The organism is Xylocopilactobacillus apis, from assembly GCF_033095965.1.
Lineage (GTDB): Bacteria > Bacillota > Bacilli > Lactobacillales > Lactobacillaceae > Xylocopilactobacillus > Xylocopilactobacillus apis.
The window spans coordinates 1,960,001-2,017,671 of sequence record NZ_AP026801.1 but is presented as its reverse complement, the minus strand read 5'-3'; the positions used below and the strand labels follow the sequence as shown (position 1 = coordinate 2,017,671).

Here is a 57,671-nt window from a genome sequence, read left to right as displayed (position 1 = left end):
AGGGAAAATGAAAAAGCCAGTAATTATCGCACTAGATTTTGTTAGTGCAGAGAAGGTTTATGAATTTTTAGAGCCTTTTTCTAAAGAGAGAGATTTGTGGGTCAAAGTTGGGATGGAGTTATTTTATGGCGAAGGTCCAGCGCTTATAACTAATTTAAGAAAACGGGGGCTGCATGTTTTTCTTGATTTAAAACTTTATGATATTCCGCACACGGTAAATCAAGCGATGAAACAGATTGGCCGCTTAGGAGTTGAAATGACAACAGTTACGGGTCTTGGTGGAGCTCAGATGATTCAAGCTGCTAAAGATGGCTTATTATCAGGAGCTAGTGAAGCAGGCATTGTAACTCCTAAACTTCTGGCAATTACTCAGCTGACCTCGATGACTGAAGTTGCGATGCATGAAACATTACAAAATGATCAGTACACGATGGTTCAGTCGGTGGACCACTTAGCCCAGTTAGCAGCTAACAATGGGGCAGATGGGGTCATTAGTTCTGCGCTGGAAGCAAAATCGATCCACGAGCGCACTTCAAGAGAATTTTTAACGATTAATCCGGGGATTCGACTCGAAAGTGATGCTAAAGATGATCAGGCACGAGTGGTAACTCCTGCAAAAGCTGCAGAATTAGGAAGTAATGGGATTGTAGTTGGGCGTTCGATTACTCAAGCTAGTGATCCGCTTAGAGCGTACAAACAAGTAAAATTAGAATTTAAAGGAGACTCAGACAATAATGGAAATTGAACAACAAATTGCAAAAGATCTTTTGGACATTAAAGCCGTAACCCTATCGCCTGATGAACCATTTCAGTGGGTGAGCGGGATTAAAGCACCAATTTATACAGATAATCGCCTGACCATTGGCTATCCTGAAATTCGTCTCCACATTACAAGCGGCCTTGCACGTTTAATTATGCAAAAGTATCCAACAGTCAGTGCAATTGGCGGCGTTGTAACAGCCGGGATTCCCCATGCTGCTAGTGTGGCCGATCGATTAGGGCTGCCGCTTTGTTACGTTAGATCACAGCCTAAAGATCATGGTAAAGGAAAACAAGTAGAAGGTTACCTCGATAAAAATGCAAAAGTTGTTCTAATCGATGATTTGATTTCTACCGGCGGCAGCGTTTTAAAAGCGGCAGAGGCATTACAAAAAGAAGGATTTGAAGTATTAGGCGTTGCAGCCATTTTTACTTATGAGCTGCCAGCTGGCAGTGACAATTTTAAAAAGGCTGGTTTACCGCTAGTAACTTTAACTAATTATTCAGCTTTAATTGAACAGGCTGAGAGGTCAAATATTTTGACATCAGATGAAAAAGAAGATCTCCTTACTTGGCGCAAAGATCCATGGGGCTGGCGTTAATAAAATGAAAAATATTTAATCTGTTTGAAATTTCAGACAGATTTTTTCATATTTATAACATATATCCTTAACCAAAAGTAGTGTATGATATCACTACGATGGAGGAAAGATATTGTTGAAGCAATTTAATAAAATTTCAGACTGGACAATTCAATTAAATCATAAAATTTGTACATTTAGGCCGTATCAGGCGATCATTCAGACTTTTTCAACACTTTTTCCTTTCATTTTATTAGGTGCGTTTATGAAATATATCCATCAAGCAGTTTTCACTCATGATGGATTCTTTTCTAATATTTATCACATTGATCAGTGGTTTCCGATGTATCGGCAAGTAGGCATAATTCTTAATGGGCTTGAACTGATAACCGTCAGTATGACAGCATTGGTTGCTAGTCTATTCGCCGCTAAATATTTAGCCAAACGCTTTAAGGATGACGAGGATGTAGTTGGCATCTGCGGCCTTTTGGTAACTTTTCTGCTTAATTTTAATTACGGGATGTTAGAAAATCCAATGGGAGATAATCGAAGTCTTTTGTATTTTAATAACTTTGATTTTAGATATGTTTTTATCGGGATTTTAACTGGAATTATTGTAGCTTATTGGTATCACGGATTAGTTTGGGTTAGAAAGCATATTTGGAAAAATTATCAGCACGAGAATGGTTTTGTTGAACGGGGAGTAAAAGCTATTTTGCCCGTGACAATTATTTTAATTGTGATGGCATTAGTAAGTTTTGCTTTAAATATTTCACCCCAAAAGAACTTGACTAATTTCCTTAGTAACTTGCTTGGCATTCCAGTATCCAAATTCAAGCATACGATGATATTTATTTATTTTATTTCCCTCGTTAATGGAATATTCTCATTTATTGGTTTATCTGGATCTTTAAGCTCAATTACGATGGGAATAAATAGTCAGGCAAGTACTGCCAATTTAGATTACGCGCTAGCCCATAAAGATTTATTTAAAGTTCCGAACCCGGTTACGATGCATACGATGTATGAAACTTATGGTAATTTTGGAGGGACAGGTTTAACTTTAGGGTTAATTGTGGCAATTTTATTTTTCTCGAAACGGCGTAATTTGCGCCAAGTTGCATTAGGCAGTCTAATTCCCAGCAGTCTCGGTTCGATCAGTTCTCCGATGATGGTAGGAGTTCCAATTTTTTTCAATCCAATTCTTTTTATTCCATATATAATCTCGCCTTTAATTAGTATGGCAATTGCGTGGATTTTTATTAATTTTAAATGGATGCCGCCAGCGGTATACGGAACACCCGCAACGACTCCGAGTTTTCTTTTAGGATTTTTAGGAACCAACGGCAATTGGGTTGCACTTTTTGTTAGTATTTTGTGTATCGCAGCTTCTGTTGCAATTTATTATCCATTTTTAAAAATATTAGATCGTTACTATTTATCATACAGTGAAGAAGAGGAATTAGGTCTAGAATGCAAATAAAACGTTTATTAAAATATGCGGGCATTTTTTTAACTGTCTTGATCGTCTTTCTTGGCCTTACAATTCCAAGCTATAACTGGATGCGCGATAACGTTAAATCGGCACGAGATGTCCATAATTCTCGGCTTTCACCAGTAATTTTTATTCCGGGAAGTGATGCAACAGTCGACCGTTTTGATAATCTTTTTAGTGAACTTAACAGCAGTACAACAAAACATAGCGTTATTAAAATCACAGTTCAAAAAAATAATACTTTGACGGTCACGGGGAAACTGATGCCTAGAGATCTTCAGCCTTTCTTTGTTGTTGGATTTAAAAATAACTCTGACGGTTATGACAACATTAAAAAGCAGGCCAAGTGGTTCGATGTTGCAATGAAGTATTTGCGAAAACACTATTATTTCAATAACTTTTCGGGGGTCGGGCATTCTAATGGAGGTCTGATTTACACTCTCTATTTAGAGAAATATTTTAGTAGCGATGATCTGGGAATCAATACGTTAATCACTATTGCAACACCTTTTAACTTTAATGAAGCCGATAGCGAAAAAAAGACCCAGATGTTAGCCAATATGGTCGATGATCGTAAATCCATTCCGAAAAATTTAGTGATGTATTCAATTGCCGGAAGCACTAATTTTACTGATGATGGAATCGTTCCTTGGCAGAGTGTCGAAGCAGGAAAGTATATTTATCAAGATCAAGTCAAGAATTATACTCAAATCACTGTTACGGGCAGCAAGTCAGATCACTCAGATTTGGTTCAAAATCCGCAAGTTGTACAGATTATCCGCAGCAATGCGCTTTTGAATAATTTAAGAATTCAAAATCAAACCGATATACCGCCAAAACATCATCCCCAGAAAAAAGAAGGCTCAAGTAAGACCGAGAGCAGTTCAAAATCTAAAAGTTCAAGCAGCAGCAAGAAATAAAATAAGATGATCTTAATTTTTAATAAAAGGTAAAGAAATTTGGCGTTTCCATAAAACAATGGAAACGTTTTATTTATTATGAGATGATAAATAAACTAATGGAGGAAAGCCAATGAACAATAAGACCAAAAATCCCAATTTTATTACACTCTTAATTCGTAGTTTTATTTTGACCCCTTTAATTGTTGGTTCGCTTGGAGTTGTAGGTTTTATCTGGTGGTGGGCTATGATTCCAGCAATTCTTGTAAACATTTACTACTGGTATCGTTACAATAGAAGATATGATTCTGTCGATTGGAAAGCTCAAATTATAGCACAATTTCTAGCAGTAATTTATTATCTAGGAGTATTTGCGGTTGTTCTTTTGATCAAGAAATATAATTATTTGGCAATCCCAGGTAATTACTTTGCTAGTATTTTTCCTTATAATTTATCTGCATTTTTGGTTTGGGGTTTTAAATTGTTAGATACCCTTCCGTGGATGTTTCTAGCGAGCTTCTTGTCAAGTTTGGCTGGGTTACTTGTGTATCGAATTAAAGCACGTAAGTTTTTTAAATTCACCTTACAAAACGCTGCCGTCTTGGTAGGGATCGTCTTAGTTATTTTAGTTCCAAGCTTTCTTCAATTTGAACGGGGCGCCCGATACCTTGGCTTCTCGCCTGATTCAGCTGATAACCTAACTGATTTAAATATTAAGCAGTACCAACCGTTCACAAGAAGTGACAAGTTGGTTTCTTTAGATCGACCGTCAAAAGTAAAAATAAGCAGCAATTATCCCAAAATTAACGGAGCTACTGCCCTCTATCCAACGTATGCGGCAATGGTACAGGAGCTGTACTCAGGAGTAACGGAAAAACAAGCTGAACAGCTAGTAAGAGTAGATTCAACGCCAGTTGCTTTTGACCGCTTAATTCACAAAAAGGCCGATTTAATCTTTATGGCTCAGCCTTCTAAGTCGCAAGAGCAAGAAGCTAAAAAGGCGGGAGTGAAACTAAAAAAAGTCAAGATCTGCAGTGATGCTTTTATCTTTTTTGTCAATCACAAAAATCCAGTTAATAATCTAACTGTTAAACAAATTCAAAATATTTATCAAAGAAAAACGACTAATTGGGCTAGTTTGGGTGGAAGTTTTATTCCAATTCAAGCTTATCAGCGTTCAGAAGGATCTGGGAGCCAAACTACAATGAAATCTTTAGTGATGAAGGGTCAGCCATTAGCAACACCAATGAGATTTCAAGCGCCGGGAACAATGGGAGAAATTATTGATGATGTGGCAGGATATGACAATAGTAATAACGCCATTGGTTATTCGTTTAGATTTTATGCCACTCAGATGAAATTACAACATGATGTTAAACTTCTAAAAGTTAATGGAGCAGCACCGACTATCAATAATATTAAAGATGGGAAGTATCCTTTTGTCGCTGATTTTTATGTCATTACCCGCAGTGATCAAACCCCAAATACGAAAAAAATTGTATCTTGGCTTACAAGTGACGAGGGTCAAATTTTAATTAACCGCAGTGGATATGTTGGAAATAAATAGAATTTTTAGTTATGAATACGTATAAATCATAAGTATTGGATATATAAATAGGGAAGCTATAAGCTAGTAGTAAAAAACGTGGAGGTTCAAATGAAAAAGAAGATTGTTACTATTTTTACGGCACTCCTATTACTATTAGCTTTAGTTCCAGAATCACAAAGTGTTAACGCTGCAAGTAAGAAAAAGTGTACCCCGATTGTGGTTATAATTAAAAGACATCGTTACCATGCTTGTCTGAATAATAGTGTTCCAGCCAAGCAGTTAGCCAAAAGATTACCTTTAACTTTAAAATTTTCAGCAATGTCACAAGGAATTGACGAAAAAATCAGTGATCTAGCCAAACCACTGAGTACAAAAGGGACTCCTGAAGGTGCTGATCCAAATCCGGGAGATATTGCTTATTGGTCTCCTCAGCCACGGTTAGTTCTCTATTGGGGCGATGTAGATTATTATCCTGGAATTCATCTGCTTGGTAAATTTAGTAAAGCTGATCGAGTAAAAGCAATTAAGGCCTTAAAACAGCAAAAACATGATTTTAAGGTTCGAATCATTAAAAGATAGCATCAAAAAAGGTCACCTTTTGGGGGTGGCCTTTTAAAATAATTTTCATTGACGGGAGAAATTATCGATGATGTGGCTGGGAATGTTCTAATTAAATAGAATTTTTAGTTATGAATACGTATAAATCATAAGTATTGGATATATAAATAGGGTAGCTATAAGCTAATAGTAAAAAATGTGGAGGTTAAAATGAAAAAGACAATTATTACCTTTTTCACAACAATCTTAGTACTATTAGCTTCAGTTCCAGTATCGCAAAGTGTTAATGCGGCAGCTGAAAGCAAAGAACAAAGCACCCCGATTGTGGTTATAATTGAAGGACACCATTATCATGCCGTTCTAAATGATAGTGTTCCAGCGAAGCAGTTAGCTAAAAGATTACCTTTAACTTTAAAATTTTCAGCAATGGCACAAGGAATTGATGAAAAAATTAGTGATTTAGAAAAACCACTGAGTACAAATGGGACTCCTGTGGGGGCTGATCCAAATCCGGGAGATATTGCTTATTGGTCTCCTCAGCCGCGATTAGTTCTCTATTGGGGTGATGTAGGTTATTATCCTGGAATTCATCTACTTGGTAAATTTACCGAAACCGATCGGGCAGAGGCAATTAAAGCTTTAAGGGATCAAAATACTGATTTTAATGTTCAAATCTTAAAGGATAATCCTTCCAGTCCAGTTAACACGGTAACTCCTCTTCGAGGCGAAGCAAAAATCGTCTACAAAAAGGGATATGGCGTTAATCTTTGGAAGAGTGCAAGTACAACTGGCGGATTTTACCCTGGACGTAAATTGAAGCACGGAACTAGGTGGAAGGTATCTGGCAAACAGAATGGCTTCTACCGAGTAGGTAAGAACCAATGGATCCAAGGCGCCTACGCTAGTTACAAATCTTATTAATCAAAAAAGTAGAACTCAAGAAATCGGGTTCTACTTTTTTGGTGCAGTAATTTTAACAAATCAAAAACTGGAGCATCTCGGACTGATAAATCTCAGTCGAGAGCCCCAGTTAATATAAATACTAACTTCTTTAAAATAATTTAGCACTGTTGCTGTCGTAAGGACCGGATCCTTGATAGGCTGCACGAATCATAATCCGATCAACTTCGCCCTCAGTTGGAGAGGCGCAAGTGATCAAGGTGAGGGTAGTTTCACCCTTGCTGTCATAAACCCAATTAACATCGGTTTTGTTAATAATTTTCTTATAGTAAGCTTTGTATTTGTATACCCGTTTTAAATCAGTGATATAAATATAGTCGCCATTGCCAACATTCTTTAAAGGGGAAAATAACACCCCTTGATTAGTCATATAATGTCCTGCTAAAGCAAAGTTTCCTTTGCCCATGGTCTGATCAGGTTTCATGGTTCCGGCACCAAGCGAAAGGTTGTTATTATCTAGTCCTTTTAAAATTGGTAACTTCATGTGCACTGAAGGGATAGACATTTTCCCAATCGTTGGGACTTTATAGCCGCTAATCATGCTCATGGTTACAGTTCCAGTACTTAAAGCTTTGACTTTGTCAAATTCGTAGGTAGCTTTAGCGGACTCAGCTTTTTTGATTTGTTCCCGATTCATTTCTTTCATTGTGTGGGAGGTCATCTGTTCAATTGAATAGACCTTAAGCTGTTCATTAAAGACTAAGAGCAGTCCCAAGATAAGCATAATGAAAATTAAAATATTAATAAGCCAATTTAAACGGCGTCGTTTCTTTATCAATTTTTGACCCTCTGAGCATATTTTACCATGGAGGAAAAGTTTCACTATGCAGGAATTTTAAAAAAGAATCCGGGTTTTGTCAAAATAGTTAAAAATTAACGCTGTTTACTAGATTCATCTTCTTTTGTGAAATTGCTCAGAGGAGGAAGTTTAACTTTCTGAGCTTTTACTTTTTGAGAATCACTGTTAATTTTAATTTGATAAACTTGTGATTCGTGGAATTTAGGGGAGACGACAAAAATGTGCTCACGAGCTGGATTATTAAGCTTGAATACAGCAATTTCCACATTATGATTATCATGAATATTAATTGTATCCCCTGGTTTGGCATGTTGCGGAATCAATACGCCCATTGCGGGTTTATCTTTGGAAAGTTTTTCTGAGCGTTCAATAATAAAAGTTTTATCTCGTTCATGGAGAATTAAGGGGTGATGACTTTCTACAGCAGCAGCTTGAACTTTGTTAGGATTGATTGCCGCTTCAATTGAAGTAGCACCTGTAATTGTGATCATGGCTCCGGTGATAGTTAATAATCTTTTGATTGAATTCATAATTGGCCTCTTAATTTTTAAAGTTTATAATTCGTTAAGTTTTTTACTTAACAAGTTAAGAATAAATAATATTTTTAACAGAAAAGTGAATCATTTTTTAAAAATATTAGAAAAAAGTTAGGTGTAAAAAATCTGAATCATTTAAAAATTGCGCTAAATGGTAAAATGTTGAAAGAAAGACGGCTAAATTGTGGCGAAAGAGAGAATTTAAAATGAGTAACTTATTTGAAACAGATCCTTGGCATTTAATTACCGGTAAGTGGGATTCAGAAAAAATTAAGGATTACGAGCAGGCGTTAACAGTAAGTAATTCAGTAATGGAAATAAGCGGGGCGTTTGAAGAAAACAACAATAAGGTTAAACTGCAAAATATCTGGCTTTCTAAACCAGCACCAACGGCGAAAGGGTATACCGGTTATCAAGCTGAATTTATTGATCTTAATAAGATTGAAATTTTAATCAATGATCAAAAAATTGACTTTGCAGCTGATCAAATTGAAGATTTTGTTCTTGATCTTGATTTACATAATGGCTTGTTAACTAGAAGCTTCGTGGTTATTCGAGACAACATAAAATGTCACATTTGTTTTAAAAGATTTCTTAGTGCAGCAAGACCCGATCTATTTGTCAACCAGTTAGAAATTCATAACCTTGGTACTCGCCCGCTTGAAATTGAAATTCATTCAAGTTTGGATACTTACTATAATGAAGAAAGTAAAGAAAATGATTGGGAAATTTTAAGCAATAATTCACAAGGAAATGCTGGATCATTAGTTTTAATTACCCGTTCAAATGATTTTGGCCTGCCACGATTTATGGCTGGTGCGATGGCACATTACATGACTGATCTGCGCTCAGCAGCAAGTACGGAGTTCTCTAATTATAAAGCAGAGAATTGGTTTCGCGGAACAATTCTGCCTGATCAGAAAACTTATTTCGAGAAAAGGGTCGTTGTTGTAACTTCACTTGATCATGCATCTGATCAAGAAATTTCAAATAATTTGATGACTGAAAGCGATGAAGCTGATAACTTAACCTTCGATGAATTGTTAGCACAGAATACTGAAATTTGGGAACAAAGATATAATCAAGCAGATATTATAATTGAAGGAGATAATGCGCTGCAGCAGTCAGTGCGGGTTGATACATTTCACTTGTTATCTGCACTTGGAGTCTTAAAACCTTTGAGTTGGCTCGATGAAGCTTTTTATTTACCAGCTATTATAGAAACCGGTCATTTTAAAGAGGCGCAAGATCTGCTTAATGAAAGGGCTCGTGAGCTCTCTGCACTTATAGAAAATGCAAAAGTTACTGGAGTTAACGGCATACTTTTACCAGAACTGACTTTTGATGGCTTTGAAAGTGAACCTAATCCTGATATTGCCTTATTTGGGGTTCATCGAACCGCTGCCTTGGTTTTTGCAATTGCGCAGTATTTAGAATTTACCGATGATGAAGAATGGCTTCAAAGTACGGGTAAAGAGCTCTTGATAAATTGTGCAAGGTATTGGCAGATGAGAGTCCAATATTCGGAATACCGGGAGCAATACGTAGTTTTAGGAGTAAGCGGTCCAGATCAATATGAAATGAATGTCAATAATAATTGGCTGACCAATTATTCAATCAAGTGGGGATTACAATACATTCTTCAAACAATTCCAGCAGAATTTGATGAGGGATCGACCAAAGAGTTAACAAATATCGCTGAGAAAATGTATCTGCCTGAATTTGAAGTGAGTGGTTCTTCTATTAAATTAGAAGACGATGAATTCTTACAGAAAGATCTTTCGAAAATTGCTGAGAAGCTGACAATTTTTGATCAGCCGATCGCTAAGAAGTGGTCTAAAGACCAAATTGCCCGTTCGCCGATCATTGAAAAGCCGGATGTTTTTATGGCGTTCTATTATGATTCATTGAACTTCAATCAAGCAGACGTTAAGGCAAATTTTGATTTCTACCAGAAATATTTAGTCCATGATACTGATATTTCTAAAGGATTAACTGCGTTGACTGCGGGATTAGCAGGTGAAATAGATCAGGCACTTGAATTATTAGAATCAGGCAGCTCTCAGTTTACTTCATTTAATAGATATAAAGCAGCGGTGACACGTTTAGCAGTGAGTCGAGGATTTTTAGGCTTACAAGTCCAAAATGAAGGATTGGTTTTAAATCCGCAGCTGCCAGAGAAATTATTATCCTACGAAATTCCATTGATCTATCAGGATCGATTTCTGAGAATTAAGGTGGAATCTAGTAATTGTCAGATTTTAATGAAAAATGGTTCTGATTTGACACTAAAAGTTAATAATAATCAAAAGGTCTTGTCAGATGGGGCTTCAGTTGACTTTCCTTTGTGATAGTGCCAGAAAAAGAAAATAGTTTATCAAATTTTGGTTTGTAAAATGTCAACTCGTTGTTATAATTTACTTGTGACAATAAATCAATGAGGGGAGGCACTCGATGATTTTTACTAAGAAAGCATCCATTAGAATGCGGAAGATCATTGTTGCTGGTACCCTGGTTTTTGGTTTAACTGTCTTCACCGTTTCAAAGAGTAGTTTTGCAAAATCACTTTTAGACGGTGATCAGGCGACAACATCTGACACGAGCAGCTATAAAGTTACGAATAAAGACTCTGCACTTTTAGTAAAGGTCGATAATACGAAACATTATGAGAAGCCGAAGACAGATGAAGTTCCAAAGACACCAACAGATGGAGGAATTCAGGTAAAGAACGCTAGTTATGGTAATTTACCACAGACCTCTGATGATGTCAGTGGAGTTTTGCCGATTATAGGAGCAACCATGATCGTCGGATCTTTTGGTTTGTTGGTCACTAAGAAGAAATACAATCTTCTGTAGTAAAAAGGCAAAAAAACAAATTTTTTTATTTGTTTTTGAAGCCACAAAATAAATAAGCATGATATCATGTTTATTGTAAGTTGTTTAATGTAAGTGTACTGCTTACAAAATATTATATATTTCTCATTTGGGAGGAGAATACTAATGAATTTTAATAAAAAAGCTCTTTTAGCTACTGCTGGCGTTGTTGCTGGCGTATTGGCACCTGCTGCAGCAGTTTTCGCTGCTGATGGTTATGACACTAATGGTAACGCAGGTTCAGGTATTACATTACCTGTTTACACTTCTGGTGAATCAAATGCTGCTTCAGGAACAGCAAAAGCTTATTCTGTAGCATCAGTTTACATCAAGACTGGTTTCTTGCAGTTAAATGCAGTTCCTAATTTCCACTTCATGCCTAGTTTTGCTGGTGGAACTTCAAACTTATTGGATAATGACAAAGGTGAATATGCTGGAACTCAGTATATTGATGGTGTTCCAAAGCCTGGTCAGCCAGCTACTGGTTTACTTCAAGTTGCAGATTCACGTACTTCTGGTAGTGGTACTGCAAAAGCTGGTTTGAATGGTTGGAAATTGTCACTCTCATTGGGTGCTTTCCAACATAAACAAGGTAGTGGTACTGTACCTACTGGCTGGGCTTTAACAGTAAACCGTAGCGTTGGTGCACAGAATGCTGTTGCTAACAATATTCAGAACTTTGCTCCAATGGCTGGTGTTACTAATAACTTGCCTACACCTACTGGTGCAGACACAACATCTCCTGCAAAAACATTTACTTCAGGTGGTTCTGATACTGATTTCTGGACTGCTAATGAGCATCAAGGTGTTGGTGTTACTAGTGCAATGTTTAACACTCCAACTTCAGCTAAATTAGAAATTCCAGAAGGAGTTACAGATGGTGGTTACTATGCACCTCTTACCTGGACATTAACTGCTGGTGTTTAGTAGTAAATATAGATAAAATCAAGATCAACGAAAGTTGGTCTTTTTTTTTGCCTAATTTTTGGTTGCTTATTTTTTAGTTAATAAATAAAAATGTTATTATATTGAATTTAATAACGAAATCCTATATTATTAGCAGTGTGTTTAAATAAAAATTACCGGAGTGTATTTATAAAAAAAAGATAAATTAATATAGCGCTTATTGGTGCCTCGTTTACAGGATTGCTTTGTGGATTAACTTTAGCAAGCCAAAAAGTTAATGCGGAAACCGATATTAATTTTGGTAATACGCCGAGTGGAGCTATAAAATCTACTAATTCAAATCTAACTCGTGATTCTCAAAATCCTCAACAACCACTTGGAAATATTGTTGAAAGTGGTTTATGGGGAACTAGTAAATGAGATTTACACAGTAATACTGATGATACTTACACTTTATGTTTGCATAAAGGGACTTTGGAATCAGGAGGGTTAAAAAGATTGCTTTATTATTATTATAAAGTAACGAGAATCGAAATTGATCCCGGTGTTATTGCACCGACTGACTCTTCTTACCTATTTAACGATATGAATAATTTAGAAGAAATTGTGGGTTTAGAGAATCTTGACACTTCTAAAGTGACCAATATGAAAGCAATGTTTAGGTATACTAAATTACAAGAAATTGATATTAGTAAATGGGATACTTCTAATGTAACGGAAATGGATCAGATGTTTATGGTAAATTATTATTTGACTCACGTTAACTTAAACAATATTGATTCTTCTAAAGTTACAACTATGTATCAGATGTTTGAGGGAGATACAGCGTTAACCAATTTAAACATAACTAATCTCAATACATCTAATGTAGGCGATATGGGCAGAATGTTTTACAACTGTACTTCGCTTAAAGAGTTAGACTTAAGTGGATGGAATAATTCAAAAGTTTATTCGATGTATGGAATGTTTGGATTAAATACCACTCTTTAAAAATTGAATTTAAGTGGATTTAATACATCAAGTGTTAAATACATGAATTATATGTTTTACAGATGTAATTCACTGGATGGTTTAGATTTATCAAGTTTTGATACATCTAATGTAGAAACAATGCAAGAAATGTTTGCTGATTGTTCAACTTTATCTAAATTAAACATAACTAATTTTGATACATCAAAAGTACAAAATGTTGCAAATATAATTTCTTTATGTACTTCACTGACCGAGTTGGATCTTTCTAATTTTGATACCTCGCGGGTTACAAGTGTGGAAGATTTCTTAGCTTATTCTTATAATATTCATCACTTAGTATTAGGACCGAAAACATATATGTTTGGTAGTTATCCATATGATGGTTTTATTCCTGATGTTCCTGCTGTAGGAACCAAAATACTGGGGACTAGTAAACTAGTTAAATCTTCTAATTGGATTGTAACTAATGGATACGAAAAAGGGAAAAAGTACCTTTCTAGTGAATTAATGGGTATGAGGTATCGCGATCAGGTCACCACTTACGATTGGGATGCAGAACCAGATAATACAATTGAAACGAAAGTAGTTACCCGCACAATTAATGTAAATAATCCAGATTACACGGTAAAAACTGAAAAACAAAGTGCAACGATTCAACGAACGGTAACAAATAATCCTGATGGATCAAAGACTTATGGTGAATGGTCTAAAGCACAATGGGAAGAATACAATGTACCTAAGATCCTTGGTTATGAACCGACACAGTCATTAGTTCCAGCGCAAAGTGTAGATGGTAATACGCAAGATAGTACAATTGATATTTATTATGATCCAATGGAATTAACAATTACTGTTCAGTATATAAATAACGGTAAAGTTGTTGGCTCTCAAAGATATGTGGGATACATTGGTGATACACTTACGCCTCGCTATCTTGTTCCAAGAGGCTATGTATTAGACGGGATTCCTCCGAAGACAGTAACGTTTGATGGCGGCGATAATCAAATAATTAAAGTAAATGTAAAACCGAGATAAAATAAATTTTAAATAATTAGCTTTATAGAGGAGTGCTCTTTCAATTGTGAAGGGCACTTTTATTTTTTTAGTTGCAAATTATAGATGATTTTTTTTTATGTTTAAATCTTGATTTTTAATCTATGTGTTATGATTAATAAGGTTAAAAATTCGGAGGTTTTAGTGTAGTGTTAAAACTAAATAAAAAGCAAAGAGTTAATAAATCAAGAGCTCTTTTTTTAATGTTGATCACAATAGTGATGATAGGGTTAAATTCCATTAGTAATTTTAAAATTGTCAAAGCAGATGATGCAAATCCAACGACGGCTAATTTTTTCGTTCAGCCATACTTTGATAATAATGCTTCAGCAGGTGCAGATTATAAGAATCATAATGATGTTTTATGGTATAACAATGTTAAACCGGGCTCAACAGTTCGAACGACGGTTTTGATTACCAATCAATCCAAAAAAGAGCGGAGTTTTCGAATTTCTGCTTATACTGGTTCCACTAACGATAGTGGGGGGATAACTTATAGTGTATTGAAACCGACCATGGATTCTAGTCAGAAGATTGACTTTCGTTCGCTTTTTCCAAATAATGACGTTATTGTTAAAAATCCTAGCTCTGATGTGAATAATGGTCAAGTTGCTGTTTCTTTAGTCGCTAAAATCCCTAATAAAGAATTTAAAGGAACTATTTTAGGCGGTATTAATGTTAAAGCTTACGATCCAACTGAAAAGCAAAGCAAGAAACAGCAGTCTTTAGTTAATAAATTTTCATATGTGATTCCAGTAATATTTAACATTAATTGTTCCTATGAACATAATGAATTCACGGGTAAGGATACACTTCGTCTAGGCAATGTTGTCCCGCAGGTTGAAATGATCGGCCGTAATGCACAGGCAAATATGCAGGTAAGTGTGAGTAATACTAAACCTGGGATTATTTCTAATTTCCGCACTCATACGGTTATTACTAAGAAAGATAATAGTAAAATGCGAACGGTTGCTGATACGGAATCTAACCAGATGGCTCCAAATTCTGTTTGGAAGTATCCAGTTAAATGGGGAGACCAGGCAATTCAGTCAGGCACCTATCACATTACGATGAAGATTAGAGTTGATGGAGATACGCCTGTTCCAGATAAAACATCGGTTAATAAAAAGTACGATTATAAAATGGAGAAAGATTTTACCATTACGGGAGCTCAAGCTGATCAGTTGAATCGTCAAATGGGAATTAAGCCAAATTATCTTTGGCTCTGGATCCTTTTGGGAGTTCTTGCAGTTCTGCTGATAATCCTTGTAGTTTGGTACTTTGCTCGTCGTACTAAAAAGAATAACTCTGTTTAAAAAAAAGAATTTCCTGAATTTAGTCAAAAATACTGGATTCAGGTTTTTCTTATTATATTCATTTTTTGAGGTATGATATAAGTAGTTTATAAAGGGGAAGAGTATTAATGAATTGTCCTAATTGTGGGAAACTTATCCCAGAAGAAGCTCAGATTTGCCCTTTCTGTCTTTTTGTCATTAAAGATTGGAAAGAAGGCAAGGTCATGACTAATGATCAGGGTCAAGTTCTTCCAAAATATGTGCCGGAAAATGAGAAACAAGATGTAATTGATGAAGAGTCAGTAAATGATGAACAGATAAATTCTCGTTCTTTTCAGCATCGAGGCTCGGGAGTTAAGAATGAGCATGGTCGAACACCTTATTCTGCGCATCAGTCTCACAACTCAGAAACTAATACACCAGTTACTAATGAAGAACCAGAACCTTCTATATCTAAGACGATTGAAGAAAAGCCAACGGTTGAAGAGAAGAAGACCGCAGCTCCTAAAGTTGAAGTGGTCCAAAGTGATCCTAAACCTAAGAGTTCTTATTCGACACCCCAAACAGATACGTTTAGGCATTCTAGACGCGCTGATCAAATTCAAACTGAGGCAATTAAAAAGAAGTATAATTCATCTAAGCCGTCAGTGAATTCGTCAACAGAAAATATAGACTCGATAAGAGATTTCAATCAACCGGATTCTTCGGAGTATACAAATACTATTAATAGTAAATCTAGTCAGGGACAATTTGACGATACACCTGTTGATGATATTACTAATGTGAGTTTCGAAGAACCTCAAAAAGAATCTAATAAAAGAAAAAAGGCTGCAAAAATAGTCGTTCTAATTTTCTTGGCGTTAATTATTATTTTAGGAATTTTTTTGGCATTTAACTTTTTAGTGAGAACGACAGTTGGTGGTAAATCCATTGATGTTAAGGATTTTTCAAATCTTAAAACAACAATTGTTAGTAAAGAAAATCAAAAAACTTCTAAGTCAGATCCCAAGAGAATTACAATAAAAATTTCGGGTTATAATCACAGCTCAATTCCCCTAAAAAATTTAGTGATTTTAGCTAATGGGCAAGCAGTTAAATTTCAGACGGACGAGAGTACTGCTGATTTTAACGATGGTCAAGCAGAACTTAACGGCAAAGTCTCTGGCTTAAAACTTTTCTCTAATAATTTATCACTAAGAATAACGAGTGATCAAAATAAGAAGTTATATCAAAGTAAAGAATCTCAAGTGACTTTTCCCTTTGATTTAGCCGGTACTTATTGGGAAGCTAAGCTAAAGAGTGACGTTAATAGCCCTGTGAAAACTGTTAAGTTTAATTTTATTTCAGATCAAGCTTACGAAGAGACAGTAGGTGTAGCAAAAGTTCCTTATGGAGACACCAAAAAAGTTAAACGGTGGACCAGTACAGCACTAACAGGTGCAATAGTTCAAGGAAAGTCCAATGATGGCAGTATTAGATATTTAACCAACCCGCAGCAATTTGTTGAGACGGAATATATTTCTAATTTTCATCAAGGAAAAGAACCAATTACTAGAATTAAATATAAAGGCGGCCAGATACCGGATGATTTGAGTGATTATCGCCATGAACTGCGATTGAAAAATAATAAACTGTATTACTTTTTGACAAGTGACGATCAGCAGGGGAAAACGCAGATCTTTTTGTTAGACGAAATTGAGCCGCATGATTTTACAGCTTTTGCAAAATCTGATGCTCTGCCAGAAGTAAAACAAGAAGGATTAACGGCTCAGCCGAAAGTTCGAAAAGAAGTACGCCAGCGGATTCTGCAAAACTTTACTGATCAATTGTCTTATCAGATGCCAAGTAAGAATATGGCACATTTAAATACAATCTTCTATGATTCTCCTAATGGGGAGCAGACAACAGGATTGATCACCTATCTTTCTGGCGGGAAAGACAATAACTTGATGAAGTTTATTCTTTATCGTAATGGACGATTAAATGTTTATCCATTAAATTCTGGTTTTGAAGTTCCGAAAGCTTATACGATTAATATTTATAAAGATTTGAAAAATAATAATTTTGAAAGCTTTCCTGATTTTAAAAAGTAACGTAGAGAGTGAATAATTTGGATCCTAATAAAATAAATGATGATCAAACTGAGGAAGTGAAGCACTATCGGCGCGAAAATAGATCAAGAAAATCTAAAGTTCGCTCCAAAGATATCAAACAAAATCCCCTCAGTCCTAAGATTTATGTTCCATTAATAATTTTTGGAATCATTGTGGTAATTTATGCTCTTTGGAATCCTTTTAGTCCGCCATCATTAACAATTGGCGGTAAAGAAGGGAAATTATCGGATTTTAATAAAGTCAATGTGACCATAAAAGCTGCTAGCCCTTACCCTGAAAAATCGGGTGGCCGCCAAGTTAAGCTGACTTTTACAAGTTCTGAGATTAAAGAGCCGATCCCCGTTAAGGATAATATTACAGTTATCAGCAACCACGGGGCTTTAACCTTTAAGACAGATGATAAGTATGTTGATCTTAGCACGGGAAAAGATACGATTACCGGCACTTTATATGGAATTGACATTCCAAATGATCATTTAGGAATTCAAATTTTTTCAGATCAGCAAAAGCTAGTGAAACAAACCATTCTTAAACCAGTCGTGTTTCCGATGTTGATCAAAAATCTCTATTTGCAGGGGACCTATCAAAAGAGCTCCAAGGGTCCAAAAATGGAGATCGGAATTTACTTAAAGAGTAATACTCGTTACGAAGATAATGTCCTTTGGAATGAGGAAGATCAAGAAGAAAAGCGAAATCTAAGCGTTCTTAATACAGCTAACGGGGCAGTTCACACTAAAATTCAAAACAATGCGATTTATTATAGTTTGAAGCCGGATGAAGTGATTCAAGCAGCCTTTTATAATGATTCTTTGACTAAATCTCAAGTTATCACCAAGTTAAATCGTTATGTTGATGGCGATACAGTTCCTGAAAAATATCGATTCGAGTGGGAAATTGAATTTAAAAATAATAGTTATCGTCTTATTTACCACGACGAGAATGGGAACAGGCAGAAATCTCCGCTCAAGACAGCAAAAACTGGTAATTTTGAAAGCTTTTCTCAAGCGCGAGATATTCCAGATCCTGCGCCTCCATCAACGACTGTTTCGCCGACGGATAGTTCTGGAGCTAGCTCGACTTCAAGCTCATCATCAAGTGCTAGTCAAACATCAGATAAAGTCCAAATAACTCCTTCACCAGAAGTGAAAAATCGAGTGTTGGCACTTTTGATCAAACATTGGCCGACCCAGCTTAATCAGAGCCAAATTAAGCTCTTCTCTTTAACCTCGGATAATAATAACGGGGTTAACAGCGGAACAATTACTTATACCTATATGACAAATGGTCAGCCTAATAAAATTCATGTGACTGACTATCAGTTGAAAAATGATGGAACGGTTAATTACAAAGCGACGTCAGCTTATTCTCCTAATGATTTTTCTGGCAACATTTTTTCAGACATTTCAAATAGTGATTTAAGTACCTATTTTGGGGGCTAGAACAGACTTTTAAAGATTGTTGATGGTACTTAATAGGTTTGTAACAGAGCTGTAACACATAATTTGATATACTTTATTAGATAAAAATTTCGAGGAAGCCATGCAACTAAAAAAAATATTTATTTCAGTAATAGCATTTGGTACAGTTTCATCTTTAGGCGTTAGCCCAGTAAGCGCAGATACTGTATCCGAGAAAAACTCTCAAATAGAAGTTAAAAAAATTGAATCAAACTCTTTGCTTAAACAGATTAATGAAGCACAGAGTAAAGTAGCTCAGCTAAATAATAAGGTTTCAGATAAAGTTGTTGCCATTAGCGATGCTAAAACTAAAATTAAAGATACAAATACTCAGATCAATTCTTTAGGTAAGAAGATCAGCAGTAAAAAAGTTGAGATTTCAAAAAGAAAAGATAATTTGAAGGATCAAGTTCGTTCGCTTCAAGCTGCTAGTAACAATTCAGTTACTGGCAATACTTTCCTTGATTTTGTTCTTGGAAGCAGCAGTTTATCTGATTTAATCGGTCGTTCAATGACTGTTAATAAGCTTAATTCTGCCAGCCAGTCAACTTTGAAATCTGTAGAAAAAGCAACTAAAGAACTTGACGATTTGAAAGCTGCTAAGACTAGCAAGAAAGAACAATTAGTAGCTACAACTAAACAATTAGAAAGTGACCGAGATGCTTTGGTTTCATTAAAGCAGGATGCTCAAAAGAGTTCAGATGACTTATCTAAACAGTTAGAAGACCATAAGAGTGAATTGAGCAAGTTACAGAGTGAGTTAACAGTTGCAATGGCAGCCAGCAAAGCTCAGGCTGATAATGCTGCAAAAGCAAAAGAAGCTGAAAAGGCTTCATCGTCAGCATCATCTGATAATGTAGTAGCAGTTAATACTGGATCAAGTAATTCGGGCTCATCTTCAGCAGTTGATACTAGTTATCCAAGTAGTAGCGGTGTTTCAGTTCAGTCTGGCAATGCCGGTGGTTCCAATGCAAGTCATCAATCGGCAAGTGGCGTTGTAGGAATTGCAGCTCAGTACATTGGTGTTCCTTACGTTTGGGGTGGATCTACTCCAGCAGGTTTTGATTGTTCAGGATTAGTTCAATATGTGTTTAACCAAGCTGGTATTAGTTTACCTAGAACTACTTATGGACAAATTAATGTTGGAACACCCGTTTCAATGAGTGCACTTCAACCTGGTGACTTACTATTTTGGGGTAATTATCATGTTGGTATCTACGCAGGTGGTGGAAGATATATTCATGCTCCAGCTCCTGGACAAAATGTTACTTATGGAAGTATGGCATATTTCACACCAGATTCAGCTCGTCGTGTCTAATTTAAGAATGATAGAAGGTCTCCCGTTGGGGAGGCTTTTTTTAATGAAAGGACAGATATAAAATGAAAATTACATATTTTGGTCATGCAGCATTTCAAATTCAATTAGATTCTGGTTCGACTTTGTTGTTTGATCCCTTTATTTCAGAAAACCCATTTACGAGAGTTAAACCAGAAGATTTACAGCCTGATTTTATTGTCTTGACTCATGCTCATCCAGATCATTTAGGAAATGCAATTGAGATTGCTAAGAAAAATGATGCAACAATTGTTGCGCAAAGTGATTTTGCCAATGTTTTGTCGGAAACTGAAGGAGTCAAAGTAATTAATTATTTGAATTTTGGCGGGACTTATTATGGGCCAGAATTTCAATTAAAACTTTTTCCAGCTTGGCATACTGATGCGATGGATTATCATGGCATTCCATTACCGATGGGGGTAGCAGCAGGATTTTCTTTAGTTGCTGAAGGTAAACTAATTTATGATTCAGGGGACACTGGATTATATAGTGATTTGAAGCTTGTAGCTCGCAAAAAAGCAGTTGATTTAGCTTTTTTGCCGATTGGCGGTAGTTTTACGATGGACGCTGAAGATGCAGCAGAAGCAGCTAAATATTTAGATGCTAAGAAAGTTATTCCAATTCATTACAATACATTTGATCCAATTAAAGCAGATCCGATTGCTTTTCAGCAATATTTGCCAGCAGGGATTGTTGACTTACCAAAAATTGATCAGGAATTTGAATTTTAGCTTTTACTCTTTGGGAAATCATAGTATAATGTTTAATGGTCTTTGTTTACCTCCACGATAAGCCCCGGAATCTTAGAGTAGAGTAGACAATTATTAAGGAGAAATGATGCGATCCACATATTTAGCAAAAAAATCTGAGATAGAAAAAAAGTGGTACGTAGTTGATGCCACTGATATCCCTTTGGGACGTCTTTCATCAGTTGTCGCAAGTATCTTACGCGGCAAGAATAAACCAATCTTCACCCCTAATGTAGATACCGGTGATTATGTTATTGTAGTAAACGCCAGCAAAATTGGTTTAACTGGTAAGAAAGCTACTAAGAAAATGTATTACAGACATTCCCGTTATCCTGGCGGATTGAAATCAATTAGTGCGGGTCACTTACGTGAACAAAACCCAGTTCGTTTAATTGAGAACTCAGTTCGTAAAATGCTTCCTAATAAGAACTCTTTGGGTCATCAACAACTTTTGAAATTACATGTTTATGCTGGTGCAGAGCATGATCATGCTGCACAAAAACCTGAAGTATTAGATATCAAGAGTAAGATCTAGGAGGACGTTTGATGGATAAAGTTATGTATCAAGGTACAGGTCGTAGAAAAGATTCTGTTGCTCAGGTTATCTTAACTCCTGGTACCGGTAAAATTATGATGAACGGCAAAGAAGCAAGTGAATATTTTCCATATGCTAGTTTGCTGAAAGATATGAACCAGCCATTTGATGTAACTGCAACTAACGGCACATTTGATGCTAAAGTAACAGTTCGTGGCGGTGGTTTCTCTGGTCAAGCAGGTGCTACAAGACACGGAATTGCTCGTGCATTGCTTGAAGTTGATCCAGATTTTCGTGGTGCATTAAAGAAAAATGGTTTTCTTAAACGTGATCCTCGTATGAAGGAACGTAAGAAGCCAGGTTTGAAGAAAGCTCGTAAGGCATCACAATTTAGTAAACGTTAAGATATTAATGTTGAAAATAAAAAAGATTGGCATAATTATGTCAATCTTTTTTGTTTTCAAGTATTTACATTGTTAGTCTTTCATCAATTAATTGAGCGCGTTTGACATCAAGTTGGTGTAAGGCCTTTTCTGTAGCAATTATTCCGGGAGCAGGTCCAACGATAAAAAATAATCCAGAAGAAAATTCCTTTTCAGTTAATTTATTTTGATAATCAGTTTTGGTAAATCGTCTTAAATGCTGTTCATAAGTAATCTTCGGAACCAATTTATTAAATTCTTGTTGATAGTAGAAATCAGTAGAATTATGGGCACTCCATAGAACATGAATTTTATGAGTTTTAAAATATTGCTGAGTTAGACTTAGAAGCGGCGCAATTCCAGTTCCCATTCCGATAAAAACCAATGGCTGTTCAATCGAAGCAGCCTCTATTATTGAAGAAAAACGGCCAAAAGGGCCTTCTAATTTAACATCACTGCCAATAGGAATGGCTCCTAATTTGCTGGTAAAGTCACCATGACTTTGAATTGTGAAAGTAACAAGATTTGGAGTATTCGTTGGTGAATAAGTAACAGAAAATGGATGGGGTTCACTGCTTATTCCTAAAACGTTCCTAAAAGATAAAAAGTAAAAGTCTCCTGCTCGATATTTTTTGGCGTGAGGGTTCAATTTTATTTTGAGCTGATACACATGTGAATTTACAGAAATATTACTAATAACCTGACCGTTTATGCTATCTGCAGCACTGGCGACAAATTTCTTCCAGCCGTATAAACTAAGACTAACAATCGTATAAAGATCAAACAAAATCATAAAACTACTAATTCGATTGATTCGAACAATCACATGGACATGGAGCCAAATTAACCCGATAACAATAAAATTTATTCGATGAATCCAGATTGAAATTTGATGCTTGAATATAAATTGTAATTTTTGTTTAGTTTTCGCTGCAAGCGAGAAATGATCAACCAGCCAGCCAGATAAGAAAAATGCTGCATACAAAACACTAAAAATTGACAAGTACCATGCAGTATTGCCAAGATTTTTAATAAGTGTTCCCATCGAAAATGCATTTAAGACGTGAAAAGAGGCTAATCCTAGAGCGAGAACGCCGATCATCCCATGGATAAAATACATTGAGGGAATTCCAATAAGTCGGTCTAGCCATTGTGGACGAGTTGATAAAAAGATGATTGTTAGCCACCATGTATAAGCAGCAACACCAGCATCATATGTTAATAAATTACTTGGTGAATCTAACAAACCAGTATTTAATAAGAAAACTAACGGCAGGGGAACAATAAAAAGAATTATTAACCAAGTTAAATATAAAGCCAGCGGATATTTTTTAAACATAAATCCTCTCAATTATATATTTACTAGAACTATAAGGCCTAAAGTAGGGTCTAAGGCAAGTTTTTAGAAAACTCTTGCCTTCGCCTATACACTAGCCTGTATACTGGTCGACAAACAAGTGAATATAGTAGATATATCTAATTTGCTTGTAGTAAAAAGAATTGAAAGGAATTAATTAATGAAAAAAAGAATTATCGCTTTTATCGTTGTAGTTATCGCTGTTATAGCAGTATTTATTGGTTATAATGTTATCTCTGGGAGTAGTTCAAAAAACAGTTCTAAATCATCTTCGAGATCATCTAACAGCAACAATTCTCAATCAAGCAAGACTGCAAAGCCAACGGTTAGTAAAAAAGGAAAAAATCTAATTGTTTATTTTTCAAGAAAAGATGGTGTTTCTGATGGACCGCTAAAAGTAGGGCATACTAAAGTGATTGCTAATTTCATTCATCAAAAAATTGGTGGTGATGTCTATGAAATTATTCCAGCAAAAGATTACCCAAAAGGATTTCAAGCAACAGCTGATCAAGCAGAAAAAGAACAGAAAGATGATGCGAGACCAAAAATAAAAAATAAATTACCTGATGTAAATAAGTATGACAATATCTTTATTGGATCACCAATATGGTGGGGCGGCTATCCAATGGTTGTACGGACGTTTTTAGATAATGTTAAGTTAAATAATAAAAATGTTTTTCCGTTTGTAACACATAAAGGTTCTGGCATGGGTGATACCGAGGAAACATTAAAGAATCAATTTCCTAAAGCAAAAATTTCTGACGGGTTAGCTGTAGAAGGGACAGCAGCTGAACAATCTCGTAAAGATGTTGATGAATGGTTAAGCAAATTAGGATTTTAATAAATTTTTATGGAACACATTTTGTTGCAAAATAATTTTATAAAAGTTAAGACTGATATTAATAGTTGGGTTTGAATGACAGAAGTTAATTTAGCTGATTGTTTAATTATTGCTTGAAAAAAGTTAGTGTAAAAGATATAATACGTTCACTTTAAAAAGTTTCGGAAACTCAAAGTTTTCAAAGCAATAATCTATTTGACAGATTCTTTTTGAAAAATTAAAGAGAATCTGTTTATTTTTTTACAATTTACTATTTTGTAAGTTTAATTAAGAGGCAATGCTTTGAGTCAAACACAAGTTGAAGATTTTAAAAAAGCTGAAAAAGGTGCAATTATTAGTATTGCAGCTTATACGATTATTTCGATTTTTAAAATTGTGGTTGGTAAAATTGGAAATTCTGAAGCATTAAGCGCAGATGGATTTAATAATTTTACTGATATTATTTCTTCTTTTACCGTCTTAATTGGTTTAAGGTTAGCCCAAAAACCAGCTGATCACGACCATCGTTACGGTCACTGGAAGATCGAGAATGTAGCAAGTTTGGTGACTTCAATTATTATGTTCATTGTCGGTACTGGCGTTATTTTGTCATCATTTACCAGATTAGTAGATGGTAAAATCACAAAGCCAGATTTGTTAGCAGCAATTATTGGTCTAATTTCCGGAATAGTAATGCTTGTAGTTTATTTTATTAATCGAAAACTAGCTAAAATCGCTAATAGTTCAGCATTAAGGGCAACATCAAAAGATAATCGAAATGATTCATTAACCAGTATTGGGACTGCAATTGCTATTTTTGCTGCTACATTGGGTCTCAGTTGGGTTGATGGCGTGACAGCAATTATAGTTGGCTTACTAATTCTTCGAACCGCAATTGGGATTTTTAAAGAAAGTGCCTTTTATTTATCAGATGGTTTTGACGATCGTGATTTTGATGATTATATTATTGCAATAAACGATATTAAAGGGGTCGGGGGAATAAAAAGCATTAAAGGACGATCTTCGGGGAGTAATATTTATCTTGATTTAATCATTGCAATTGACCCTGAGATGTCTGTGCGCGAAAGTCATGCGATCACTGAACAAATTCGACAAATGTTGCAGGAAAAATTCAATATTTACGATGTTGATGTTCACGTGGAACCTGATGAATAGACTGTTAACGAATTGTAATGAACAGTAATACTTACTTTTAGTACAATGGAAGATAGACTATTCGTCAAGGAGGAACCAAAAATTAAGCGTAAATATCATTTATCTAGACTGCTGTTATTGTTAATAGCAGTTTTAGGAATTAATACAGTTAATACTCAAGCAGCTAGTCAATTTGTTGACGTATCTGAATGGCAGCCAGATACGCAGGGATTTATCGATCAGCTGGTTGATTATGGCATTACGGGTGTAGTAGTTAAGCTCACAGGGGGCAATGCTAGACCCTCTAATTATACGAATCCAAAAGCAGGAAACCAGATTAGAGCTGCTTGGAATCGCGGTTTAAAAGTCAGTGTTTACCATTATGCTAAATATAACGGAGCAGCTGGAGCTAAAGCTGAAGCTCAATTTTTTGCTGCTCAGGCTCAAAAATATGGCTTAAGTAAAGATACGGTCATGGTGGCTGATGTCGAACATGCAAGTCTTAAAAATCCTTACGCTGATACGGTTACTTTCCAACAAGAATTAGCACGTCTTGGTTATCATAATCAAGTTGTGTACTCGATGGCTTCTTGGTTTTGGTACAATAAACTTCCGCGTAACTATCCAACCTGGGTTGCACACTATAACGTAACGACTCCAGGATTATCCAATATTACTGCTTGGCAGTATACAAACCAGTTTAAAGGACTGCACGTTGATGCTAGTTACGATTATGGCGGTTTATTTACCAATCAAATTAGATCTAATGAAGCAGTAACAACTGTTAAATACCGTCCTAGTTATGGAATTGTGGTATGGAATGGCTATGATTTAAATACGCGCAAACAAACAGGTAAATATTTGAAACATGGGACTTCCTGGAAGGTAGTGCTTCAAGCCAAATATAAAGGTGAATATTGGTATGCGGTTGGCAATAATCAGTGGATTCAAGCAAAATACACCTCTAATTCCAAAGGTTACTCAAATGTAAGAACTGTCTATCCTAATAGTAATCCGAACGGGGCACCAATTGCGACGATTAATTATATTTCAGGTTACGGAATTACCCTTTGGAATGGTTATGATGTTTATACGCGTAAACCCACAGGGCGATATTTACTTGACGGCAGTGATTGGAAAATAATTGCTCAGGTGAAGGTAAATGGTGAATATTGGTATCAATTAGGAAAAAATCAGTGGATTCAGGCCAAATATACCACTAATCCGAACGGTTTTACCAAATTAAATCCAGGAGCTTAAGATGAATTTAGCAATAATTGGCGCAACGGGAATGGCTGGCCTGGAAGTAACATCTCTTGCTGTTCAAAGAGGGCATCAAGTTTTAGCCATTGCGACTAATTCAGATCATTTAAATAAATTAAAAGAAGAAGTACCGCAAGTAGAAACTTTAAGAAAAGATGCTTTTGATTTGACAAAAGACGATTTTAACGGCATTGATATTATTGTTAATGCTTTTGCAGTAACGCCAACAAAAGCTCATCTTCACCTTGAACTGGCTCAAAAATTAGTTGATCTGTTTCAAGGTGATGATCATACTCGTTTGTTTTTTATTTTAGGAGCTGCGAGTCTTAAAAAAAGTGAAAAAGATGATGATTTGGTGCTTGATATGATAGAACAAGATCCCAACTCAGCTTCATTTATAGCAATTCCGCGGGCTCAAAAACAAGAACTTGATTTTCTACGGACAGCAGTTTCTATCAATTGGGTCGGTGTTTCTCCGGCTTTAACTTTTCAGCCCGGACCAGCATCTAAGAATTATTTAATAGGTAAGGATGTTTTGTTAAAGAACGATCAGGGTCAGTCGGTAACTTCTTCAAAGACAATGGCGCTTGCTATTTTGAACGAAATTGAGTCTCCTCATTATCATAACGAGCGATTTACAGTCGCAGATGCTTAACAAATAAGTCTTTTTGGCTTATGGTAGTAGATGCGTTTTTTATTTTATAAGGGAAAGGAATTTTTATTTAGTGAAAAGTAAATCGATTAAATATTATGCATTTGCGGGGCTTGCGTTTTTAAGTTTGGGGTTAAGTGCCTGTTCAAGTAACAGCTCAAAAGGTGAAAGTGCTTCTGAACAAAAGAAATTAAATTTATCAGAGGTTCTTGCTAAAAGCAGCTCTGCAGAATCTAAACTAAAAAGTTTTCATGTTGTTAGTAAGGTTCAATTGAGTGAGGGTAATAACAAGGTAATTGACCAAAACTCAAGTTCCTACCTTAAAAAGCCTCTTAATATTCAGGTTGTTACTGATGAAACGACTAATAAAGGAGCTGGGACTTCCCAAACGGCTTATTTAGATCAGAAAAACATTTATCAGCTTTCAGGCAGTTCATGGACTTCTAATGACCTTAAATCTCAAAAGATAGATTCAAAAGCAATGTTTCAGCGAGTATCTAATGTGACAGATACAATTTTTAAAAATTCGGCAAAAGATTTAAAATTGAGCCGTCAAGGTAAAGATTACGTAGTTACTTTTAAAGGCAATGTCAGTCAAATAAAAAATCAAATTGGCGATCTTTTGGCAATTAACACATTAAAATCTCCAGCTATTTTTAATGCAGCGTTAAATCAGGATCAAGTGAAAAATTTTACGTATCAAGCAACTTTTGACCATCAGACGTTAAGACCTGAGAAGATTACTTATCAAATCACTTTACAAGATGCAAACAAGTCACAGATTAAATATGACGGGAAAATCACTTATAGTCAATTTAATTCAGTTGATAAATTTATCATGCCCCACTAAATTAAACGTCTCATTTGAGGCGTTTTTTGTTTTAGCTGTCTTTTGATAAGAAATTATGATATAACAGTTTCTTAACTGGAGAAGATGATGAAGAAAACGTATTTAAAAGCAAGCTTTCGTGAAATAGCTAGAACCAAAGGTCAATTTATGGCAATTGTCTTAATTATTATGTTAGGTGCAATGTTGTTTGTTGGGGTGAAAGCAGGTGGCCCGGTCCTTCAAAACTCTGCCAATCGAGAAGTTCTAAAGCAGAATCTTTCTGATGTTCAAATTGTTTCGACGGCTGGATTTACAAACAAGGATCTTAAAGTGCTCAAGAAAGTAAAGGGTGCTTCTGTTGAGGCCGGTTATCAGCTTTTTTATAATGATCCTCAAAAAAATGAGGTTTTTCATCTTCTTTCATACAATGCTAAAGCACAACAGAATAAACTGTCCGTCACGGCGGGTCGTTTGCCTCGGACAAATAAAGAAATTGTTCTCGATGACCAAGCCAAAAAAGATTATCATTTAGGCGATCAATTTAAAATCAAGAGTACGCAAATTAACAATCATCAATTTAAAATTGTTGGTTTTGTGAAGTCACCGCTTTTTATTAACAATGAAGAAAAAGGTTATGCTAATGTCGGGAAAGGCCAGGTTGATTATTTTGCTTATTTAAGCGAGTCCGCCTTTAGTACACCGGTTAAATCATTAATTCAAGTTTCTTTTGCCGATTTAAAAAATAAGTCTACTTATTCTGAGTCGTATAAAAAAGCTGTCAAAAAAGATATTGCCCGCTTAAAAAAAACCTTAAAAAATCGACCGCAAGAACGGTTAAATGAACTTCTTAGGCAATTTGATGAGCAGTTAAGTGAAGCGCAAATTAAACTTCAGAAGCAACCTCCAACTAAAGATGTAGTTCAGGAGAAGGAGATCCAATCTAAGAAAAAAGCCATTGTTAAGCCAGTTTATACTTATCAAGATCGTTTTGATAATCCGGGATTTGCCGAATATGGCAATTTAGCAGATCGGATTGCAGCGATTGCGAATGTTTTTCCCGTTTTCTTCTTTTTCATTGCCGCCTTGATTACATTTACAACGATGACCCGGATGGTTGAAAATAACCGCCGTGAAATTGGGGTCATAAAAGCCTTAGGATACCGCAAATCTGAGATTTCATTTAAGTATTTAATTTATACCATTTTGGCATCGATAATTGGGGTTACGGTCGGGATTTTAATTGGAACTTACATTTTAACAGCGATTATCTTTGTTCTTTGCAGTGAACGATATAGTATTAGACATGTTGCATTTGTTTTTGATTGGCCCTCAATTACCATTGCTGCAGTTGTGTTTTTCTTAGCAGCTGTGGGAGCTGCAATGATTGCTTTAACTAGTGAGTTAAGAGAAAAGCCTGCCACGCTGATGGTGCCTAAATCACCGAAGCCGGGAAAGCGGATTTTGTTGGAACGGATCACTATTATTTGGTCACGTTTAAGTTTCAATCATAAACTGACAATGCGTAATATTTTTCGTTACAAGTCCCGGATGATTATGGCGGTGATTGGCATTAGCGGCTGTACAGGGTTACTTTTGGCGGGAACGGGATTAAAAGATTCTCTTAGTTCAGTGTCTGCCAAGCAGTTTGGTCCAATTACTAATTATCAGGCATTAGTAATTTTAAAGCCCAATGGGAATGTGAGAACTGTTCAAAATGAATTGAAAGCAAATCCTAAAGTTAAAAGCAGTTTCGCGTTAACCACGAAAACAGTCACTCTCCATCAGCCAGATAAAACAAATCAAGATTTAACAATGCAGGTGGTGCCAAATAAAGACAGTTTTAAGCATTATATTCATCTTTTATCAACGAAGAAGTTAAATGATCAAGGAGCAATAATTACTTCTAAAATTGCCGAAGATTTTCATCTTAAAGCGGGATCTGAAATTCAATTAACCGATCAAGGTCAAAAACTAAAAGTTCATATTGCAGGAGTTGCTGAGAATTACTTGGGAAATTATATTTATTTATCTTCCAATTATTATCAGAAAATTGCATTGAAAGAGCCTAAAGTGAACTCTTTAATGGTTAAGACCGATAAAATGTCGACAAATCTTAATGATCGTTTAGCTCAAAAGCTTTTGGCAACTAAAGAAGTAGTCAGCACTTCATTTACGGCGCAAGAGATTAAAAAACAAAATGATTCGATCAGTAATTTAAACGCAGTCGTCTTGATTTTTGTTCTTTTATCAGGGTTATTGGATTTCATTGTTTTATATAATTTGACAAATATTAATATTTCAGAACGAATGCGTGAGCTTTCAACGATTAAAGTTTTAGGTTTTTATGATAATGAAGTTACAATGTATGTAGCAAGAGAGAATATTATTTTTACAATTTTTGGCATAGTTTTTGGTTGGGGGATTGGTTATGAATTAACAAACTTCATCTTACAGCAGGCGGCAATGGAAAATGTTGTATTTCCTTTAGTCATCAAACCATTTTCTTATGTCTTGGCGGCAGTTTTAACTATCGTGTTTACTTTAGCTGTCACAATAATAACCCATGTAAAATTGCGTTCCATCGATATGGTGGAAGCACTAAAGGCGGGAGAATAAATGTTGTATAATAGGGTCAAAAACAGTCAGGCAGAAAATGGAAAATTATAAATTTGCAAATAGAATTACGGGCGTGAGTCCTTCGGCTACTTTAGAAATGGGCCGCAAAGCAAAAGAACTTGCTAATCAAGGAGTTGAGGTAATTAACCTTAGTTTGGGAGAACCAGATTTCGTAACGCCTAAATTTATTGATGAAGCCGCTAAAAAGGCTATTGATTCAGGTCTTGCAAGTTTTTATACTGCAACTTTAGGAATTAATGAGCTGAGAATGGCCTTAGCCAATTATTATGATTCAATTGCTCCGCTGGATTTTAAGAATTTTGGCGTTACTGCGAGTACAAAATTGGCGTTATATGCATTGCTCCAGATCCTTATTTCTGACGGAGAAAAGGTAGTGGTTGCGGCTCCCTATTGGGTCAGTTATGAACAGCAGGTGAAGTTAGCAATGGGAGATTTATACGCCGTTTTTCCTGATAATCCGGAAATGAAGTTAACGACTAAAGAATTAGATGAACTTGATTTTATCCCTAAAGCGATTATTTTAAATAATCCGACTAATCCAACGGGTGCGGTCTATTCTAAAGAAGAACTATTAGACATCATTAATTGGGCAGAAGTTAATCAGGTCTATCTCATTGTTGATGAAATTTATGGTAAATTAGTTTATAACGGTACTAAATTTACGAGTGTCTTAGAATTAAAAGAGATTAATAATTCAAAATTAATTGTGGTAGATGGAGTTTCTAAATCTTATTCAATGACTGGTTGGCGCTTGGGCTGGGTTATAGCAGATCCTAAAATCATTAGTAAATTAGGAGAAGTATTAGATCATGTGACTTCAAATCCAGCAGCTGTTTCACAATATGCGGCATTAGCGGCAATTACTAGTGATGGTTCTTCGGTTGAAGAGATGCGCTGTGCTTTTGAAGAAAGGCTTAATACAACTTATGACAAACTACAGGAAGTTAATGGGTTGACGATAGTTGATAAACCACAGGGAGCTTTTTATTTATTTTTAAAAGTAGATCCAGCACTTTTAAAGCGTAAAGGTTTAAAAGATACGAAAGATTTGGCAATGGAAATTTTAAATCAAGCCCATGTTGCACTAGCTGCAGGAGAAGGTTTTGGCACCCCTGGATATCTTAGGATGAGTTATGCAAAAAGTCAGACTGAACTTGATGAAGCAATCAAACGGATCAAAGGATTTTTAAATGAGTAAAATTAAGATTGATTCTTTTCTTTTTGGTGGAGAACCGCACTTTCCTTCGGAACTAGACGAAGATGGCAGTTTTCAAAGTGCGTGGAATGAATTTTATAATAGCAGCGAGTTTAATGAAGTTATCAACCAATTAAAAGGTCAGCACTTTCCGTTAAGAGCCCTGGGAATAACTCAGTTTGGACCAGAAAATTTTATGTATTGGGTTGGTTTAGAACTGCCAAGTGATAAATTTGAAATACCTGAAAAATGGATGAAGTTAGAGTTACCCGCTGGTACTGCCTACGAAGAGAAACGATTAGATCTTGGCTGGAGAGAATTGCCAGTTGAATTTAGTATTAATTTAGTTTACAATGCGGCAGATAAAGAACAGGCGAAATTGCCGACCAATATTTCATATACTGATAAGCCTTATTTTGTTGAAAGGATTAAGCTTAACGAAGATTTGTCTGAACCAAAAGAGCATCAGTATTTTATTTATGAAGGCATTGAAGAAGAACCGTTAGAAGATTAAGGAGAAAAATGGCTAAGAAAAAAATTGAAGTTGGAGATTTGGTAAAAGTTAGTAAAGGTGAAGGCATTAGCGTTCCATTTCAAGGGACAGTGACCAAATTATATGAAAATGCAGCACTAGTAGAAGTTGATGAAAATTGTTCACCGAATCCGATTGTAATTCTTAACCTGCCGAATAACTTTATGATTGTTCGTCAGTCGTTATGTACAGCAATTGATAGTTCAGGTAAAGAATTAAAAGCTAAAAAAGGAGCCCCAAAGAAAGAGGCTGCTGAGAATAGCGAATCTGAAGAATTAGATCAGAAAGCTGAATAAAAAACCGCCAACCGGCGGTTTTTTAAATGCTGACAGTTCTAATCAAAACAATATTTTTGTTCCTTGAGATATCTTCAATAATATCGTCATAATTCATTTCATGAGGGATTTCAATTTCGTAAATATTAGTATAGATTATTTCGTCGTCTTGCCGGATGACGCCAAAATTAACGTCATCGACTTCGAGGTGATGTTCCTTGAAATATTGCCGAAGAAATTCTTTTGTTTCGTTTTTGTTATGGTATTGAATTTCCAAATTTTTAAACATATTGATATGAATGATCTTCTTTAGAAATACTAATACGGTAAAAACTACAAGAGTGCTGATAATGACGATAGTGTAATCACCCATTCCAACAGCCACTCCAATACAGGCAACGACCCAAAGACTAGCAGCAGTTGTTAATCCGTGAATTGATCCATGCTGAACAATAATTGTACCAGCTCCCAAAAAACCAATTCCACTGACAACCTGGGCAATTAGAGTTGCTTGATCTGAACGAATGGCACTCACAGTTTTGGGGTAATGAATTGCAACCTGAAAAGCATTAAAAGCAATTTCTTTTTGAACTAATGCGATAATACAAGCACCCACGCAAACTAAAATGTTGGTTCTAAGACCAGCGGGTCGGCTTTTATGTTCGCGATCATAACCAATTAAACCTGACACTGCAGCGGCCAAAAGTAAGCGAAAAGTAATTTCTAGAATAGTTAAATGAGTTTTCATTATTTATGCCTCATGAGGACGAAGAAGAACCATATCACAAGCGCTGATAACTAGTAAAATAAGTCCAAAAGTTCGCGCAAAGATAACTCTTTGATGAAAAAAAGGATTAATGATTAATAAAACGCCAATAATTAAAATTATGAGCGCAAAATAATATTTTTGTCGTTCAATATGGTTATCTTTAAGAGAGTAAGTAATTCTTTGAATTCCGCCAAGAAAAACAAAAATTCCGCTTAACCAATTAATGATCTTTGACCATTGAGCCGTTTGACTAAAAATAAGAGCAGCAATGGCAAATATCCCGATAACTGTTAAGAAATCAGTTTGACTTTTTTTGTTTTTTAAAGTCAGGATTAAGAGTTCGCAAGCGTAGACAATAGCGATAATTCCTAAAGTTAAGGCAAAATAATTAAGGGATTTTAGCGGCCAGATAATTAAAGCGATACTTATTAGAAGATTCAAAATAAGTGAGCCATAAAATCCAATTGTTGATTTTAAAAGAGGAAAGTAATTTAACATGATAAGACTAGTATATCTTAAAATGACCAATTGGCCAGAATCTGATAAAAACAACCCCAACAATTGAAGAACGACTAATAAAACCATAAGTTCTCGAATCTTCAGAAATACTTCTATTATCACCGAGAACAAAGTATTTATCATTAGGCACAGCATCGACATCTAATAATTTTTTGAGTGTAAAACTTTTAGTGAAATTACTTTGATGCTGCTGACTACTTTGAAAGTCCTTTAAATAGTTTTCTTTTTGGTGTTCGCCATTAATATAGAGCTGATCTTTGCGATAACTAATATCATCACCGGGGATTCCAATAACTCTTTTAATGTAATATTTATTAGATTTATTAGGGGCTTTAAAAATAATGACGTCCCCACGATTAATTTTTGACAGCCGAAAAGAAAGGACACGATCACCTTCTGTAAAGTTCGGTTCCATCGACTCCTCGTGAATTTGTTCGCTTGAAAAAATAAATGTCATTAATAAGTTCGCGACCAAAAAAAGGACAGCAAACAACAAGACATAGCTAAATAGATGTTTTAATAAAGAATTCTTTTTTTTAGTCAAAACTGAAACACTCCATTTTAGCATTCTACAATATGATTAGTTTAATTATAAATTGAAGTTGGTAAATAGAAACTTATTTTTTGTAAATTTTCAAAAAAAAAACATCACCTGCTTTGAGGCAATGCTTTTAGTCTTCATTTTCTTGATCGTCAATTTCTGAATCAACGTTCATTTCTCGTGTTTCTTCAACTGGAACTCGTTTAAGATGATTATAAATAGAATAACGTTTCTTAACGGAGTGAAGCATTAATGGAACGTGCTCAATTGATGTATCTGCATATTCCAATCCATACCAACGATCTGGAGCAACGGTAAATCGTTCTAAGGATAATCGAGCGCGGACAATAAATTTCTCAAACTGAGGCAGTTCCGTCTCTGGTGAAAGTTCATCCTTAATGATTAAGAATGAGAAATCACCAACTTGTCGGTCAGGGATAATTGTATATTTTTGCGGCTGACGCAAAATGGTACCGTCCTGCATCAGATCTTTAACAACCTGCCGCATAAAGACGTTAATCTTTTGATCAACTCGAAAACCTAGATAGAGCTGAACGTTGACAATATAGTCAGTGTCGTAGGTTTCAACTGTATACTTTTGGGTATATGGCTCATCAGTAACGTTGACGGTTACAAACCAATAAACTTTAGCGCGCTTTGGCCGTTTATCAAGAATTGAGTACATAATGTCTCGCTTAATTTTGGTTGGCGCATGGCTTTTACACAATGCAATTAAATTGGTTGCAAAATAAGGAATGGAATCATCGTTACTCAGAGTATGGAGCTGTTCTTTAAAAGAAAGAATAGATACTGCGTTTGCTTGATAAGTTTCCGATGACTTGATGCTTCCTCCATAAGACCAAATAAACATAATTGTTAAAATCGAAAGAGCAATGATGGCCGTAACGTATCCGCCGTGAGTGAACTTAACTAAACTTGAGAGGAAGAAAATAGTTTCAATTGTGCCAAAGAATCCAACAATAAATCCTGCAAAAATTGGTTTAATTTTCTTTAACCGCATGAATTGATATAAAAGCATGGTCGTCATTAACATCGTTAAAGTAATTGCCAGTCCGTATGCGGCTTCCATGTGGCTGGAGGTTTTAAAGTAAAAGACAATTAAAACACAGATTACCCACATTAAATTATTAACAGAAGGCATATAAAGCTGACCTTTAATGTTACTTGGATAAATAATTTTCAACCGTGGTAAAATCTTTAATTTAATTGCTTCTGAAACTAAAGTGTAGGAACCTGAAATCAAGGCTTGAGAGGCAATAATTGCAGCAAGTGTTGAAATGATAATTCCAAAAATCAAAATATTTTTTGGCAGCATGCTGTAAAATGGATTCATTTCAGGAGTTGCAGCTAGAACAGCATTATTACGATTGTTAAGGATCCAAACGCCTTGACCTAAATAGTTAAATACCAGACAAACGCAAACATACGGCCAACTGGCATAAATGTTTTTGGCTCCAACATGTCCCATGTCAGAATATAAAGCTTCAGCCCCCGTAGTTGCTAGAAAAACACTTCCTAAAATAAAAATACCTGAATGATTCTCTGGTGAAAAAAGAATTCTAATTGCATAAATTGGATTAAGAGCTCTTAAAATTGTGAAGTCTTGGAATACATAAAATAAACCAGTTACTCCCAAGAAAGTGAACCAAACTGCCATCACGGGGCCAAATAGACGACCAATACTATTGGTTCCAAATTTTTGAATAAAGAAAAGAACCGAAAGAATAATAATAGTCGTGATGATAACCTGACTTTGTTCAGTTATCAAAGATTCTCCAAAAAATTTAACACCTTTAAGCCCTTCAATTGCAGTAGTTACTGTTACTGCAGGAGTTAACATTCCATCAGCTAAAAGAGCAGCTCCGCCAATCATTGCGATAACAATTAACCAGCGATGGCGTTTGCGGACCAAGGTATAAAGCGAAAAGATTCCGCCTTCGCCTTTATTGTCAGCTTTTAAGGCAATTAAAACGTACTTAAAAGTGGTCATAATCATGACAGTCCAAAAAACAAGTGATAATGAGCCGATGACATAATCGGTACTAACTTTGCCGATTCCCCCGTTATCGGCTAAGATTGCCTTCATTACATATAAAGGTGAGGTTCCAATATCACCGTAGACAACGCCTAGAGTGATAAGGATTGTTGCAACACTGACTTTTTTCAAGGCAGATTTGGGATTAGATTCTTTTTTATTATAGATATCTTTCATAATATTTTTCTTGACCAATTTTCTCAGTTTGAATAAATAATTGTATTTTAAACTAAAAAGCAAAAAACCGCACGCTAGACGTGCGATTGTGCCAATTGCAGATCAATTTCAGGATTTAGGCAAGGGCACCCATCGGATCCCAAGGTTTTAGCACAGTTGGTTCATTATATTGACTGTCGTAAACGTATTGTTCTTCACTAGTCAAATATTTTTTGTTAATGACAACCTGATAGACAAATTCACTCATCCACTCATCACTCATCACAAAATATCCTTTGCTGCCGGCTTTATCGCCCCAAGAATTTTCAACTTTCCATTTAGTTGGCTTATCATCTACTAAATCAACGCCCGTGATAACCATTGCATGAGTCATTAATGATTCGTCATAATCTAAACGGTCAGCTTTACTCATTGAAAAATCAGTAGAGAATAAGCTGTCAAGGGTATAAATACTTGGATCCATAATGCCTTTTTGGCGATCGGAAGATTTGCCGACATCACTGCCAAACCAAACACTTTCGCCATCTTTAAGCTGTGCAACTACGAGTTCTTTAACTCGATCCATTTCAAGATTTAAATGTCTAACTTCACGTCCGCCGACAATATTTCCTAGCATATCAACAGTATAAAGCTGATTAAACGGCTTATCTTTTGTTGGAGAATTGATGACAGAGATATAATCAGCAAGATTCCAGCCTAAGAATTTATCATAAAAAGTCTTTGGAGTTAGATCAGCTTCACGATGATAATTTTTGTCTTTATCAAGGTATTCCCAATCAAAATTAGTTGGAACCGGACCTAAAGCAAAAACTAACATCCGATATATGTCTTGGAGCATTAATTGACGCATCGAAGAAACTTCGGCAACAGTTTTGCCATTTTTAATTGCATCTCTTAAAGTAACCGCATCATGACGGAGTTTAGTGTTTAAAGTTTGATTTAAAGCACTAGAATCTTTAGCGTTAGCATTATCTGGCATAATATCTGCTGGAACAATTCCGTATTTTTCAATAATGGCACATAACATGTCCCATTGACCGCCATCTTGTTGCGGGGTCGTCATTAGAAAATCAAAACGGCGGGAATCAGTTTCTTCATTGGCAGTGTTAATAACGTTTTCGTAAAAATAGTTGCTTTTTTCAAATTTATCCCAGAAAAATGTGTAGTTTTGAGACAATTCGAATTTATCAAGCTTCAACTTCTTTTGAATATCATGACGCATCGTATTCAGTGCAGCAAACATCCAGCAGCGGCCAGATCTTCGCTGATTAGAAACATCTCCTGTGTCTAAATCAATTGAAAATACGGGCTTCATTGCTTGAATAGAATCAGGATTTTTTGCAACTTGATAAATTCCATTGTTACCAATTGCCTGCATTAGGTTTTGACTCTGTGGTTCATTCTTTACTTGATAAGCAAAAGAATTTGTTAGTTGACTAGAAATTTCGAAACTCATAAATTACCTCTCTTTTTCTTTTTTACCTATTGTATTCCATTTACTTACGAATTACAGGGATAACTTCAGCTTTATCTGATTTTCCAACAATTACTGTATTAACTGTATCTAAAAAAAGTCCATGCTCTAAGATTCCTACTTGATGATCAAGCCATTGGGCTAATAGATGAGGATGCTTAATAACTCCTAGATGAAGATCAATAATATAATTGTGGTAATGGGTTAATACTTTTTGGTTCTTTGAATCAAGCCTAAATTTAGGATTAAGCCCCTCCGAATCTAGACGCTCATAAACCTTTGAACTGCCATAAGGAACAACTTCTAAGGGAAGTGGAAAAGCACCAAGCTCATTAACCATTTTAGATTCATCAACAATCCAAACATTGCGATTGCTGGCAGTGGCAACAATCTTTTCTAAGGTATGAGCAGCTCCTCCGCCTTTAATGCCTTGAAAGTTAGCATCAATTTCGTCAGCTCCGTCAATTGTTAAATCAAGATGATCAACTTCATCAAGCTGTTTAATTTTAATTCCAAGTTCTTCAGCTAAAGAAGCAGTTCTGCTTGAAGTTGCAACTGCCGTAATATTTAAGTTTTCTTCTTTAACCCTTTTTGCTAAAGCTTCTACTAAATAAAAAACAGTACTGCCAGTACCTAGGCCAATCATCATTTTGTCTTCTACTAAAGAAGCCCCTTTAATTCCAGCATTTTTCTTTTTTTGGTTAATTAAATTTTTTTCCATAAATTAGACCTCACCTTTAGGTTGTTCGTACTGAAGCTTGCGGTATTCGGAACTAGACTCAAAGGCTAGCTTGGCAAAGTTACAGGTTGGAATAATTTTTGCATTAGTGTCGCGTGCCAACTTGACCACACGCTCAAGCAAAACACTGGCAACTCCTTGACCACGTAATGATTCGTCAACAAATGTCCGAACAATATCCAGCACTTTTCCATTTTGAGTGCTGATATATTTTATTTCTGCGAGCATTTTGCCTGCGGGATCATCAATAAAAAAACGTCCCGGTTCACTTTGAATTTCCATTATTTATGTCCTTTCTAGCTTGCTTCATTTTATAGCAAGAACCTATAAATTAAAACAATTCATCTATGTAAAAACGATAAAATCTAAAATTTTTCTTTAAATACTTGCAACAATTGTCATAAAAGATTAATATATATTCTGAAGTTAGCACTTATCAATAAATAGTGCTAAAAATAAAACTGGAGGTAAATGAACTTGCTTAAACCATTAGGTGATCGTGTTTTAGTAAAAGTAAGAAAAGAAGAAGAAAAAGTAGGGGGAATTGTTCTAGCGAGCAATGCTAAAGAGAAACCTACTTCTGGTGAAGTGATCGCAGTCGGTGCTGGAGCCGTTGATTACAATGGCAAGAGAATGCCGATTGACGTTAAAGTTGGTAATGTTGTCTGGTATGATAAGTATTCTGGAACTTCCATTAAATACGATGGTGATGAATATTTAGTAATCCGGGCTGGCGATTTATTAGCAGTTGAAGACTAATTAATATAATAGAAATAAGAGGTTAAAGAATAGATGGCAAAAGATATAAAATTTGGTGAAAGTGCACGTCGTTCATTATTAGCTGGTGTTGATAAATTAGCAGACACAGTAAAAACAACAATCGGACCAAAAGGGCGTAACGTAGTTTTAGAAAAATCCTACGGTTCTCCTACCATTACAAATGATGGTGTAACAATTGCAAAAGAAATTGAATTAGAAGATCCATATGAAAACATGGGTGCAAAGTTAGTTGCAGAAGTTGCTTCAAAAACTAATGATATTGCAGGAGACGGGACAACTACTGCAACAGTTTTGGCTCAAGCAATTATCCGTGAAGGAATGAAGAATGTATCTGCAGGTGCAAATCCAGTTGGCATTCGGCGCGGAATTGAATTAGCTACTAATGCAGCAGTTGAAGAATTACATAAGCTTTCTCATAAAGTTTCTGACAAGCATGAAATTGCCCAGGTTGCGACAGTCTCTTCAAGCAGTTCTGAAGTTGGTGAAGAAATTGCTGATGCAATGGAAAAAGTTGGACACGAAGGTGTTATTACAATTGAGGAATCAAAAGGAATTGATACTGAAGTTGATGTTGTTGAAGGAATGCAGTTTGATCGTGGTTATTTAAGCCAGTACATGGTTACAGATAACGACAAGATGGAAGCAGATCTTGATAATCCTTACATTTTAATTACTGATAAAAAGATTTCTAATATTCAAGATATTTTGCCTTTATTGCAAGAGATCGTTAAATCAGGTAAGGCCTTGTTAATCATTGCTGATGATGTTGATGGTGAAGCATTACCTACATTAGTATTGAACAAAATTAGAGGGACATTCAATGTAGTTGCTGTTAAAGCACCTGGTTTTGGTGATCGTCGTAAAGCTCAGCTTGAAGACATCGCAACTTTAACAGGAGCGACAGTAATCAGTGGTGATCTTGGACTTGAATTAAAAGATGCAACAATTGATCAATTAGGTCAGGCTCACAAAGTTACAGTTACTAAAGACAATACAACTATTGTTGAAGGTGCTGGCAGTTCGTCTGCTATTGACGAAAGAGTAAATCAGATTAAATCACAAATTGCTGAAACTACTTCTGATTTTGATCGCGAGAAATTACAAGAAAGACTTGCTAAATTAGCTGGTGGAGTTGCAGTTATCAAAGTTGGTGCTGCTACTGAAACTGAATTAAAAGAAAAGAAATATCGTATTGAAGATGCTTTGAATGCTACAAGAGCTGCAGTTGAAGAAGGTTATGTAGCTGGTGGTGGTACTGCATTTGTTAATGTAATTCCTGCAATTGCTAAGCTTAAAGAAGAAGGCGATGTTCAAACTGGTATTAACATTGTAATGCGTGCGTTGGAAGAACCAGTTCGTCAGATCGCAGCTAATGCTGGTATGGAAGGCTCAGTAATTTTAAATCAATTGAAGAGTGAAAAGAAGGGCATTGGTTATAACGCTGCAACTGATAAATGGGAAGATATGGCTAAAGCTGGTATTATTGATCCAACTAAAGTTAGTCGTTCAGCATTGCAAAATGCTGCTTCAATCTCTGCGACATTGCTGACAACTGAAGCTGCAGTTGCTGACATTCCAAATGAAGAATCAGCAGCTCCTCAAGGCGGCATGGATCCATCCCAAATGGGTATGATGTAATTTAATAGTTAAGATAAAAAGGGCTGAAAAGATTTTCTTTTCAGTCTTTTTTTGAAGGGTCAGTTATTCAATTCAATAATTAATTGAGCTATTTTTTAGGTTCTTCCCATTGAAGATAATGAAATGTTCCAAGGCTAATAACCTTGGACTTTTTGTTTGGTGAAATAAATTCCGAGCGCTCATATTCTGCTAAGCGATATGCTTCTGTAACGATTATAGTTGGATTTTTTTCATCTATTGTTTTTTGTTGTTCCCACAAAATATTATCTATAGCTTTTTGAAGTTGTAGCCTTTCCCTTTCGCCAAATCGTTTGGAATTATTAATAGTCGTTTGTAAAAATTCCGATGCTAATGGTTCGGGAAATAAAGTTTTGATTTTATTTTCGATAAAATCTGTTCCAGATTGAGATTTTATAGCTTGCTTGTAAGATTTTGTTTGAGGAGGGTTAAGAATTATTTCTTTAGTAGTTGGCTCAATTGCAAGAAATCCTTTGAGATTCTAAATATGCGGCAAAATATCAATAAACACCACCAATGCTATGAGCGATGATTATGGTTTTTTGAGCATGCAGTGAGTTAATAATTTGAGATAACTCATTGGCCTCATCTTGAACTGTGTAATCTTTTAATGAAGTTGAACTAAATCCAGTGTTTAAATAGTCAGATGCCAAAATTCCAAGATTTTCAGGCAGTTCATTAATTAATAATTGAAAAGATTGAGCTGTATCAAAGTCGCCGAAAGAATTTAAAAAGACAATCAATGGTTCTCCGTTTTGAATTGCTAAATTGTATGTTCCTATTGGAGTATTAATATTTTTTCTAAACATTTATTTCCTCGATTTATAAAAAATCTAAGTTTAAGTGTCCTTCAAATAAAGTTTTTGCGTAATTAACTATGTAGGAGATTTAATTCTTCTAAAAAAAGAAAGAGGACGCATGCTTGAAAAAGAAACGTGTATCACCAATGTCCGATTTAATGCTCAAAAAATTATTTGCTAATCCTAAGTATTATCATATATTAGCAGCATTAATTCGTGATTTTTTAGATATTCCTTGCACCGCAAAGGATTTAGTTAGTACAGATTTATATAATATTGAAACATATCAGAAAGCCAGAGATGAAGGGACTTTACTGATGTTGACGGAAGCAGATCTCCGAGTTATTATTCATGATAAAATTAGATTAACAATTGAAATGCAGGTAAGAAGAGATGCCGATTTTTTCAAAAGGGCGTCGTTCTATTTAGCAAGTGCTTTTCAGAAAGGTTATTTTTACAGATCGCAAATGATATCTCCTGACCGACCATATAGTTCTTTAGGTCAGACATATGGATTAAACTTTTTAAATTTTAACCTTTTTGAAGACGATGATGTATTTCACTGTTATCGTCCACCGTATGATGCGGACCATGATGCATACGGGTTTGGCATAATGGTATTTGTCGAATTTCAAAAGATGATCACTAATATTAAAGATCCAGTAAGAAGATATCATTGTGAATGTTGGATTAAATTTTTCTTAACGGGAAAAGTTGATCTCGATGCCCCAAAAGAAATTAAGGAGGCATGCGAAGTAGTTAGTTACGAGAATTTATCTAAGGAGGAACAAGAAATTATGGATGCAATTGAAAGAGCAAAAATTGAATATCAAGTTAGAATGGACTATGAACTTCAACAGGCAAAAGAAAAAGGCTTAAAACAGGGAATCGAACAAGGGATTAAACGAGGAATTAAACAAGGAATTGAACAAGGAATTGAACAAGGATCAACACAAGCTAAAATTGAAACTGCTCGAAAACTGCTTAATGAAGGAATAGCTATTAATGTTATTAGTAAAGCAACTCAGTTGAGCGTTTCAGAGATTGAAAAATTGAAATAATTATTCACATAAGATAAAAACTTGATGAATTAGATAACTCATCAAGTTTTTTTCATTAATTATTTAGTTATTAACCAAATTGTTCGCTTTTTTCTTTAATGGTTTGAGCTGATTTCTTCAAGTTCTCATTTTCTGGATCTGTTAATGGTAATTCAAGAACTTTTTCAACACCGTTTTTGCCAAGAATTGCAGGACTTGAAATGTATCCCGCAAAATCTTCATTGTAATGAGAACAAATGGCTTCAGTTTTGGCATCGGAGAACATAATTTGAATCAGACTTGTTGCAGCAGTTGCAACGGCATAATTTGTGTAGCCTTTACCAACGTGAACCTCGCCGCCGCCAAAACGGGTATCTTTTTCGAGTTGATCAAGATCAATCCCTTTTTCTTTTGCAATTTCAGTAAATGGTCTCCCTTCCACTCGAACCGTTGACCACGCAGCAAATTGGGAATCTCCATGTTCTCCGAGAACATAGCCGCTGACTGAGCGGGGATCGATATTTAAGGCTTCACCAACATGGCGTTTAAGACGAGAAGTATCAAGGTAAGTGCCAGTACCAAGAACTTTATGAGTTGGAAAACCAGTATGTTTTTGATACAAACCAGTAATAACATCATTAGGGTTAGTAATAACTAGCAAAATCCCTTTAAAGCCAGAATTTTTTAAATCTTTAGAAAGCTCTGCAACTGAAGGGGCGTTAGTTTTCAATTCAGCAAAGCGGTCAACACTTCCAGGTACAATCAAATCGATTCGTCCAATTGCTGACACGATAATGTCACAATCTTTCATATCAGAAATTTGTCCGTTAATAATGGTAGTATGAGTGGATAACAGACTTGCAGCATCTTGAAAGTCTAAAGTATCAGCCTTAACTTTGTCTTGATTTCGGTCATATAAAATCAGTGTATCAGCGAGCCCTTGCGCTACAATGATGTGTGCAACGGTCGATCCTACATTACCCATTCCCATAACTCCAACTGTTCTTGCCATTTATTTTCTCCTTTAAAATGTATTGTTACTATTATAACAACGTTTTAACTGATCACAACCATTTTATGCAAAAAAATGAAATAATATACGAACTAAATGAGTATTAATTTTATGGACAGGGAATATTTTAATGTATATTGAAGTTGATGATGTAAAAAACGAAAAATAAAATGTACTTAAGCGGCTAACAATATTAGATGTCTTTTGGTAAGTAAATCTTTTCTTTGACCTTTATTGACTTTTATAGTATTATTCATACGTTGAATAAAAACAAGAATGGAGTAATAAATGTTAGTACCTACAGTTATTGAGAATACATCACGGGGCGAAAGAGCCTATGACATTTATTCACGTCTTTTAAAAGACCGAATTATTATGCTTTCTGGCGAAGTTGAAGACAACATGGCCAATTCAATTATTGCGCAATTGTTATTTCTTGATGCGCAGGATTCTAGTAAGGATATTTATCTTTATATTAATTCTCCTGGTGGAGTTATCACTTCAGGGCTTGCAATTTTAGATACTATGAACTTCATTAAATCTGATGTTCAGACAATTGCAATGGGAATGGCTGCTTCAATGGCAAGCGTTCTTTTGACTAGCGGAACCAAGGGTAAACGTTTTGCTTTGCCAAATGCGGAAGTCTTGATTCATCAACCATTGGGTGGTGCTCAAGGCCAGCAAACTGATGTTGAAATCCAAGCCAATCATATGTTGGAAACTCGCAAGAAGCTAAATCAGATTTTAGCTAAAGCTAGTGGTCAGACGTTGAAGAAAATTCAAACTGATACTGAGCGAGATAATTATATGACAGCGCAAGAAGCTAAAGATTATGGCTTGATCGATGATATTATGACTAATACACCGACTGCTAAAAAATAAATATCTGTGATCATCCTTTTAAAAAGGATGATTTTTTTTTCAGAAAATTTTAAATCGTGTAATATCTGACTAGACCAATTTGCAATAAATTTGACAGTTATTTTTATAAATGGCATAATATTCGAGGTTTGCGCGACCGATGAACTTTAAAAATAGATATATACCAATTTTAAAAAGAAGGTTAATAGCATGTGTGGAATTGTTGGCGTGATTGGACGCGACGATACAACAGAAGTTCTGTTGAATGGTTTAGAAAAATTAGAATATCGAGGATATGATTCAGCGGGAATTTATGTAGACTCAAAGTCAGGTGATGGACATTTAGTTAAAGAAAAAGGAAAAATTGCCGAATTGCGAGCAGCTGTTGGGCCGGATGTAAAAGGAACTGTCGGAATTGGACACACTAGATGGGCAACCCATGGTATTCCGAGCAACAATAATGCTCATCCGCAAGTTTCTGCTAATGGCCGATTTTATCTGGTTCATAATGGAGTATTAGAAAATTATGAGGAATTAAATTCAAAATACTTGTCAGATGTTACTTTTAAAAGCGAGACTGATACCGAAGTAGCAGTCCAATTAATAGAGTATTTTGTGAATTCTGGTAAAAGTGTCTTAGATGCTTTTCGTCAAATGGTTGATCTTGTGGTAGGATCTTTTGCCTTTTTGATGGTTGACCGAAATGATCCTGAACGACTTTATGTAGCAAAAAATAAAAGTCCTTTATTAATTGGTTTAGGCCAAGGCTTTAATGTTGTTTGTTCTGACAGCCTAGCAATGTTGTCGCTCACTCATGAATTTGATGAACTTCATGACGGTGAAACGGCGATTGTGACTAAAGATCAAGTTGAAATTTTTAACCGTGAATATCAGGCTGTTGAAAGAAATCCTTATCATGTTGAATTAGATGAAAACGAGACAGGAAAAGGTACTTATCCTTTCTTTATGCTAAAAGAAATTGATGAGCAGCCGGCAGTTTTAAGACGCTTGGTTGACCAATATATGGGAGAAAGAGATCAATTTAAATTTGATCCACGCTTAATCGAACAAATGGCGCAGGCGGATCAAATTTATATTGTTGCTGCAGGGACCAGCTATCATGCAGGACTCGCTGCTAAAACTATTGTTGAAAAAATTGCTAAAGTTCCAGTGGCAGTTGAACTAGCAAGTGAATTTGGCTATCATTTACCAATTTTAACCAAACATCCTTTCTTTGTTTTTCTTTCTCAAAGCGGTGAAACTGCTGACAGCCGTCAAGTGCTGGTCAAAATGAAAAAAATGGGCTATCCAATTTTGACAATTACAAATGTTGACCGTTCGACGCTTTCAAGAGAGGCTGATTTCACGGTTCTCTTGCATGCAGGACCTGAAATTGCGGTTGCTTCGACAAAAGCATATACAGCTCAAGTAACAGTAATGTCAATTCTTGCAAAAGCGCTTGGACAAAAATTAAAAACTGATGACAGCAAGATTGATCTTAGACATCAGCTTGGCATAATAGCTAACGCAATTCAGACTATTGTCGATAATAAAGAAGAGATCGAAAAGTATGCATCAGACTTTTTAGAAAAAACAACAAATGCTTTTTATATCGGACGAGGTCAGGATTACAATGCAAGTTTAGAGGCCGCCCTAAAATTAAAAGAAATATCATATATTCAAGCCGAAGGTTTTGCAGCTGGTGAGTTAAAACACGGTACAATTTCTTTAATTATCGAAGGTACTCCTGTGATAGCAATCATTACAGATGAAGTAACAGCAGGGTTAACTCGCGGCAATATTAAAGAAGTAGAAGCGCGGGGGGCTAATACTTTAAGAATTGTCAGTGAAGATTTGGCAGAATCAAAAGATCAGATTATTATGCCAAAAATCGATCAGGTGCTCGCACCAATCTTAACCGTTGTCCCGGCTCAATTGCTTGCCTACTATGCAACAATTCAGCGGGGATATAATGTTGATCAGCCTCGTAATTTAGCTAAAAGTGTGACAGTGGAATAATTAAGCAGGTGAAAACCTGTTTTTTTATTAATTTTTGTGGCACAATACAAGTAGTCATAATTTAGAAAGTGGGGAATAATTTTGAGTAAAATTAAAACCGAGGTTGAAAGCTTTACTTTAGACCACACAAAGGTTAAGGCCCCTTATGTTCGCTTAATAACTCGTGAACAAGGACCAAAAGGCGACGTGATTTCTAATTTTGATCTTCGTCTATGTCAGCCAAATGAAACAGCGGTTCCGACTGCTGGATTACATACAATTGAACATTTGCTGGCAGGACTGCTAAGAGACCGGATGGCAGGAGTAATCGATTGTTCGCCGTTTGGTTGTCGAACGGGATTTCATTTGATTACATGGGGTGAACAAACTACCACTGAAGTTGCAAAAGCGCTTAAAAGTTCTTTGGAGGCAATTGCTAACGATATTGAGTGGGAAGATGTTCCGGGAACTGACAAATATAGCTGTGGAAATTACCGCGATCATTCGCTTTTCTCAGCTAAAGAGTGGTGTAAACAAATTCTGTCTGAAGGAATCAGCGACGATCCTTTTGAACGTCATGTAGTTTAATTTTCCAAAAAAAACAAAGTTTTTATTTTGAATTGATTAAGATAATTATGTTGACATGTTAAAATAATGTTTGTAAGTTGATACTTATATTTCTTTTGGGAGGAAAAAATTTAATGAGTATGAAAATTAATAAAAGCTCTTTGCTAGCTAGTGTAGCAATGCTTGGTGTTGCTGGTACAATGGTAGCTCCTGTTACAGTTTTTGCTGCTGGTGCTGGTGGTGATACCAATGCTCCTAGTACTAATCCTGCAGTCAACCCTACAGTTAAATGGGGTAGCGGAGGAGCTAATGGCTCTATTGGTACTGGGGCTAATGGCAGTTCTGCTCAAACTAGTGGAACATCTTTAGCTGGTATTTCTTGGCATACAGATGCAAATAGTGCTATTCTTTCACTTTTAAGAGTACCTAATTTTGACTTTGGATCTTGGAAATTTACTGGTGGAGCTAAAGGAGCTGGTTCAACTAATACACATTGGTACCCAGTAGACGCTACAACAACGGGTCCTGCATATAGCAGTGGCGGTATTGCTGGAAATGCTACTTATGCAACTTTAGCTGCTGACGGGAGTGCTCCTGCTCTTGCAACTACTGGTAAAAATACTGTTGATGGTTATAATGTTTCTAATAGTAATCGAGTATTAGTTGTTGATGATGAACGAATGGGAACAGATGGCTGGAAAGTTCAATTATCAGTTGGTTCTTTTGATAAAGATGGAGCTGGTGACGGGACAATTAGTGGTTCTGCTTCTCCTACAGGAGGTGAAAGCCACTTAAAAGGAGCTGCAATTGCAATAGTTCCTAGTCAGGTTACCTATAAAAAAGATGTTAGTAATGCGTTACCAGATGTAGTAGCTCCTGTTGGTGCAGGTACTACTGCTACTGCTCCAATAATTGCTTATTCTGCTGATACAAGAGGAACTACTCCGGTCGTTTCTGATCCGCACTCGACAGGATATAATTATGGTGCTGCTACTACCATTTTCTATGCAAATCAAAATTCTGCAACTTCTGGACTTAATCAGACCGGAAGTACTAAAAATGGTTTGGGAGCTTGGATTATGGACTTTACTAAAAAGGAAAGTGCATTGTTCACCAGTCCTGTTGAAGGCTTAGGTACTTATACTGCAAGCTTGAAATGGACATTAACATCCGCTCCTCAATAGGATAATGTTAAGTTAATTTTTCTTGAGACATCAGTTATTAAAACTGATGTTTTTTTGTTGCAATTAATATTTATTTCTTGTAAAAGATTTATTTTTTTTAATTTTTTGCAAATAATTTTTTAAAATGCTTGGTAGAATAGAGGAAAGATTATTTGAGGAAATAAATGAGAAAAAAAAGTAAAATTATTTTAATTATTTTATTTACACTTTTGGTAATTTTTAGCAAAAGCAAAATAGTTAAAGCAGATGGTATAAGCGTTGATGTTAAAGTTATTCTTCCGTCTAATCAGACTGAAGGAATAAATGGATGGTTTGATGTGCATGTAAAACCAGGAGACAAGCAGATATTTCAGTTAAAGGTCAATAACCATTCAAAAAAGCAAGTGTATGTGGAGGTAAAGCCTACTGATGCAACAACTTCTCAAAATGGAGAGATGGATTATGAACCATATAAAGGTCCCTTTGATCCAACTTTAAAGTATCGTTTTCCTAAATTAACTCAAAAAGCTCAGAGAATTCATATCCCAGCAAATAGTTCTAAAATGGCAACTTTTACAGTAAAAGTTCCTAAGAAAGCAAAAAATCAAATGATAATGGGTGGCTTTTATGTTTCTCAATTAGACGATAAGCCAAAAAAACAAGTTGTCAAAAAAGGTGAAAAACAAAAAGTTCAAATTAGGAATTATTATAGCTATACAATTGCTGCATTGATGTCTATTGGTAAACTTCCTGATCCAAATGTTCGCTTGGTATCAGTAGCCCCCGGGCTTCAAAGCGGTTATGCAGCTTTTGGAGCAAATTTACAAAATGATAAGGCTAATTATGTTTCTCAAATGAAAGTAAAAGCAAAAATTATCAGAAAAAGTTCAGGTAAGGTTGTTACTGAGCGCAGTCAGTCAGCAATGACTATGGCTCCAAATTCAAACTTTATATATTACATGCAAGTAGGTAGAAGTGCAATTAAGCCAGGTACTTATCATTTAGATTTAGTAGCAAGCGGATCGGGTAAGAAGTGGCACATTTCAAGAGATTTTGAGGTTACTGCCAGCCAAGCTAATGAAGTTAATGCAAATAATGTTTTACTGCCAAAAAGCAACTTGTGGATATATATTTTGATTGCAGTGATTATTCTTATTTTGTTTATAGCTGTTGTTGTTTTTGTTTACTTTAAAGGACAAAATAAAGCTCAACGCCGCTTAGAGACAAATCTTCAAATAATGCGTAAATCTGCTGATAATTCAAATGGTCAATCAAATAAAAAAATTGAATCAAGAAATTCAGTACCACGGCGGAAAAGAAAATGAGAAAAGCAAGAAAAATATTTTTAATTTTGTTTATAGGAATAGTTTTTAATGTATTCAATGAAATTCCAGCTTTTGCGGCAAATAATACAAATGGAGGGTATTCTATTAGACCAATACCTCCCAAAAATCAAAATCCTGCGGTTAAGGGCTATTTTGATTTAACTGTGGTTCCAGGACAGCGACAAAGTTTATCTATTGAGGTCAATAACAACTCAAATGAAACAAAAACAATTAGAGTTTTAGCAACCACTGCGGCAACGACTTCTTTTATGGATACCAATTATGATGGTGAGATTAAGAGTAAGGATAAGGATAAATCGCTAAAATATGATTTTTCTCGTTTTGGCTTTACTCCAAAGACTATTAAGCTAAGACCCAATAGCAAATTAGTAGTGCCTCTGGATTTTACGGTTCCGAAAAAACCTTTTAAGGGGATCGTTCTTGGTGGCATCTATGTAAGCGATGTAAATGCTCAAAATGTTGAAAGAAATCAAAGCGGAAAAACAGGGATGAAGTTAAAAAATTATCTCAATTACGCAATAGCAGTTAAAATGACAGAAGATCAGGAAACCGAGGTTACTCCCAATCTAAAAATATCAGGAATTAAGGCAATTTTGTATAGTGGTTATCCGGCAGCGGGAGTTACTTTACGAAATACTTCAATGGGATTTGGAAGTACAGTAAGCGCCAAAGCGACAACTTATCTTAAAAAGGACCGAAAGATTAGAGCTACTGGAAAAGTGAGTTCGGGGACAATTGCACCTAATACGATTTTTACGTATCCCATCATGTTTCCAGCGAACAAACGAATTACTCCGGGAAAGTATCATTTAGATTTGAAAATTAAGACTGCAACTCGAAATTTTAAATTTTCACGTGATTACACAATCTCGCCAACTCAAGCAGATTTAATTAACAAATATAATCCTTCAATTAAGAAAAGTTATTTATGGATCATCATTTTAGCAATTGTTATCGGGATTTTGTTACTAGTTTTATCATTTGCTTTATTCTTTATTATGGGTCGTGGACGAGGACGTCAAGAAAGTAATGCTGGTTTTCCTCAGAACATGGATGGCATGCAGAAAAAGCAATTTAAACAAATGATGCGTGAACAGAAAAAACAATTTAAAGCTCAACAAAAGGCAATGAAAAAAAGAAAATAAATTCTTAAAGATTGTGAAATAAAATCTTTGAGTTTTTTAATGAGAAAAATAATCAAATCTGTTATGATAGTGATGAACGTTTTATCAAATCTAAAGAAAAATTATTATTATTTTGATATTTCAAGCATAAAAATCCTGGTATTATGTAATCTGTAGTAAGATTATGCTAACTACGATTTGGGAGGATAAAAATGAAACAAAACTTATTAAAAGTTGGTAAACTTTCAGCAGTTGCATTAATGGCAGCCCCAATCTTGTCTGCTGTTAGTGGTACTAGCACAGTATTTGCCGCTAATGCAGCAGGTACTGGTCAAAGCGGCGTAGGCACAGGAAGAGTAATTGCGGCTGACGCACAAAGTGTTGAAGTTTCTAATGCTTCTGGTGCTTTAACAAGCGGCACCAGTAAAGCAGCAATTGAATTCTACGCTGGAAATCTTTCACTAGATCGAGTTCCTAACTTTGATTTTGGTGTTCACGAATTACAACAAGCTGCAGCTTATGATTTATATGGTACAGCACCTGTTCTTAGCTCAGCATACACAGGAGTTGCAACTTCTGGTAATGCTTCAGCAAGTAATTTAGGATATTATAGAATGCTTCAAGTTACTGATAAAACAGCTGGTAGTTCTGGCTGGAAAGTAACTGCATGGGGTGAACCTTTCCAACAGCAGAATGTTGTCGGTGGTGGAACAGCTGTTACTATGAAACCAACTGATATTACTTTAAACACTACATCAGTTGATCGTGGAAACTTAGTTGCTGATACAAGTGGAGTATTCCACACAACATATAGTTCAGCTGCTTCTGATGATCGTCCTGATAGTATTGCAAGTTCGAAAATTATTTTCGCTGAACATGTTGGTGATCCACAGCCTTCTTCAACAGAAGTTGTTTGGAAAGTTGGAAATGGTCTAACTGCTGCTGGTATCGCAAAAGGTAAAGGTACTTGGGCTGCAGATTTTAATGCTGCAGATTCAGCTACTTTGAACCTTCCTCTAGATCAACAGACAACAATTGGAGTATTTCAATCAACACTTCATTGGACTCTGCAAGCAGGAGTTTAAATTCAATAAAAGGGGATAAAGATATTTGAGTTCTAAAAAAAAGCAATTGGGTTTAGTTGTTTTTTCACTTTTATTACTCTTAATTCAATTTATACCCGTAAAAAAGGCACAGGCAGATGTGGAGACAGACCCTAAAAAGTTTGCTACGCTCTCTGTGCCTTTTTTTACGGTTAAGATAGTTCCGCCAGCTAATCAAGCTAAAGGGACAACAATTAATTATTTTGATTTAAGGGTAAAACCAGGAATGAAACAAACCTTGGAATTATACGTTGCTAGTACAGCAAAAAAAAGCCAAACCATTACGATGACTCCGACAAATGCAATTACAAGTGCAGGGAACATTTTAGCATCAGGGGTTAAAGTTCCGCCAGATCCGTCTAATATAATTCCTTTTACATCTTTTGGGATTAGGAATGCTACGATTACTTTGAAGCCAAAAGAAGTTAAAACAGTAAAAATTTCTTATACGATGCCTGAGACACCTTTTGATGGTATTATGATTGGCGGCTTGTTTTTAAATACGAGCTTGACAACAACTTCTGATGCTGGAAAGAGTAAAAATCAAAAGGCTACTTTAAAGTTTTTAAATGATTATTCAATGGCAATTCAGGTTTTAATGACGGAAACTGATAAGCTTGTGCTATCTGATTTAAAAGTTAAAACAATTATCCCTCAAAGTTATCAAACTTTACCGGCAGTAGGAGTAAAACTTCAAAATCCTAAGATGCAATATATGGATGGATTATCGCTAGATGCAACAGTTACTCGTTTAGCAGATCCAAATGATCGTCATACTCAAAAGGTTAAAGATTATAAGTTTGCCCCAACTAGTAATTTTACGTATATGATTCCTTGGAAATCGACCGAGAAGATGGAGGCTGGGAAGTACCGTCTCGATCTTAAGGCAAAAGCTGTTCAAAGTCATTTGGCTTTAAATGAAGAGCAACAAAAGAAACAAAAATGGAATATTTCTAGAGAATTTACAATTACTAAGGCACAAGCAGATCAAATTAATCGGAAAAATCCTAAGTATAAGACTGATTATACATGGCTGTTTATTATAATTGGGATTTTAATAGTCTTGCTTATTATTTTCTTATTCTGGCTTGTATTTACATTAGGCAGAAAAAAGACTAATAAGAATGTTGTAACAAAAGAATAAATCCTTTCAAATTTTAGAAAAAATATCTTAAAATTCGGAATTAATCATGTATGGGAACTGATATAGTTATAGTATAATTATATCGTGAATATGGGAGGAGAAAAGTGAAGGAGTCTATTAATCTTCGTCAGAGAGTGTTGGGAGTCATTCTCTCGTCGAGCGTTTTCTCTTTGTTTTTAAATACAGCAGTTGTCTCTGCAAATCCAGCAGGTGCTGGATTAGGTCATTCAGATGGGTCTGGTCGTACTTTAGGGGAAGATAATCAAAATACAGTAGTTAATGAAATTGCTTCTCCTGGTAATTCAGCGAGTGTAGATGGATCAAAAGGATCCTTACAGTTTGCTCCCGGATTTTTGGCATTAGATTCAGTACCTGATTTACACTTCATGCCAAGTTTTACTGGTGCTCATCAGACTTCGTTGATGAATAATAGTCGTGGTGGGTATACAGGAACTAGTTTCGCTGATGGTAATTCTTATGGGAAATTACAGGTATCAGATTATCGTTATTCAGGTGAGCCATATAATCCAGCAACATCTAAACCAATCAATGTTGGTTGGACATTGTATGCACAATTAGGTTATTTCTCACCTATTGGCGGTTCTGGAATTAGTGGAGCGGTAAGCAGTGATCCAAACTATAATGATTCTGGGGCAGCTTCTTATGGCGGGACAGCTCCAGTGACTGCACCAACTACATTAGGCAATAATGATTGGGCAATATTTTTAAACAATAAGAAGGCAGTTGAGCGAAATACCTCGCATGGATCTAACTTTAGAAGTAATGTATTTTTATCGGGAGCACCGATGACAGATTACCTAAATGGAAGAGATGTTGAGTATGATGAATCTTCGACTTTGATTGCTGGTGGTCCGCAAGTAAAAATTTGGTGGACGCCTAAGAGTTTGACCAATAATTTCTATGGTGGTTTTGGAAAGACTGTTTCTTATTATGATTATTCAAGCACAGCTTCTTTGAAAGTTGGAAATGAAGCTCAAGAAGGTCAATATTATGCACCAATTACCTGGACATTAATGGCAAGCAGTAGGTAGTATATCTTCAAGTTACCGGTTTTCCTTAAATTGGAGAGCCGTTTTTTTTTGACGATCTTAATTTCTAATTTTTTGCTATAATTTTAAAAAAAGAAAGGCGTTGACTAAGATTAAAAAGTTTATAACAGCATTAGCTTTCTTCTTAATAGTTATTGGCATTAAAACAGAGTATCCACTGGCAGTTCCGACCACTGGGGCAGATTTTATTGTTACTCCTAATCATGATTTAACACCTAATTCAGATTCTAACCGAAAAAATAATTTATGGATTAATGTAAAGTCAGTAGACCAACCACTTGTTTTTAATATTGATAATAAAAGTTCTGATGCACGAGAATTTCTGATAACTGCAAATACTGCTTATACAGGAATTGATGGCCAAATTCATTATGATTTAGCTGTTCCACGCTTAGATCGAACTTTGGTCTATAATTTTCGGTATTTTGTGCAAAATAATGATCAACGGGTAAAGGTTCCCGCCAAAACAAAAAAAAGTTTTAGACTTAATCTGAAAATTCCGGATACTGAAAGTTACCATGGTCAAGTTTTAGGTGCTATAACGGTTATAGAGCTAACCAAACAAGATCAAACGAATAATAAAGGTAAAACCAATATTGTTAATCATTTTTCAATTGGCTTTCCTGTGGCCTTAAATTTTGGAGGATCTGAGATACCTGTCAATTCAGCTGAGACCCCTTTTAAAATCGGCACCATCCAACCAGGTTTTGGCTTACGCGGCGGCTTAGCAATTTTAACCGAATTGCGCAATACTAAGCCCGCTCAGATCTTAGATTTTAACCTTGATGGGAAGATTACTGCTAAGGGTAAGAATAAAGTCTTATTTCGTTCCAAGCAAAATCTTTTAGCAATGGCACCAAATTCAATTTATAATTACCAGCTTTATTGGACGACCAAAGATGGTTTTAAAGCGGGTCACTATCATCTTTCTTTGGCAATAAAAGTTCCGGGCAATCCTGCTAAAACATACCATTTGGGTAAAGATTTCACCGTAACTCCTAGTCAGGCAGAAAAATTCAATCGAAAAATTGGGATCAAGCCAAATTATTTATGGCTTTATATCATTATTGCAATTATTGTTTTACTTTTGCTGTTATTATTAACTTTTCTGATTAGTCGCCATCAAAGAAATAAATCATTAAGAGAAAAATAAAAAAATCGATGTTTTCATAAGCATCGATTTTTTACTTGGCAATTTTTTTAGTAAATTCCTTTTTCAAAGATTGATATAAATTAAAATATTCAGTTTCAGTTGCATCCAAATTCCAATCAATCACGATCTTGTCATCTAAATTATCATTTTCGTAGAGTGCTCCTAAATCTTCAATTGAAGTGATAATTACATCTGCGTTTGCTGGGTTATCACCTTCAGTTGCAATTTCGACAAATGATAGATCATTTAAGAATGTCATCATGTCTCTAGTAACTAAATCACTGCTTTCCAATACTAGTTTAACTTTGACAGTTTCATTTGATTTAAAATAGCGGAGGTAAGGAATTAATAAGTACTCCATTTCCTTGATGATTTTCTTTTGAGCTTTTAAGTATGGGGTAAACTCAGAAACATGTTCTTTTTCTTCAACGAAGTTACTAACGATTTCGTATAAGACAGAATTGTCATAGTTCAAAGTCTGTTCATCATCATAGAAGTCATTAAACTGAAGATAATCACCCTGCATAATATAGTATGAGAAGAAAATTCTCATTAAATTAGCTTGCAAGGGGAGACTGGCGGCAATCATTTTTGAATCTTCATTATTAATTAAATGAGTTTGAAGATCTTCAATAAAATCATTGGTCAGCTGCCAAACCGGTCCTTTTGATTCCTTAATAGAATCGTATATTTTTTGAGAAATTTCGTTGTCCATGATTGGAAAAACTAAAGATTGAAGTCTAAAGAAGTTAAAAAACTTAGCTTCAATAATTAATTGATCGGCAGGTACTTTTGGAAAGTTACTTGAAGTAAAAGGAGTTTTTGAATTAAATAGGTTTAAGTTATCAGGAAAAATTTGATCGAACTTGTCCATGTCAGTTACGTGATAACCATGGATAATTCTAATCCGAGTAATTGTCCAAAACAAAACCGTTCTAATTGTAACGATTGGATCGTTTAACTCACTTTGTTCCAACTGCAGCTGTTGGGCAACATCGTAGTAACGAATTGTTTCAAAAGGCCATTCAAGTCCTCGGTAACTGAGCCAGTAGAAACAGTAAATGAAGAACCGAATACTTTTTTCGTCTCCAATGAAGCTCAGGTCGTTATAAGAAATTTTGATTTTATATTTTTCCAGCAAAACTTTAAGTGCTGCATTCTTTCTAAGTAATGTTGAACGGGAAATGTAATGATCCTGACAGAACTTCTCCACATTAGGACTGCTGCCTTGAACCACATAGTTAATAAATTGAAATACAAGCGATTGTTTTAATAAGAATAATCGGTACATATCAATTGAAATCGGAATTTTTTTAGTATTCAGAAATTTCTTTCGATTTAAATCCTTCAAATCGGTATTGGGGAAATTTTGAATATCTTCCAACAGTTCCTGCAGAATATTATACGTCTGCTGGTAACTTGTATTCATTTCATTAGCAATATCAATGATAGTATAGTTTGAACCTTCGAAAGATTTGAGAACTCTGAACATCAAGAACTTTTGATATTCACCCTTCTCTAAAATAGTTTCTTCAAATAGCATAAGTTTCCCTTTATAACGAACTTTTAGAATTAATAGTAATTAGTCAAGCATAAGGCCCAACTTTTCTTTATGTCATAATTCTAAAAGTTTTTTTTATAATTTGAAATTAAGAATTAAAATAAGTTACATAATTTTTTGCAAAGACCTTGCAAACAGAACGATTTTTCATAATAATTAAGTCAATGAAAAAAGAAATGGAGAATAGATCTTGCTTGATATCAAAGTTATCAGAGAAAAACCGGATTGGATAAAGGATAAATTAAAATGGCGGGGAATTGATCCTCAAGAAATCGATGATCTCTTGGCCATTGATCAACAACGGCGCGAGATGCTGGTTGAGTCTGAAACTTTAAAGGCACAGCGCAACGAAGTAAGTGATCAAATTGCTCAAAAGAAACGTAATCATGAACAATCTGATGCAGAAATTGCTGAAATGCGTACGGTCGGCGCCAAAATCAAAGAACTTGATCAG

At 35.5% G+C, this 57,671-nt stretch carries 56 protein-coding genes (1 of these 56 cut by a window edge); 43 read left to right on the top strand and 13 right to left on the bottom strand.

Annotated features, from left to right (window positions below):
- Positions 1–7: 7 nt before the first annotated feature.
- The 7 genes from pyrF to R8749_RS09630 all read left to right on the top strand — a co-directional run bounded on the left by pyrF (position 8) and on the right by R8749_RS09630 (position 6,762).
- Positions 8–745: an orotidine-5'-phosphate decarboxylase gene (gene pyrF / locus R8749_RS09660; RefSeq protein ID WP_317696366.1), complete on the top strand. Its 738-nt coding sequence runs from the start codon at positions 8–10 to the stop codon at positions 743–745.
- Positions 732–1,361 carry an orotate phosphoribosyltransferase gene (gene pyrE, locus R8749_RS09655; RefSeq protein WP_317698558.1) on the top strand — a complete coding sequence of 210 codons (630 nt, stop codon included), beginning with the start codon at positions 732–734 and terminating at the stop codon, positions 1,359–1,361. Before pyrF ends, pyrE begins: the two co-directional genes overlap by 14 nt.
- Positions 1,362–1,476: 115 nt before the next feature.
- A complete protein-coding gene (locus R8749_RS09650) occupies positions 1,477–2,823 on the top strand; it encodes a hypothetical protein (protein WP_317696364.1) in 1,347 nt (448 codons plus the stop codon).
- A complete protein-coding gene (locus tag R8749_RS09645) occupies positions 2,814–3,755 on the top strand; it encodes an alpha/beta hydrolase (protein ID WP_317696362.1) in 942 nt (313 codons plus the stop codon). Before R8749_RS09650 ends, R8749_RS09645 begins: the two co-directional genes overlap by 10 nt.
- A gap of 112 nt (positions 3,756–3,867) precedes the next feature.
- A complete protein-coding gene (locus R8749_RS09640) occupies positions 3,868–5,301 on the top strand; it encodes a PstS family phosphate ABC transporter substrate-binding protein (protein ID WP_317696360.1) in 1,434 nt (477 codons plus the stop codon).
- Positions 5,302–5,391: 90 nt separating this feature from the next.
- The gene (locus R8749_RS09635; protein WP_317696358.1) at positions 5,392–5,862 is read left to right on the top strand and encodes a cyclophilin-like fold protein; all 471 of its coding nucleotides are present in this window, start codon (positions 5,392–5,394) and stop codon (positions 5,860–5,862) included.
- Positions 5,863–6,051: 189 nt separating this feature from the next.
- The gene (locus R8749_RS09630) at positions 6,052–6,762 is read left to right on the top strand and encodes a cyclophilin-like fold protein (protein WP_317696355.1); all 711 of its coding nucleotides are present in this window, start codon (positions 6,052–6,054) and stop codon (positions 6,760–6,762) included.
- A 130-nt stretch (positions 6,763–6,892) separates the two neighbouring features.
- Here the strand turns inward: R8749_RS09630 and R8749_RS09625 are convergent, their stop codons facing one another.
- Both R8749_RS09625 and R8749_RS09620 read right to left on the bottom strand, forming a co-directional pair.
- Positions 6,893–7,579, bottom strand: coding sequence for a class A sortase (locus R8749_RS09625; RefSeq protein WP_317696352.1), 687 nt, complete (start codon positions 7,577–7,579; stop codon positions 6,893–6,895).
- 95 nt (positions 7,580–7,674) lie between these two features.
- Positions 7,675–8,130: a hypothetical protein gene (locus R8749_RS09620; protein WP_317696350.1), complete on the bottom strand. Its 456-nt coding sequence runs from the start codon at positions 8,128–8,130 to the stop codon at positions 7,675–7,677.
- 212 nt (positions 8,131–8,342) lie between these two features.
- Between R8749_RS09620 and R8749_RS09615 the strand changes: the two genes are divergently transcribed.
- From R8749_RS09615 to rpsI, 13 genes are all read left to right on the top strand, one after another.
- A complete protein-coding gene (locus R8749_RS09615; RefSeq protein WP_317696348.1) occupies positions 8,343–10,487 on the top strand; it encodes a glycosyl hydrolase family 65 domain-containing protein in 2,145 nt (714 codons plus the stop codon).
- A 103-nt stretch (positions 10,488–10,590) separates the two neighbouring features.
- Positions 10,591–10,992, top strand: a complete 402-nt coding sequence (locus R8749_RS09610) for an LPXTG cell wall anchor domain-containing protein (RefSeq protein ID WP_317696346.1) — start codon at positions 10,591–10,593, stop codon at positions 10,990–10,992.
- A 144-nt stretch (positions 10,993–11,136) separates the two neighbouring features.
- Positions 11,137–11,937, top strand: a complete 801-nt coding sequence (locus R8749_RS09605; RefSeq protein WP_317696344.1) for a WxL domain-containing protein — start codon at positions 11,137–11,139, stop codon at positions 11,935–11,937.
- A gap of 219 nt (positions 11,938–12,156) precedes the next feature.
- The gene (locus R8749_RS09600) at positions 12,157–12,336 is read left to right on the top strand and encodes a hypothetical protein (protein ID WP_317696342.1); all 180 of its coding nucleotides are present in this window, start codon (positions 12,157–12,159) and stop codon (positions 12,334–12,336) included.
- Between the two features lie 78 nt (positions 12,337–12,414).
- The gene (locus tag R8749_RS09595) at positions 12,415–12,906 is read left to right on the top strand and encodes a BspA family leucine-rich repeat surface protein (protein ID WP_317696340.1); all 492 of its coding nucleotides are present in this window, start codon (positions 12,415–12,417) and stop codon (positions 12,904–12,906) included.
- Positions 12,907–12,948: 42 nt separating this feature from the next.
- A complete protein-coding gene (locus R8749_RS09590; RefSeq protein WP_425613193.1) occupies positions 12,949–13,923 on the top strand; it encodes a BspA family leucine-rich repeat surface protein in 975 nt (324 codons plus the stop codon).
- Between the two features lie 167 nt (positions 13,924–14,090).
- Entirely contained in the window at positions 14,091–15,257 is a 1,167-nt protein-coding gene (locus R8749_RS09585; RefSeq protein WP_317696337.1) for a DUF3324 domain-containing protein, read from the top strand.
- A 107-nt stretch (positions 15,258–15,364) separates the two neighbouring features.
- On the top strand, positions 15,365–17,329 hold the full coding sequence (locus R8749_RS09580; protein ID WP_317696335.1) for a zinc ribbon domain-containing protein: 1,965 nt from the start codon (positions 15,365–15,367) through the stop codon (positions 17,327–17,329).
- A 17-nt stretch (positions 17,330–17,346) separates the two neighbouring features.
- The gene (locus R8749_RS09575; protein WP_317696332.1) at positions 17,347–18,789 is read left to right on the top strand and encodes a hypothetical protein; all 1,443 of its coding nucleotides are present in this window, start codon (positions 17,347–17,349) and stop codon (positions 18,787–18,789) included.
- 100 nt (positions 18,790–18,889) lie between these two features.
- Entirely contained in the window at positions 18,890–20,125 is a 1,236-nt protein-coding gene (locus R8749_RS09570) for a C40 family peptidase (RefSeq protein WP_317696330.1), read from the top strand.
- Positions 20,126–20,187: 62 nt separating this feature from the next.
- Positions 20,188–20,874: a metal-dependent hydrolase gene (locus R8749_RS09565; protein ID WP_317696329.1), complete on the top strand. Its 687-nt coding sequence runs from the start codon at positions 20,188–20,190 to the stop codon at positions 20,872–20,874.
- Positions 20,875–20,980: 106 nt separating this feature from the next.
- On the top strand, positions 20,981–21,427 hold the full coding sequence (rplM, locus tag R8749_RS09560; protein ID WP_317698557.1) for a 50S ribosomal protein L13: 447 nt from the start codon (positions 20,981–20,983) through the stop codon (positions 21,425–21,427).
- 11 nt (positions 21,428–21,438) lie between these two features.
- The gene (gene rpsI / locus R8749_RS09555; RefSeq protein WP_317696327.1) at positions 21,439–21,831 is read left to right on the top strand and encodes a 30S ribosomal protein S9; all 393 of its coding nucleotides are present in this window, start codon (positions 21,439–21,441) and stop codon (positions 21,829–21,831) included.
- 64 nt (positions 21,832–21,895) lie between these two features.
- Here rpsI and R8749_RS09550 read toward each other — a convergent pair whose 3' ends face one another.
- Positions 21,896–23,188 (bottom strand): ferric reductase-like transmembrane domain-containing protein, encoded by a 1,293-nt coding sequence (locus R8749_RS09550; RefSeq protein ID WP_317696324.1) that lies wholly within the window; start codon positions 23,186–23,188, stop codon positions 21,896–21,898.
- 178 nt (positions 23,189–23,366) lie between these two features.
- On the opposite strand from R8749_RS09550, the gene R8749_RS09545 reads away from it, so the two are divergent.
- The 9 genes from R8749_RS09545 to R8749_RS09505 all read left to right on the top strand — a co-directional run bounded on the left by R8749_RS09545 (position 23,367) and on the right by R8749_RS09505 (position 32,585).
- On the top strand, positions 23,367–24,047 hold the full coding sequence (locus R8749_RS09545; RefSeq protein ID WP_317696322.1) for a flavodoxin: 681 nt from the start codon (positions 23,367–23,369) through the stop codon (positions 24,045–24,047).
- 282 nt (positions 24,048–24,329) lie between these two features.
- On the top strand, positions 24,330–25,202 hold the full coding sequence (locus R8749_RS09540; protein WP_317696321.1) for a cation diffusion facilitator family transporter: 873 nt from the start codon (positions 24,330–24,332) through the stop codon (positions 25,200–25,202).
- Positions 25,203–25,319: 117 nt separating this feature from the next.
- Positions 25,320–26,441, top strand: a complete 1,122-nt coding sequence (locus tag R8749_RS09535; RefSeq protein ID WP_317696319.1) for a GH25 family lysozyme — start codon at positions 25,320–25,322, stop codon at positions 26,439–26,441.
- A gap of 1 nt (position 26,442) precedes the next feature.
- The gene (locus R8749_RS09530; protein WP_317696316.1) at positions 26,443–27,099 is read left to right on the top strand and encodes an NAD(P)-dependent oxidoreductase; all 657 of its coding nucleotides are present in this window, start codon (positions 26,443–26,445) and stop codon (positions 27,097–27,099) included.
- A gap of 70 nt (positions 27,100–27,169) precedes the next feature.
- Positions 27,170–27,946 (top strand): DUF6612 family protein, encoded by a 777-nt coding sequence (locus R8749_RS09525; RefSeq protein WP_317696313.1) that lies wholly within the window; start codon positions 27,170–27,172, stop codon positions 27,944–27,946.
- A gap of 84 nt (positions 27,947–28,030) precedes the next feature.
- Positions 28,031–30,541 (top strand): ABC transporter permease, encoded by a 2,511-nt coding sequence (locus tag R8749_RS09520; RefSeq protein WP_317696311.1) that lies wholly within the window; start codon positions 28,031–28,033, stop codon positions 30,539–30,541.
- A gap of 37 nt (positions 30,542–30,578) precedes the next feature.
- Positions 30,579–31,760 carry a pyridoxal phosphate-dependent aminotransferase gene (locus R8749_RS09515; protein ID WP_317696309.1) on the top strand — a complete coding sequence of 394 codons (1,182 nt, stop codon included), beginning with the start codon at positions 30,579–30,581 and terminating at the stop codon, positions 31,758–31,760.
- Positions 31,753–32,271: a hypothetical protein gene (locus R8749_RS09510; RefSeq protein WP_317696307.1), complete on the top strand. Its 519-nt coding sequence runs from the start codon at positions 31,753–31,755 to the stop codon at positions 32,269–32,271. Before R8749_RS09515 ends, R8749_RS09510 begins: the two co-directional genes overlap by 8 nt.
- Before the next feature lie 8 nt (positions 32,272–32,279).
- Entirely contained in the window at positions 32,280–32,585 is a 306-nt protein-coding gene (locus R8749_RS09505; protein WP_317696304.1) for a hypothetical protein, read from the top strand.
- A 22-nt stretch (positions 32,586–32,607) separates the two neighbouring features.
- Here the strand turns inward: R8749_RS09505 and R8749_RS09500 are convergent, their stop codons facing one another.
- From R8749_RS09500 to R8749_RS09470, 7 genes are all read right to left on the bottom strand, one after another.
- Positions 32,608–33,312, bottom strand: coding sequence for an MgtC/SapB family protein (locus tag R8749_RS09500; RefSeq protein ID WP_317696302.1), 705 nt, complete (start codon positions 33,310–33,312; stop codon positions 32,608–32,610).
- Between the two features lie 3 nt (positions 33,313–33,315).
- Positions 33,316–33,831, bottom strand: a complete 516-nt coding sequence (locus R8749_RS09495) for a DUF308 domain-containing protein (RefSeq protein WP_317696300.1) — start codon at positions 33,829–33,831, stop codon at positions 33,316–33,318.
- A gap of 7 nt (positions 33,832–33,838) precedes the next feature.
- Positions 33,839–34,396 (bottom strand): signal peptidase I, encoded by a 558-nt coding sequence (lepB, locus tag R8749_RS09490; RefSeq protein ID WP_317696297.1) that lies wholly within the window; start codon positions 34,394–34,396, stop codon positions 33,839–33,841.
- Between the two features lie 127 nt (positions 34,397–34,523).
- On the bottom strand, positions 34,524–36,626 hold the full coding sequence (locus R8749_RS09485) for a KUP/HAK/KT family potassium transporter (RefSeq protein WP_317696295.1): 2,103 nt from the start codon (positions 36,624–36,626) through the stop codon (positions 34,524–34,526).
- A 115-nt stretch (positions 36,627–36,741) separates the two neighbouring features.
- Positions 36,742–38,082: a C1 family peptidase gene (locus tag R8749_RS09480; RefSeq protein WP_317696293.1), complete on the bottom strand. Its 1,341-nt coding sequence runs from the start codon at positions 38,080–38,082 to the stop codon at positions 36,742–36,744.
- Positions 38,083–38,122: 40 nt separating this feature from the next.
- On the bottom strand, positions 38,123–38,821 hold the full coding sequence (rpiA, locus tag R8749_RS09475) for a ribose-5-phosphate isomerase RpiA (protein ID WP_317696291.1): 699 nt from the start codon (positions 38,819–38,821) through the stop codon (positions 38,123–38,125).
- A gap of 3 nt (positions 38,822–38,824) precedes the next feature.
- Positions 38,825–39,121 carry a GNAT family N-acetyltransferase gene (locus tag R8749_RS09470; protein WP_317696288.1) on the bottom strand — a complete coding sequence of 99 codons (297 nt, stop codon included), beginning with the start codon at positions 39,119–39,121 and terminating at the stop codon, positions 38,825–38,827.
- A gap of 195 nt (positions 39,122–39,316) precedes the next feature.
- Between R8749_RS09470 and groES the strand changes: the two genes are divergently transcribed.
- Positions 39,317–39,598: a co-chaperone GroES gene (gene groES, locus R8749_RS09465; RefSeq protein WP_317698556.1), complete on the top strand. Its 282-nt coding sequence runs from the start codon at positions 39,317–39,319 to the stop codon at positions 39,596–39,598.
- Positions 39,599–39,631: 33 nt separating this feature from the next.
- Positions 39,632–41,257 carry a chaperonin GroEL gene (gene groL, locus R8749_RS09460; RefSeq protein ID WP_317696286.1) on the top strand — a complete coding sequence of 542 codons (1,626 nt, stop codon included), beginning with the start codon at positions 39,632–39,634 and terminating at the stop codon, positions 41,255–41,257.
- Between the two features lie 518 nt (positions 41,258–41,775).
- Here the strand turns inward: groL and R8749_RS09455 are convergent.
- The gene (locus tag R8749_RS09455; RefSeq protein WP_317696284.1) at positions 41,776–42,084 is read right to left on the bottom strand and encodes an alpha/beta fold hydrolase; all 309 of its coding nucleotides are present in this window, start codon (positions 42,082–42,084) and stop codon (positions 41,776–41,778) included.
- 113 nt (positions 42,085–42,197) lie between these two features.
- On the opposite strand from R8749_RS09455, the gene R8749_RS09450 reads away from it, so the two are divergent.
- A complete protein-coding gene (locus R8749_RS09450) occupies positions 42,198–43,136 on the top strand; it encodes an Rpn family recombination-promoting nuclease/putative transposase (protein ID WP_317696283.1) in 939 nt (312 codons plus the stop codon).
- A 70-nt stretch (positions 43,137–43,206) separates the two neighbouring features.
- On the opposite strand, the gene R8749_RS09445 is transcribed toward R8749_RS09450, so the two are convergent.
- Positions 43,207–44,127, bottom strand: coding sequence for an L-lactate dehydrogenase (locus R8749_RS09445; protein WP_317696281.1), 921 nt, complete (start codon positions 44,125–44,127; stop codon positions 43,207–43,209).
- Positions 44,128–44,415: 288 nt separating this feature from the next.
- Between R8749_RS09445 and clpP the strand changes: the two genes are divergently transcribed.
- From clpP to R8749_RS09395, 10 genes are all read left to right on the top strand, one after another.
- Positions 44,416–45,009 (top strand): ATP-dependent Clp endopeptidase proteolytic subunit ClpP, encoded by a 594-nt coding sequence (gene clpP / locus R8749_RS09440; RefSeq protein ID WP_317696279.1) that lies wholly within the window; start codon positions 44,416–44,418, stop codon positions 45,007–45,009.
- 189 nt (positions 45,010–45,198) lie between these two features.
- Positions 45,199–47,007 carry a glutamine--fructose-6-phosphate transaminase (isomerizing) gene (gene glmS / locus R8749_RS09435; RefSeq protein WP_317696278.1) on the top strand — a complete coding sequence of 603 codons (1,809 nt, stop codon included), beginning with the start codon at positions 45,199–45,201 and terminating at the stop codon, positions 47,005–47,007.
- 90 nt (positions 47,008–47,097) lie between these two features.
- Entirely contained in the window at positions 47,098–47,574 is a 477-nt protein-coding gene (locus tag R8749_RS09430) for an S-ribosylhomocysteine lyase (RefSeq protein ID WP_317698555.1), read from the top strand.
- Between the two features lie 113 nt (positions 47,575–47,687).
- Complete coding sequence (locus R8749_RS09425; protein ID WP_317696276.1) at positions 47,688–48,737, top strand: WxL domain-containing protein; 1,050 nt, start codon at positions 47,688–47,690, stop codon at positions 48,735–48,737.
- 164 nt (positions 48,738–48,901) lie between these two features.
- Entirely contained in the window at positions 48,902–50,041 is a 1,140-nt protein-coding gene (locus R8749_RS09420) for a WxLIP family cell surface protein (protein WP_317696274.1), read from the top strand.
- Positions 50,038–51,207: a DUF3324 domain-containing protein gene (locus tag R8749_RS09415; RefSeq protein WP_317696272.1), complete on the top strand. Its 1,170-nt coding sequence runs from the start codon at positions 50,038–50,040 to the stop codon at positions 51,205–51,207. The genes R8749_RS09420 and R8749_RS09415 overlap by 4 nt, the downstream gene beginning before the upstream one ends.
- 191 nt (positions 51,208–51,398) lie before the next feature.
- A complete protein-coding gene (locus R8749_RS09410; protein WP_317696269.1) occupies positions 51,399–52,271 on the top strand; it encodes a WxL domain-containing protein in 873 nt (290 codons plus the stop codon).
- Between the two features lie 25 nt (positions 52,272–52,296).
- Complete coding sequence (locus R8749_RS09405) at positions 52,297–53,433, top strand: DUF3324 domain-containing protein (protein ID WP_317696268.1); 1,137 nt, start codon at positions 52,297–52,299, stop codon at positions 53,431–53,433.
- Positions 53,434–53,537: 104 nt separating this feature from the next.
- A complete protein-coding gene (locus tag R8749_RS09400) occupies positions 53,538–54,485 on the top strand; it encodes a hypothetical protein (RefSeq protein WP_317696266.1) in 948 nt (315 codons plus the stop codon).
- A gap of 100 nt (positions 54,486–54,585) precedes the next feature.
- Complete coding sequence (locus R8749_RS09395; protein ID WP_317696264.1) at positions 54,586–55,656, top strand: WxL protein host-binding domain-containing protein; 1,071 nt, start codon at positions 54,586–54,588, stop codon at positions 55,654–55,656.
- 31 nt (positions 55,657–55,687) lie between these two features.
- On the opposite strand, the gene R8749_RS09390 is transcribed toward R8749_RS09395, so the two are convergent.
- Positions 55,688–57,199 carry a helix-turn-helix domain-containing protein gene (locus R8749_RS09390; protein WP_317696262.1) on the bottom strand — a complete coding sequence of 504 codons (1,512 nt, stop codon included), beginning with the start codon at positions 57,197–57,199 and terminating at the stop codon, positions 55,688–55,690.
- A gap of 208 nt (positions 57,200–57,407) precedes the next feature.
- Here R8749_RS09390 and serS point away from each other — a divergent pair, with 208 nt between their 5' ends.
- Positions 57,408–57,671, top strand: the start of a protein-coding gene (gene serS / locus R8749_RS09385) for a serine--tRNA ligase (protein WP_317696260.1). 1,035 nt of this gene lie beyond the right edge of the window; 264 of the gene's 1,299 nt are visible here — the first part of the coding sequence; the start codon lies at positions 57,408–57,410; the stop codon falls past the right edge of the window.

What these genes read in the sequence shown, in the direction of transcription:
- pyrF (WP_317696366.1), top strand. Translation starts at nt 8, where the DNA reads ATGAAAAAGCCAGTAATTATCGCACTAGATTTTGTTAGTGCAGAGAAG.
- R8749_RS09645 (WP_317696362.1), top strand. Translation starts at nt 2,814, where the DNA reads ATGCAAATAAAACGTTTATTAAAATATGCGGGCATTTTTTTAACTGTC.
- R8749_RS09640 (WP_317696360.1), top strand. Translation starts at nt 3,868, where the DNA reads ATGAACAATAAGACCAAAAATCCCAATTTTATTACACTCTTAATTCGT.
- R8749_RS09635 (WP_317696358.1), top strand. Translation starts at nt 5,392, where the DNA reads ATGAAAAAGAAGATTGTTACTATTTTTACGGCACTCCTATTACTATTA.
- R8749_RS09630 (WP_317696355.1), top strand. Translation starts at nt 6,052, where the DNA reads ATGAAAAAGACAATTATTACCTTTTTCACAACAATCTTAGTACTATTA.
- R8749_RS09620 (WP_317696350.1), bottom strand. Translation starts at nt 8,130, where the DNA reads ATGAATTCAATCAAAAGATTATTAACTATCACCGGAGCCATGATCACA.
- R8749_RS09615 (WP_317696348.1), top strand. Translation starts at nt 8,343, where the DNA reads ATGAGTAACTTATTTGAAACAGATCCTTGGCATTTAATTACCGGTAAG.
- R8749_RS09610 (WP_317696346.1), top strand. Translation starts at nt 10,591, where the DNA reads ATGATTTTTACTAAGAAAGCATCCATTAGAATGCGGAAGATCATTGTT.
- R8749_RS09605 (WP_317696344.1), top strand. Translation starts at nt 11,137, where the DNA reads ATGAATTTTAATAAAAAAGCTCTTTTAGCTACTGCTGGCGTTGTTGCT.
- R8749_RS09590 (WP_425613193.1), top strand. Translation starts at nt 12,949, where the DNA reads ATGAATTATATGTTTTACAGATGTAATTCACTGGATGGTTTAGATTTA.
- R8749_RS09580 (WP_317696335.1), top strand. Translation starts at nt 15,365, where the DNA reads ATGAATTGTCCTAATTGTGGGAAACTTATCCCAGAAGAAGCTCAGATT.
- R8749_RS09570 (WP_317696330.1), top strand. Translation starts at nt 18,890, where the DNA reads ATGCAACTAAAAAAAATATTTATTTCAGTAATAGCATTTGGTACAGTT.
- R8749_RS09565 (WP_317696329.1), top strand. Translation starts at nt 20,188, where the DNA reads ATGAAAATTACATATTTTGGTCATGCAGCATTTCAAATTCAATTAGAT.
- rplM (WP_317698557.1), top strand. Translation starts at nt 20,981, where the DNA reads ATGCGATCCACATATTTAGCAAAAAAATCTGAGATAGAAAAAAAGTGG.
- rpsI (WP_317696327.1), top strand. Translation starts at nt 21,439, where the DNA reads ATGGATAAAGTTATGTATCAAGGTACAGGTCGTAGAAAAGATTCTGTT.
- R8749_RS09550 (WP_317696324.1), bottom strand. Translation starts at nt 23,188, where the DNA reads ATGTTTAAAAAATATCCGCTGGCTTTATATTTAACTTGGTTAATAATT.
- R8749_RS09545 (WP_317696322.1), top strand. Translation starts at nt 23,367, where the DNA reads ATGAAAAAAAGAATTATCGCTTTTATCGTTGTAGTTATCGCTGTTATA.
- R8749_RS09530 (WP_317696316.1), top strand. Translation starts at nt 26,443, where the DNA reads ATGAATTTAGCAATAATTGGCGCAACGGGAATGGCTGGCCTGGAAGTA.
- R8749_RS09520 (WP_317696311.1), top strand. Translation starts at nt 28,031, where the DNA reads ATGATGAAGAAAACGTATTTAAAAGCAAGCTTTCGTGAAATAGCTAGA.
- R8749_RS09515 (WP_317696309.1), top strand. Translation starts at nt 30,579, where the DNA reads ATGGAAAATTATAAATTTGCAAATAGAATTACGGGCGTGAGTCCTTCG.
- R8749_RS09510 (WP_317696307.1), top strand. Translation starts at nt 31,753, where the DNA reads ATGAGTAAAATTAAGATTGATTCTTTTCTTTTTGGTGGAGAACCGCAC.
- R8749_RS09505 (WP_317696304.1), top strand. Translation starts at nt 32,280, where the DNA reads ATGGCTAAGAAAAAAATTGAAGTTGGAGATTTGGTAAAAGTTAGTAAA.
- R8749_RS09500 (WP_317696302.1), bottom strand. Translation starts at nt 33,312, where the DNA reads ATGAAAACTCATTTAACTATTCTAGAAATTACTTTTCGCTTACTTTTG.
- R8749_RS09495 (WP_317696300.1), bottom strand. Translation starts at nt 33,831, where the DNA reads ATGTTAAATTACTTTCCTCTTTTAAAATCAACAATTGGATTTTATGGC.
- R8749_RS09485 (WP_317696295.1), bottom strand. Translation starts at nt 36,626, where the DNA reads ATGAAAGATATCTATAATAAAAAAGAATCTAATCCCAAATCTGCCTTG.
- R8749_RS09480 (WP_317696293.1), bottom strand. Translation starts at nt 38,082, where the DNA reads ATGAGTTTCGAAATTTCTAGTCAACTAACAAATTCTTTTGCTTATCAA.
- rpiA (WP_317696291.1), bottom strand. Translation starts at nt 38,821, where the DNA reads ATGGAAAAAAATTTAATTAACCAAAAAAAGAAAAATGCTGGAATTAAA.
- R8749_RS09470 (WP_317696288.1), bottom strand. Translation starts at nt 39,121, where the DNA reads ATGGAAATTCAAAGTGAACCGGGACGTTTTTTTATTGATGATCCCGCA.
- groL (WP_317696286.1), top strand. Translation starts at nt 39,632, where the DNA reads ATGGCAAAAGATATAAAATTTGGTGAAAGTGCACGTCGTTCATTATTA.
- R8749_RS09455 (WP_317696284.1), bottom strand. Translation starts at nt 42,084, where the DNA reads ATGTTTAGAAAAAATATTAATACTCCAATAGGAACATACAATTTAGCA.
- R8749_RS09445 (WP_317696281.1), bottom strand. Translation starts at nt 44,127, where the DNA reads ATGGCAAGAACAGTTGGAGTTATGGGAATGGGTAATGTAGGATCGACC.
- clpP (WP_317696279.1), top strand. Translation starts at nt 44,416, where the DNA reads ATGTTAGTACCTACAGTTATTGAGAATACATCACGGGGCGAAAGAGCC.
- glmS (WP_317696278.1), top strand. Translation starts at nt 45,199, where the DNA reads ATGTGTGGAATTGTTGGCGTGATTGGACGCGACGATACAACAGAAGTT.
- R8749_RS09425 (WP_317696276.1), top strand. Translation starts at nt 47,688, where the DNA reads ATGAGTATGAAAATTAATAAAAGCTCTTTGCTAGCTAGTGTAGCAATG.
- R8749_RS09420 (WP_317696274.1), top strand. Translation starts at nt 48,902, where the DNA reads ATGAGAAAAAAAAGTAAAATTATTTTAATTATTTTATTTACACTTTTG.
- R8749_RS09415 (WP_317696272.1), top strand. Translation starts at nt 50,038, where the DNA reads ATGAGAAAAGCAAGAAAAATATTTTTAATTTTGTTTATAGGAATAGTT.
- R8749_RS09410 (WP_317696269.1), top strand. Translation starts at nt 51,399, where the DNA reads ATGAAACAAAACTTATTAAAAGTTGGTAAACTTTCAGCAGTTGCATTA.
- R8749_RS09390 (WP_317696262.1), bottom strand. Translation starts at nt 57,199, where the DNA reads ATGCTATTTGAAGAAACTATTTTAGAGAAGGGTGAATATCAAAAGTTC.